Origin of the sequence: Croceicoccus gelatinilyticus (assembly GCF_018398395.1) — a bacterium.
Lineage (GTDB): Bacteria > Pseudomonadota > Alphaproteobacteria > Sphingomonadales > Sphingomonadaceae > Croceicoccus > Croceicoccus gelatinilyticus.
On sequence record NZ_JAHCBF010000003.1, the window covers coordinates 1 to 57,157 of the forward strand.

The window sequence follows — 57,157 nt, forward strand, 5'->3', positions numbered from 1 at the left end:
ACCAACGCCTCGGGCTATTACGAGTTCGATGACCTCACGCCCGGCGACTACAAGGTCATGGAAGTCCTGCCCGACGGGTCGTACAACCTGACCGACGTCACCGTCGATCTCGACGGCAACGTCTCTGGCTTCGATGAAACCGTGAACTTCGTGAACACGAAGTACGGCAAGATCTCGGGCTACAAGTATCACGACGACGACGGCGATGAGACGACCACCGACGACCAGACCGGTTGGGAGGGGGTGACGATCGATTTGCTGGATGATGGCGGCAACGTGATTGCTACGACGTTGACCAATGCGAACGGATACTACGAGTTCAAGGACCTTGTGCCCGGCGACTATTCGGTCCGCGAGGTTCTGCCTGACGGTTCGTACAACCTGACCGACATCACCGTCGATCTGAACGGCAACGTCTCCGGCTTCGATGTCACGGCCGATTTCGCCAACACGCTATATGGCATGATCTCGGGCACCAAATACGAGGACAGCGACGGTGACATCAACACCACCGGCGACCGCGTGGTCTGGTCCGGAGTGACGATCACGCTGCTCGATGCCGACATGAACGAAGTCGCCAGCACCGACACCAATGCCAGCGGCTACTACGAGTTCAAGGATCTCGAACTCGGCACCTACTACGTAAAGGAAACCCAGCCCGACGGCTCTTCGGCCATTTCCGAAATCCAGGTGGAGGTGACGGGAGCGACCAGCGGCTTCAGCGAAACCGCAGACTTCGTCAATTTCCGCGACATGTCGATTTCCGGCTACAAGTGGGCCGATACCGACAGCAGCGAAACCTGGAGCGAAGGTGAAGGCACGCTCGACGGGTGGACGATCTACCTCGACAACGACTTCGATCCGACCAACGGCTATATCGAGGCCGTGGTCACCGGTGCTGGCGAGTGGGAGGACGGTTACTACGAGTTCACCGGCATCAATACCGATGACCCGCTGGTGGCCGCCGCGATCGACGGTACGGGCATGCTCTATGTCTACGAAGCGGTCGAGCCCGGCTTTACCCAGACCTACGGCGACTTCAGCTTCCTGATCAGCAGCGGCCTTTCGATCGACGGCGATCTGGGCGTGACCGAGCAGGGCAACTTCGGCAACTGGATGATGGAAGGTGCGGTTCGCACCCCCGGATTCTGGCAGTCGACGCTGGGCCAGTCGCTCTACAACGGGATCGAAGGTGACGAAGGCGATGCCAACGGGGACGGTATTCCCGATGGCGACAAGGACTTCGATGCCGAAGGGTGGAGCGAGGTCGACCTGTTGTCGCTGTTCGGTGTCGATACCGATGGCCAGCCAGGCAATGACGAGTTCGCGATCTGGGACGTCAATGGCAACGGCGTCGAGGACGCCGGCGACATCTTCCTGACGCCAGAGGAACTGCTCAACTGGGTCGATGGCGGCGAAAAGGGTGGTGGCCGCGACTATGTCACCATTCTCGAACGCGACCTTGGTGCGGCCTTCCTGAATACGATCAACAATGCCGCGATCAACGGCAGCAGTGACCCCGAGGTCGATCCGGCCATCGCCGATTACTACGCCGACGCCGTTGCCTTCATCCTCGACTGGGATGCCAACTTCGACGGCGTGTCGAGTGGCAGCAAGAAGGCACAGGCTTCCGACTGGAAGGACTACGGCTCTGAAGCGCACGGCGTGCTGGGTGCCTACAACGAAGGCGGCGAAGGCATGGTCGAGGGCACGATGATGCAGGTGGCGATGGACGGTGACGATTATTCGTCGCTGCTGGTCCAGAACTATCTCGCAGTCGAAGGCCAGATGGTCGCATGATCGGGTCCAAGTATCTGGAAGTAAAGGATGTGGCCTTTACCGGCCACTGACTGGATTGGGAAAGGCGTCCTTCTACGGGACGCCTTTCCTTTTTCAAGACTAACAATGGTTGTCATCTGGTAAACGGATGCATCGGGATTCTTGCGGACCGCCCATGGTTTGGGGCCAGTGAAATGGGGGCGGTCCGTTCGCGAGGAGGGGGATAAATTGGCATCTCTTACGCAGATCGAATTGCCGCGCGGGCGCATGGCCGAATGGCTGTCCAAACCGCTGCGCGCGAACCGCGGGATCTATACCAAGGTTGCGCTGGCCGCGGCCATGATCAACCTGTTCGCGCTGATCACCGCGCTGTTTACGATGACGGTCTATGACCGGGTCGTGCCGAACAACGCGATGGATTCGCTGATCGGCCTGTCGATCGGGCTGGTCATCATCCTGCTGTTCGATTTCGTGCTGAAAATCCTGCGCGCCTATTTCGTCGACGTGGCAGGCGCGCGGGTGGACCGCGACATCGGCAAGGCCATCTTCGACCGTATCCTGCAAATGCGTATGGACATCGGAAAACGATCGACCGGCGGGCTTTCGGGCCTTGTCCGAGAGATCGACACGCTGCGCGATTTCTTTGCCAGCGCCACGATCACCGCGCTCGTCGACCTGCCCTTCATCATCATCACGTTGACCGTGATCGCCCTGATCGGCGGATGGCTGGTGCTGGTGCCGCTTGCGATGATCCCGATCGTGGTGATTGCCGCCCTCGCCACCCAGCCGCTGATGCGCCGCCTTTCGGCCGAAACATTGAGCGGCCAGCTCGGCAAGCAGTCGGTGCTGGTAGAGACGATCGGCAATATAGAAACCGTGAAGTCCGCCAATGCCGGCCCCATCCTCAGCCGCCGTTGGGATACCGCCGTGACAGACCATGCCGGTGCCTCGCTGCGCCAGCGGCTCGTATCGACGATCCCGATCAACATCGCGGGCACTGCGCAGACCACGGCCTATACCGGCGTCGTCATTTTCGGCGTCTTTGCCATCGCCAACCAGTCACTGACGATGGGCGGGCTGATCGCCTGTTCGATCCTGGCGGGCCGCGTCGTCGCGCCGCTGGGCACGATCGCCCACCTGCTGACCCGCGCCAACGCGGCGCGAACGGCCTATACCCAGATCAACAAGTTGATGGAAAATCCGGTCGAAGGGCCGGAAGGCAGCGCCGGGCTCGCCCTGTCGAAGATGGAAGGTTCGATCGAGTTCAGGAACGTCGACTTCCGCTATCCCGGCGCCGCCGAATTTGCGCTGAAGGATGTCAGCTTCAAGATCCGTCCGGGCGAAAAAGTCGGCCTCGTCGGCCAGATCGGGTCGGGCAAGTCGACGATCGCGCGCCTGATCATCGGGCTATACTGGCCGACCAGCGGGCTGATCCTCGTCGACGGGATCGACATCCGCCAGCTCTCGCCCGCCGCGCTGCGCCCCAAGGTCGGCGCGCTGTTCCAGGACAATGCCCTGCTGACGGGTACGATACGCGACAACATCCTGCTCTGCCGCGACGAGATCGACGACAGCGAGATGATCCGCGCCTCGCAAATCAGCCTTGCCCACGAATTCGTCGCCCGTATGCCGCAGGGGTATGACCTAGAACTGGCAGACCGCGGCGAAGGGCTTTCGGGCGGACAGAAACAGTCGATCGCCTTGGCCCGCGCGCTTGTCGGCGAACCTCCGATCATCATCCTCGACGAACCGACTTCGGCCGTCGACGTGGAGACCGAGCGCCGGCTGATGGCCAACCTCGAGGCCGAGTTCAAGGATCGCACGCTCATCCTCATCACGCATCGCCCGTCGCTGCTGCGGCTGGTGGACCGGATCGTGATGCTGTCCAGCGGGAAAGTCGTCGCCGACGGATCGCCCAAGGAGGTGAGCGCACGCATTTCGAAGCTGAGGACCGTGCAGGGGGCGAAGAAAGATGAACGCGCTGCTTGATAGCCTGAAGGGTGGCGAGGCCACCGTCGAGACCCAGGAATACACGGCCCGCAAATCGGCCAACATCGTGCTGTGGATCATCCTTGGTTTCGTGGCCATTTTCTTCCTCTGGGCTTCGCTGACCCAGATAGACCGGACGGTCCGCGGCGAGGGGCGCGTCGTGCCCAGCTCGAAGCTGCAGGTCGTCTCGAACCTCGAAGGCGGCATTGTCGAAGAGATTCTCGTCAAGGCCGGGCAACAGGTGCAGCAAGGGGACGTGCTCGTCCGCCTGTCGCCCACCCTGACGGGTGCCGCCTTCGGGAGTTCCACGGCAGAAGTGCAGGCGCTGGAGGCGAAGATCGCGCGCCTCAATGCCGAAGTGCGCGGGACCACGCCCGACTATGGCGCCGCCCCCGAAGGGCAGGTCGCGATCGAAAGTTCGCTGCACAATGCCCGCATGGCCGAACTGAACGGATCGATGGCCGCCGCCGCCGCCCGCGTCCGGCAGGCGGAACGCCACGTGATCGAATCCCGCTCCCTGCTGGAAGCAAAGCGATCGAACCTGACGACCGCGCAGCAGGAACTGGAAATGCTGCGCCCGCTGGTGCCGACCAAGGTCATCTCACAGGTCGAATTCATCAAGGCGGAGAACGCAGCGCTGGTCGCGCAAAAGGAGGTCGATTCCGCCGAGGCCGCCCTCGCCCGCGCGCAGGCCAGCGTGGCCGAGGCCAGCGCCCAGTCCGCACAATCGCGCAGCGACTGGCTGACCCGTTCGGGTAGCGAACTGTCGCAGGCACAGGCGGAACTGTCGGCCAAGCGGCTGCAATTGCCCGCCCTGTCCGACCGCATGGACCGCACCGTGATCCGCGCGCCGATGACCGGCCTCGTCAACCGCGTGCTCGTCACCACGGTCGGGGGAAGCGTCAATGCAGGGATGCCGATCGCCGAGATCGTGCCGTCGGACGACGCGCTTTATGTCGAGGCGAAAGTCCGCCCCTCCGACATCGCCAACATCCGCCTTGGGCAGGAAGCGAAGCTGGAGATTACCGCCTACAACCGCGCGGTCTTCGGCACGCTGGAAGGAACGGTCACCTCGATCTCGCCCGACGCGGTGGAGGATGAGAACCTGCGTGAGAATTTCTACCTCGTCGAAGTGCAGACCACCGACACCCTGCGCGACAAGAACGGTGAGCCTCTCCCCATCGGGCCGGGCATGGTCGCCAACGTGAACCTTCTGGGCGAGAAGCGTTCGATCCTGTCGTACATCTTCACGCCGATCACGCGGCTCAGCCAGACCGCGTTCCGCGACTGATCCCCTGCGTCAGAGCAGGCCGTAGCGGTATCCGCGCGATACCGCCTCGGCCAGCGTGGCGGCCTTCAGCTTGCGGCGCAGGTTGGCAAGGTGGGCATCGACCGTGGGGACGGAAACATCGAGCTTCCACGCGATCTGCTGACGCTGCGCCCCGTCGGCCAGTGCGCCCAGCACGTCAAGTTCGCGGGCCGACAGGTCGTATTCGAACCCGTCGATCACCGCCTCGACCTGCGGCCTGATCCTGTCGAGCAGGGCAAAGGCGGCAATGCGCAGTTCGGGCAAGCGCGCCCGCGCCTGATCGCCGCTGCCGTTGGTGCCGCCAAAGGCAAAGCCGAAACAGCGCCTGGTATCCGACCGGTTCCCCGGCACCAGCCCCACCATCGCGACCCCGTCGTGCATGCCATATCGCGCGCATTCCAGCGTGACGCGGGCCGATTCCTCGCGAAAGGCACGGACCTTGTCCAAGTGAGGCACGCCGAAGTCGAAAACCGACAGCGGCTTGTCCGCCGACAGCCCTGCGGACTGCGCGATGATGTAATCGTCGTCCGCCATTTCGGCGGTAAATTCGTCAAGGAAAGCACCGGGCAGCAGTGAGCCGCTGAACTGGTTCAATTCGTAGCCGTCGCCCGAAATCTCGAACCCGCCGAAATTGCAATGTTCGATCCCGCAGGCGTGCAGGTACTTGTAGAACAGGGCGATCGGTTCGCGATCGCCATCGCGTGCTGCCCCGCGTGTCGGGGGCAGCGCGAACAGCGCATCAAGAAAATCTGACAGTTGTGGCGACATCCCCGGCCCGGATCGGCGACGCATCGAAAGAATGCGCCGCGCTCTCTTCAAGAAGCCGCACAGTCAGTCAAGGTCTGCCCAAGACGGCGAAGCGGGTTTTTCGCACACAAGAATGAAAGACCAGGGCAGGTCGGACTTTCCGCGTCGTTCACAGGCGGCATCGATGCTGCAAGCGGCGACCCGGACAATAGTCACCGCACGCGCGCGCGCCCGTTCGACACCGAATATCTCGCGAAGACCCCCGCAATCCCCCAATCGCGGGCCGCTGGCAGCGACACCCTGGCCGGGCGCGTAAGTCGCATCGGGGGTGGCAGCGCCACAACCTATAAGAAGTTGTATTATCGCCGCCTTCCCCTCACGGGTTGCAAGTCGCGTCGCGATCTGGGATCGGCCCTTGCGACATGGAACAGTTGCAGCAGAATTTCGCCGAACAACTGCCCTGGGTGCAGTCGCTCATCGGGCTTGTCCTCCTCGCGTTGGCGGCGCTGGCCGTGAACTTCGTGCTGAAGAAGGTCATCCTGCGCGCCGCCGCGCCGTTCCTCGACACGCGTAGCCTTACGGCCGACAAGGCCGCGGCCCGGCTGGCCAACGTCATACCGCTGCTGATCGTGTCGAAGGGCATCATGCTGGTGCCGAACCTTCCCGAAGGGGTGAGGGTCGTCGTCCAGAACCTGGCCGAGGCGGGCATCGTCCTGTCGATCGCCTTCGCCATCAGCGGCGCGCTCAATTACGTGAACGAGCTTTACGCCCGCCGGCCCGAGGCGAAGTCGCGCCCGATCAAGGGCTATGTGCAGGTCGTGAAGATCGTCCTGTTCGCAGGCGCCGCCATCCTCGCCATCGCAGTCCTGATGGAGGAATCCCCGCTCCTGCTGCTCTCGGGCCTCGGCGCGATGGCGGCAGTGCTGATGCTGGTGTTCAAGGACACGATCCTCTCGCTCGTCGCCTCGGTCCAGCTGACCAGCAACGACATGCTGCGCGTCGGCGACTGGATCGAGATGCCGCAACTGAACGCCGACGGCGACGTGATCGACATCGCCCTGCACACGGTGAAAGTGCAGAACTGGGACAAGACGATTACCACGATCCCGACCCATCGGCTGATCTCGGAAAGCTATCGCAACTGGCGCGGCATGAAGGATGCCGGCGGCAGGCGCATCAAGCGTTCGATGTTCCTTGATCAGAACGCCGTCCGCTTCCTGTCGGACGACGAACTGGCCACCGTCCGCCGTTTCCGCCTGCTGGACGATTACCTCGCCCGCAAGGACGAGGAACTGCGCGACTGGAACGCGAGCACGCTGGGCGAGAACTGCGACCGTGTGAACGCGCGGCGCATCACCAACATTGGCACCTTCCGCGCCTATGTGATCGCCTATATCAAGGCGCACCCGCACATCCGCGACGACATGACGATGCTGGTCCGCCAGCTACCCCCTTCGCCGCAGGGGCTGCCGCTGGAAATCTACTGCTTCACCTCGACCACGGTGTGGAACGATTACGAGGCGATCCAGTCGGACATCTTCGATCACCTTCTGGCGATCCTTCCCGAATTCGGGCTGCGCATCTACCAGGAGCCTTCAGGTCTCGATTTCCAAGGGATGCTGCGCGCATCAGCTTGAATTCTCGGGGTTGCACCCTGCGTCCCAGCGCATAGATAGGTTTCATCAGAAACCAACAGGTGCTTTCCCCCACATGCCCAAAGGCTTGTCCGCGCCCCTTCGCGCTTCCCTTTCCGCCTGCCTCGCCGCAATGATCGCAAGCGCCCCCGCCGGGGCCGAGGAGATGCCCTTGACCCAACCTCCATCATCCCAGTCGCTGCCCGAAGATCCGTACATCTGGCTTGAGGACACGTACTCGCAGCGCGCGCTCGATTGGGTGGAGGCGGAGAACGCCGCCAGCGCCGCGCGGCTCGAAGCCGAACCGACCTATCAGGCCGCCTATGACGAGGCCTTCGCCATCGTCTCGTCCGAAGACCGGATCGCCACCCCGGGCTTTCGTCACGGCATGATCTACAATTTTTGGAAGGACGGCGACCACCTGCGCGGGATCTGGCGGCGCACGACGCTCGCGTCCTACCGCAGCGATGCGCCGGAATGGGAGACGGTGCTCGACATCGACGCGCTGGGCAAAGAAGAGGGGCGTTCATGGGTCTACAAGGGCGTCACCTGCCTGCGGCCAGAGGATACCCGCTGCCTGCTACGCCTGTCCGACGGCGGCGAGGATGCGGTCGAGATTCGCGAGTTCGACCTTAGGACGAAGAGCTTCGTCGAAAGCGGCTTCTTCCTCCCCAAGGGCAAGTCAGACGCGGTCTGGCTCGATGAGGATACGCTACTCGTCTCCACCGACTTCGCGGGCGACGGGGCCGATCTGACCAGTTCGGGCTATCCCAACGTGGTCAAGCGTCTGAAGCGCGGGCAGCCCCTGTCCGACGCTGTCGAGCTTTTCCGCGGGGAACGGGAGGACGTCTCTTCTTCTGCCGCGGTGCTGCGCGACAACAACGGGAATGTCCTGCCGCTCATCGTGCGCGCGCCCGATTTCTGGAACCGCAGGTTCCACCTGCTCGACGGTGACGACGTCACCCCCATCGCGCTGCCGTCGCAGAGCAGCACGGTTGCCATGATCGATAGCCGTGTCGTGGTCCATCTGTCGCAGGACTGGAGCGTTGGCGGAAAGACTTTCGAGCAGGGCAGCATCGTGTCGATCACGCTGGACGACTTGCGCGCCGATCCGGCGAACCTGTCGCCTCGGCTCGTATGGGCCCCGGGGCCGAGCGAGGCGTTCGAGAGCGTGACGAACACGGCGAACCGTCTCGTCCTTTCGATCCTCGATAACGTGAGCGGGCGCATCCTCACTTTCACGCCGCTGGCCGACGGCGGGTGGGAGCAATCCTCGCTCGACCTGCCGGGCAACCTGTCGATCCACCTCGTGTCCAGCGACGAGGACAGCGACCTCCTGTTCCTCAATGCAAAAGGCTTCACCACGCCTGACACCCTCACCCTCGTCGATGCGGCGAGCGGGGAGACCGAAGTCGTAAAGTCGCTACCCGCCAAGTTCGATGCCAGCGATCTGGTCGTCGAACAGAAGTGGGCGACCTCGACCGACGGGACGAAGATCCCCTACTTCCTCGTCCACAAGAAGGACGTGAAGATGGACGGCACGACGCCGACGCTGCTCTACGGTTATGGCGGATTTCAGGTCTCCATGACCCCAGGATACAGCGCCATCATCGGCAAGCTGTGGCTGGAAAAGGGCGGCGCCTATGCCCTTTCCAATATCCGCGGCGGCGGCGAATTCGGCCCCGCGTGGCACAAGGCCGGGCTCGAGACGAAGCGTCAGATCATCTATGACGATTTCGCCGCCATCGCCGAAGACCTGATCGACAGCGGCCTGACCAGCCGCGACCACCTTGGCATGATGGGCGGCTCGAACGGCGGCCTTCTCACCGGCGTCGAGATGACCCAGCGCCCCGACTTGTGGAACGCAGCCGTCATCCAGGTTCCGCTGCTCGACATGATCGGCATCAGCCGCATCGGCGCGGGCGCATCCTGGCAGGGCGAATACGGCAACGTGAACACCGATCCCGAGGCCTTGGCCTTCTGGCTCGAACGCTCGCCCTATCACGCGCTGAAGGCCGGCACGGACTATCCGGTGCCCTTCATCTATTCCTCGACCAAGGACGACCGCACCGGCTCTGCCCATGCGCGCAAGTTCGCGGCGCGGATGAAGGAACTGGGCCTTCCCTACGAATACTTCGAACAGACCGAAGGCGGCCATGCCGCAGGCGCCGACCCGAAGCAGGAAGCGCGGTCCTGGGCGCTGACCTACACCTACCTCACCCGCCAGTTGATGGGGGAGTAAACGGCCTTCACGCGGGCGCAACCTTCGGGCACTAATCGTGAAGAACCCGAAGGTTGCACCAGCGAGGAGAGCGTAAAATGGCAAGTCCGTGGGGTAATGCCGACACCGGCATGATCGTCACCACCACCCCCACCGTGCAGGGGCGCGAGATCGCCGCCTATCACGGCATCGTCACCGGCGAAGTGATCGTGGGCGCAAACCTGTTCCGCGACCTCTTCGCCTCGATCACCGACCTTGTCGGCGGCCGATCGGGCAAATACGAGGAAGTCCTCGCCCGCGCCCGCCGCGAAGCCATCGCCGAAATGAAGGAAGAGGCGATGAAACTGGGCGGCAACGCCGTCGTCGGCGTCGACCTCGACTACGAAGTGCTGGGCCAGAACGGCTCGATGCTGATGGTCAGCTGCTCAGGCACGTCGGTGACGCTGGGCTGATCGAGAGGCTCTGAAGAAGCGAAAAGCCGCGTTCGCCCAAGGGCGTTCGCGGCTTTTTGGTGCTGTCCTTTAGAGAAAGGATGGTGCCAGAAGAGGACTCGAACCGCTCTCAGAATGTCGCAAAACTGCGAGAATCTTGACCTTGGTTACTTAGGTGAGGCCCCCATCGGTGCCCCCAGAATGTATTTTTACCAGAGGATTTGGGTCCTCTCCTCGAAAAAACTCAATGATTTCAATGCTTGTTCATTACAGCATCTTGACCGCAAAAACCAGCCATTTTGCCCCAAGCAGGTGACTAAATTCAGGTGCTATCGCCGCGCCGTCTCCCACTCCTTCCAGTAGGGCATTAGCTCATCAGGCAGGCTTTTCACAAACTCGTGGCCCAATGAATAATGAGGCATCGCCTCGGAAACCGCGTCAAGCAGCGCCGCTCCCTGCACCGTGTCCTTGCGCCGCTTAAGCGGGTTCCGCTTTGCCTGTGCGCCCAACCATAGTTTGTGGAGCGCGAACCAGCGGGGGTCAGGTGCGACGATGCGCGCCGGGCTGCCATCACGGCATGGGACGACCTGGTCTACCCGCCGACCGGGCAAAAGCCATTCTTGTTCGGGTAGCGGAACGGGTCGTGGCCGATCCTTTCCGGCGAGCGTTTCGACACGCGATGGTGCGACCAGCAATTCGACTTCATAGGCCTTCGCATTACGCGCCTGAAATTCCCGTTCGGTATTGATCGTGAACGTCGGATCAACCGCTTTGAGCATGTCCCAAAGCTGCGTTCCGTCTTCCGGCTCTTCCGCCGCCCAGGCAAGATCGAAGTCTTCGGTTTCATCGGGCACATCGCGGAAGGTGCCTGCCGCTTCGATAGCATAGGCTGCCATTGCGTTGGTTCCGACAACAAGCAGGTGGCTACCTAGAAGCGATCGCCTGTCTGCCTCCCGGAGTATGGGTCCGGCGTCAGCTGATAACATCGGCAAGCGCAGCGCACGGGCAATCCGGCTGCTTTCGTTTAGGGCGTCCCGTGAGCCATCGCGGCGCTCCTTCAGCGTATTCTTTGCCGCCTTATATTCCTCGAATTGGGCTTCCTTTTCCTCGTCCCACGCGCCCAGACTTTTGCCGTTTCCGATGCGATCAAATATCTCGTAGAGGTACTCGTATTCTCCGATCTTCTTGCGCTTCAGATCGTACGGCATCGCGAAGAGTTCGCGCTCGGCTTCGATCCACACATCGTAGCGCTGGCGCATGTTGATGAGCGCTCGTTCCTGCTCGGCAGAGAAGGGTTGGATGATGGCCATTTGCGAGTTTTATCCCGCAAATCTCCAATTTTCAATAAGCGCGGGATAAATGCCCTTTGGCACCATACTTCATCGACCATCCTTGCCTTGACGGTTCAACCGGATGCATCTTCCTTTATGGGATTCATTGGGTGAGAGTTGCGATGAGCAAAGTGACAGCACAGGTGCTGGCAACAGTGAACGGTCCCTATCGGACCAGGCAATCCGCTCAGCAGCTCGCAGCGCTTATCGCAGACCCTTCAAGCGCGCTGACACACAATGCCGCTGCTTTCGCTTTCTTCTCGGAGATCGCAACAGACGCTCAACTGGCCTTCATCGCAGAAATGAATGTCGATGTGGCCAAGGTGAAGGCAGTCGCCCGTCAATTTGCGGATATGGCAGGGTACCCGCTGCCTCTTGCGCCTTGAAGGACAGGGTTGCCGAACTAGGGATTCACTGAGCCCCGATATCAGCCCATTCAAGAACCAGCTTGTCACCCTTCACACGGGGCAGGGCCTTGCGTGGAATGAGCTTCCCGCGCACCTCGAAGTCGGACGTGATCTTGACCAGAAACACCATGCTGAAGTTCCGTTTGAGGTTCAGCGTGACCTGGTCATTGCTCTTGAATGGCGTGATTGTCTTGACCTCGACCAGGTCATTGCCGAGCCGTCCATCCGATCCTTAAGCGTAGTTGCGGTGCAGCTTGATGCCGTGCGTAATCGCCCCGTAGAGTTCTCCGATATCGCCATAGACCTGAAGGTGCTTCCCCGTGTGCATGTAATACTGCTCTGCGGTGCAGATCAGATCCTCGAATATCGAGACCAGCGACAGATCGGCATTGGGATATTTTGCGCGCCATTCCTTGTACTGGATCTGCTCGTTGATCTCGTCCCAGCTGATCCATTCGCCATCATCCCAGATAGCATTGTCCGGCCCAAGTTGCTGCATCCGCTAATCCGATAACGTGTAAAGATTTTCGAGTTTTCTTTGCATGTCCGCATCAACGTGCAAAGCGAAAGCGCGTTTGCTGGTCATATCGGCTCAAGCTGCGATTCGCGCGAAAACCGGTCTTCCGATGTACAAGAACCGTAGATTTGGAGCTTCATTGCCCTGGCGCGCGCACTGGCGGGAAAGATTCTTTTCGTCCCAGAGCGTCCATTACGATCCGCTAGCGTCCGCTGCTCGGCATGCTACGGTGTTTGATCTCTTTTTGTTCTTTCCTACACCCTTGCGATTCGCATAGCCATGCTCGCGTCACCTAAGCCAAGGGTGACGCTGAGTTGAACATCTGATCGCACGGTCCGCAACGGCAATTTGAGAACCAACCCAACGTCGCGAGGGGACAAGCGGCAACGGTGACAGAACCTTGAAGCAAAGGAATCTGTCATGTCGAATATCGAACTACTCACTTGCCATGAGGTCATGCGCCTCACCGGCATTCGCAGCCGGACCACAATCTGGCGACGCATCCGCCGGGGTGCCTTTCCTCATCCCATAGATATTGGCGGCGGACGTATCCGCTGGCGCTCCACTGACATCGAGGAGTGGATCGAGGCCCTTCCCCTGCGCAGCTATTGACCCCGCCAACGCGGGCGCCGGCCCGCAGAAAGATATTCCAATGTCCATTTGTTCATGGATCAAAACGGCCTTGCTGAAGCAGGGCTGGATCATCGCCCGCGTTCCACTTGATCACAAAAATCGTACATCCGAACTCGTCGAACTGCTTGTAGAAGACAACGCCGACGGGCGCGCCCGTCGGCTCACCTTGCACCCCTGGCTCTGGTACGAACGCCCGGTCCGCGAGCGGTTTGAGGGCCACGATTGCGGCCTCACCGTCGAAGGTCCGGTCTACCTGAGCAAAGATGGAACCGGCTATCCGCTTGGTAGCCAGCTGCGCACCGAATTCGGGTGGCTGGACCTCACGCCAACGGAGACCAACCAGATCGCAGTTGAGGTTCGGTCTGCGATCGATCTGGTCCTTTACCGCTGGTTTACACGCCCGGATATGGCGGATCGCCAATTGCCCTGCCGCCCGTCGCGCGACCGCTACTATGACGATCATGTCGCCCGTAATCTAATCCTGTCTGCGACGCCTCCAACGGCAAGCATGGAGCAAGACGCCCATGCCGATTGACCGGAGAAAGACTGGAGAAAGAAGGGGCCACGATACTGCGTATCGGACCCGCAATTTTCATACACACCCCACGCACGGGTGCATTGAGGATTTCTGCGGGTTTGAAGGGATGCGGATAGCATCTCGTTCAAGTCAGTTGCCCAGAACCCCGGCAATTCCGCCATTCTTCGCGATGTCGGATAGCATCGCAACCGGAGCGGGGCGATGAGCGCGCGGGCGCAGACGGTGCGCCTCAGCCCGTCGCAATACCGGGTGCTGGCTGACTTCGCCAAACGTCGAGGTCTTTCCGACTACGCCATGCTGGCGCGGGTCGTGGAAGCAGGCCTTCTCTCCCTGCTCCACGGCACCGACAAGGAAACCGATGTTGCCGAACTGGCGCGCGAGATCGGATCGATTTCGGAGCGCCTCGCCGAGGTCGAAAGGGTGCTCGACCGGACCCTGTTCACGGCCTGTGCGGCCTACGCTTACGCGCGCCATGCGGCGCTGGGAACGAAGAAATCCGACGAGACAATCGCAGCAGAAGCGCGCGCCGCGTTCGAGCGCCAGCGTTCACTTGCACTGGAGATCGAGCCATGAGCACGGGAGTAGATTTTGTCACCCGCGCACACGCCCTTTGGCGCGTGCGCATGGCGCAATGGCAGCAGCGCTTCGGCTTCTTTTCGAAGCTGATCCTGGCCTCGACCGGGGCAGGGGCGATCATCGCACCGCAGTTCATGATGCTCCCCGCAGAGCTCAGGGTCGCGAGCCAGTGCTTTGGCGCGAAACTGCTCACCCTGCTTGGTGAAATGGCGGGCAAGGACATGATGATGAACGTGTCGATGGAGGGCAAGCACTGGACCGTGTCCGCGTCCGGCTTCGCCAGCGATCCATTTATTGAAGGTACGCTTTGGAAAGCCGTGAAGGTATCGAGCGGAGGCGCGTTCCTCGGACTTGTCATTGGCTTTCTGGCCGTCTGGCTGATCCAGCGCACCATGTCCGAACAGGGCAAGGATACGCTGGCCGATCGAGTTCTTGGCGGGACCCGCCTCGCGAGCGAAGACGATGTCGCTTCACAGACCGCGCGGTATTGTGGCACGAATGCCTTGCGCATCGGCCCGGTGCCGATCCCGCGCCGGATCGAGACCCGCCATTTCGCCTTTCTCGGTACCACCGGCAGCGGCAAGACCACTGCCCTTCGCCAGATGCTCGATGGCATCGAGCGGCGCGGCGAAGCGGCGCTGGTCTATGACACATCGGGCGAGTTCATCGCCCACTATTACAACCCCGCGCGCGGCGACATCATCCTCAATCCATTCGATGCACGCTGCGCATTCTGGACGCCCTTCGACGAGATATCGCACCCCGCCGATGCCGACCGGATAGCGCGCCAGCTAGTCTCGGAAACGAGTAGTCAGGACGACGATGTCTGGCTCGAAACGAGCCGCATTCTCGTCGCCAACATGATCCGCTCGCTCTGGGCGGAAAAGAACTGCAGCCTCGAAGCCCTGCTCGAAGCATTGCAGGTCAAGGACAAGGAGCAGTTGAAGGAGTGGCTGGGGCATACTTCGTCGGCTCGCACCTTTGCCAATGACGCCGACCGCGCCACCGGTAGCGTCCTCTTCATGCTCGCCAAGGCGGCGAACCTGATCCAGTTCCTCAAGGTCGAAGATGAGGGAGAGGAGCGCTTCGCCTTCCGCGACTTCATCGCCAAGCTGGACAAGTGCGAGGGTGCAAAGCCCTGGATCTTTGTCCCTCGCAAGGAAGACTATTTCGAAGCGTCCAAGCCGCTCATGGCGTGCTGGCTCGAATGCGCGGCGAGTGCAGTGCTTGGTCTGACGCCATCGCCAGACCGCCGCATCTGGTTCGTGCTTGACGAGCTGGCCGACCTGCCGCGTGTCGAGAACCTGGCTCGCCTTCTTCCGGAGGGTCGCAAGTTCGGCGCAGCGATCGTGCTCACTTTTCAGGCACTCGGCCAGATGCGCAATCGCTACGGGGCGAACATCGCAGAGGCCATGCTGGCCTGCTGCAACACCAAGCTGTTCCTGCAAACGGTCGATCAGGAAACCCGCAAATGGGCGAGCGAGACCATCGGCCAGTGCGAGGTGGAATTGCGCGTTGCCACCGACACACTGTCGATTGGCAACGAAGTGCCGCGCACGACCATCGCTACCCAGCGACAATTCCGGCCTGCCGTCCTGGAAAGCGAACTTAGGCTGAGTCCGCATCAGGGCTATCTGCTACTTCCCGATGGCCTGCCAGTCGCGCGTATCGGTCTTACCGCAGATCACATCACCCGGCGCGGCGAGCCTCGTCAGCCCGGTTACGTGCCGGGCGATCCGGCAGGGACGCTATGGAGACGGGTAAGCGAGATCGCGAAAGGTGCCGAGCCCGACGCGAAGCCGGGACCAGTATAAATGGTCGCCTCAGTCTCGGCCCTGACGAGTGCCGGGCAGGCCGCGAGCTATTACGAAGCCGACGATTACTATGCCGAAGGCGGCATGGCTCCGTCCGAATGGTTTGGTGAGGCAGCAGAGAAGCTCGGGCTTTCAGGCGAGGTCGATCGCGAGAAGTTTGCCGAACTGCTCGAAGGTCGCCTTGCCGGGCAGCAGCTTGGCACCACACGCGATGGCAAAGTCGAGCACCGGCCAGGCTGGGACATCACCCTGTCCGCGCCCAAGTCGGTGTCGATAATGGCTGAGGTTGCCGGAGACAGGCGGCTGATCAAAGCGCATGGCGCGGCGGTGAAAGTGGCGCTCGCCCATGTCGAGAAGCACATGGCGGCAACCCGGATCAGACAAGGCGGCGAGGTCCGGCGCGAAGCGACCGGCAATCTCGCCATCGCCACATTCCGCCATGCCACGAGCCGGGCGCAGGACCCGCAGCTGCATACCCATGCCGTTGTGATCAATGCCACGCAGGACAAGGATGGCAACTGGCGCAGCCTGGAGCCGCGCGCCTTCTACCAGCTGCAAAAGGAAATAGGTGCGATCTACCGGCAGGAGCTGGCGCACGGCGTTGCCGCGCTGGGTTACCGGATCGAGACGGGCAAGGACTCGCTCTTCGAAATCGCAGGCGTTCCTGAGAAGGCCATCGATGCGCTGAGCCAGCGCACCGCAGCAATCGATGCCCGGCTTGCCGAGCGCGGCACGAGCCGCGCGGAGGCAAGCGCCGCCGAAAAGCAGATCGCCGCGCTCGATACCCGTGAAGCCAAGACCAGTGCGGATCATCGCAGTTTGCGGGCCGACTGGCGGGCAACCGCCGATGCCAATGGGTTCGACAAGGCAGTGCGAGACAGGCTGATCGGTCAAGCGAGAGAGCGGACCAGGAGCAGCGATGCTACTGCCAGCCCCGATCTGCTGGCACGGCAGGCAGTGGCTTGGGCCGCTGCAAAGCTGTCCGAGCGAGAGGCTGTGTTCTCGGCCAGCACGCTAGCGCGCGAGGCCGGAGACTTTGCCTTTGGCAAGGCCGGGCACAGCACAATCAGCGCAGCGATTGCCGAGGCCGGAGAACGCGGCGAGCTTGTCCCGCGCGCTTTCCTGGACCGGCGCGGCGCGGAGTTTGCCGGGTTTACTACCTCGCAGGCTATCGAAGCCGAGCGAACCATGCTGCGACTGGAGGAAGCCGGGCGCCGCATGGCGCAATCGCTCGCCAGTCCGGTGGCAGCAGCACGGACCATCGAGCGCGCTGCACGGCAGTCGGCACGATCCGGTCATGCCTGGACCGAAGACCAGAAGCGGGCGACCGCAGACCTGCTCACATCGCGGGACCGGATCACCGCAGTTCAGGGCTATGCCGGGACGGCCAAGACGACCACCGTTCTTGCCACCTATGCCCGTGAGGCCAGGCGGCATGGATTGGCCGTGACTGCGCTCGCGCCGACCGCATCGGCAGCAACCGTTCTCGGCGAAGCGCTCGGTTTGCGAAGCGATACGGTAGCGCGGCACTTGTTGGCACCCGAGGCGGAGACAGAGGGCAAGGAGGCCGTCTGGATCGTCGATGAGGCCTCGATGCTTTCGGCACACGACATGGCAAAAATCATGACCCGTGCTGACAAGGCCGGAGCCAGGCTTGTTCTTGTCGGCGACGTCAAGCAGCTGGGATCGGTCGGCGCTGGCGCTGCCTTTGCCCAGTTGCAGCAGGCAGGCATGACGACCGCGAAGCTTGCCGAAGTCGTCCGGCAGACCAACGCCGAAACCCGCGAAGCCGTGATGGCCTCAATCGAAGGCCATGCAGGCAAGGCCCTTGCAGCTTTGGAACGCGGCGGCGGCAAGGTGATCGAAGGCGCAACACCGGATGAGCGCCTTGGAGCGATGGCCCGGCACTATCTGGCCATGTCGCCCTCAGAGCGCACGCGAACGCTGGTGATCGAACCATCGCGCGAAGGTCGCGACAGGCTCACCGGTATGATCCGCGCAAAGCAGACCGAGCGCGGCGAGCTGTCGGCGGAGGCCGTGCGGTTCGACGCGCTTGAAGCGAAGGGTCTCACCCGTGCCGAGGCGCGCGAGGCTGCAAGCTATGCCATTGGCGATGTCGTCCGATTCAGTCGCGACTATACGGCCAAGGGCGTGCGCCGCAGCGAGAGCTTTGCAATTGCCGCTGTCGATCCCGAGCGCGGGCGCGTCGTTCTGGAAGGCCGCGATGGACGGTCGCTGGACTGGCATCCCCGGCAATGGGGCGCGGGCAAGGCCGAGGTGTTCGAGCCGAAACCGATGGAACTCCGCACCGGCGACCGCGTGCAGTTCACCCGCAACGACCGCGAGGCCGGGCGAGTCAATGGCTTGGGCGGGGCCGTTACCCATATCGATTCCGACCGTGGCCGGGCGACAGTAGAGCTCGCCAATGGGCGCGAGCAGAAGCTCGATCTGTCCGATCCTCGCGACGCCCATTTGCGTCACGCCTATGTCCAGACCGCATACGCCGCGCAAGGCCAGACTGCCGAACGCGTCCTGATCCATGCCGACAGCCGCTCCACCAATCTGGTCGATCAGAAGATGCTGTATGTTTCGCTGTCACGCGCCAGAGCCGGGGCGGTGGTTGTCACCGACGATAAGGACCGGCTCGTCCGCGCGATCTACGAACGCGCAGGCGAAAAGCAGACCGCCATGACCGCGAGCGCTCCCGAGGCCGTCAAGTCAAAGGTGATGGATGCTGGATTGGGGTGAGGTCGCGACCCCCATCGCGCCACCTTTTGGGACCCCACAAGACCACCACACATGTCGAAATTATGTCTGGCATAACTTCCCCATAATTCCTCGTTTCTCACTACATTTAGAAAATGTATTGCGTATCAAGAATTCATTGTGCATATATCTCCCGCGAATCGAGATTGTCAGGGGACTATGGGTGAGCAGGAAACGCGAAAAGTTCGTCGAGCTGGCGGAAAAGAGAGTGAACAACGCGATCAAGCAAATCCAGCTGATCGGAAATCTGTCGAACACCGGTAACTACGAGTTCAATGAGTCGGACTATCAGAAGATATTCCGTGCAATTGATTCGGAAGTGCGTGAAATGAAACGCAAGTTTACTGAGGCTGGCACTGGCTCGAAGGGCAAGTTTTCTCTGGGGGGAAGCAACTGATGTGGCATTTTCGAGAAGCCGCCTACGAGGACACCATTGCGGAATCCAAGCTCAACGAGTTTTTCTCAGGCGAGCCCAGCGAAGCGATTGTCCGGGAATCTTTTCAGAACTCTCTGGATGCAATCGACAATCACTCTGCTCCGGTTCGGATTGTTCTGACACTGGGCAGCGCTGCGGCTGCCGGTTTCCCGGAGGCATACGAGACTCTCGGCGAGCACTGGCAAGCGGCGAGGCACGAATCAGGCGCCCCAACTTCTACCCGCTATCTCCTGATCGAGGACTTCAACACCAAGGGCCTCCTTGGCCCGATCGACAAGGAGGAGAAGCCTCACGACAGCCTATACAGTTTCTGGTGGGAAGAAGGCCGGTCCAAAAAGCGTACGGGCAGCGGGGGAAGCCATGGCGTCGGGAAGAGCACGCTCTCCGGCGCGTCCAATTCCAACGCTTTTCTTGCGCTGACACGGCGGTCTGACGGTGACGAGCTACTTATCGGCTATTCCATCCTCCCTCCGCATGAACTCGGTCCAAAGGAGTACCTGGGCTACGCAAGATTCGGCAAGCGCGTTGACCGGCCAAGCGACGGAGCGAAGGTGATCTATCCCTACACCCGTGCAGAAGACGGTGAGGTCATTGGACGCTTTCGCAAGCATGCGGCTCCGAAAAGAACCGATGAGAACGGCCTGTCGGTCTTCATTCCCGATGTACGCGATGAGATCAATGAAGATTCATTGCTCCAGGCGGTGGTCGAGAACTTCTTTTTCCCGATCATCAAGCAGAGCCTCGTTGTCGAAATTTGCAATGCGGCAACGGGTCAGTCAGTCGTCATCGAGAAGTCGAATATCCTGTCGCTTGTCGAAGGTGGTGAATACTCCGAGGAGTTTCGCTCTACGATCGAAGTCTCGCTCGAAGCCACCAGGCTCGCGAGCAAGAACGAGTTCTTTTTCCTGCGCAGCGACTTTGGCCTCAGCAGCGAAAACACGCTTTCGGCCGAGGCGTTCAGCGACGCGAATGTGAAGAAGATGCAGGAAGCCTTCGAGAACGGCGACGTCGTATCAGCGCGTATCGAGATTCCGCTGACTCTCTCGGATGGCAAGACAGTAAGCGGCTATGCCGACCTTTTTGCGAGGGGCGGGGAAAAGGGAGGCTCCAAGACCTACAAGGCCTTCCGGGGCAACATCCTTATCGAGAAAGAGAAGTGCCGTGCAGCGCAGCCATTTTCGGTTCTGATCCTCGATATCTTCAATGATGACGAGGGCAACGAACTTTCGGAATACATGAAGTATGCCGAGGACCCGGGACATACCGAATGGAAGAACTCGGCGCAGCGCCGTAGTCAAGGGCGCTACCCGGGTTCGGAAACCTGGCAACGCCACCTCGTCCAGAAACTCGGAAGTGCTTTCATTGCCATCCTGACGGGAACAGACGATCAGGAACAGATCGACGGCTTCGCCGACGATATCTTCTTTGTCGAGAAGGAAGTTGGACCCGATGAACCCGGGGTGCCCGGCGGCAACCACGGCCAGAGACCCGGCACGACCGCTCCTGTTCCTCCTGACATTCCAGCACCGTCCCCACAGCTGTTCCGCATCCAGAGGCTGGCAAACGGTCGCGCCGCCATTGCAGGCACCGAACACCTCAAGGAAGCGATCGAGAAATCCGGGCCGGTTCGCGGGAGGGTCTGGGCCGCAAATATCATCTTCGGAAAGAGCAAGTCCAACTGGCGCAAGCACCATCACGCGTCGGATTTCGATTTTGCCGAGGATGGCGTCGTCGAAAGCAAGGGCGCAAGCATCACTGTCAGGTCACCCAACAGCCTCGATTTCATCGCCGAGAGCGAAGAGTTCGAAATCGGGTTCAATGGATTTGACCCCAACCGCGACGTTCACATCGACGTCCGCAAGGTCGCGGAGGCTACGCAATGACCGCTGCCAGTCTGAACTTCACGAAACGCCGCAAGATTAAGTCGGCCTTTGTCGATATTCGCGTCATCGAGCGTTCGGAAGCCTATATCCGCGTGCGAGTCAGCGTGGATGCCAAGGTCCTGAAGACCGACGCAGACTATCGTCTGGTCCTCGATGGCTTTGATCGTGGTCGCCACCAGAGGAACACGATCACGAACCCCGCTGGAGACGATCTCGACTTCACCGGTTTTCCTGTCGATGCCTCACTCAGGTTCAAGGTCCGGCAGGTCGCTATTGGCTCTGACGAAGGTCGCGTGCTCGCCGCGACCGCCGACATTCGCCCCGTGGAGATTGAGGGCAAGGTTCAACGGGAACCTTTTATCATCCCTGAACCAGATGATCTCGGCTCGCTTCCCTGGTGCATCCAGTGGGAGGGCGACGTCGCCGATCCCCGTCTCGTTATCAACCGGAAGCTGGATGATATTTTCGGTTCATGGCAAGATCCTGTTCTTCAGGCACTCTATCTCCCTGCGATGCTGCGCGAGCTCCTGACCGGACTCATTTGCCGCGTCGAAAGCGAAGATGAACTGGACGAGGGGACAATTGGGGGACGGATCATCGCGTTCTGCAAGGAGCGTTTCGATGCCGAACTTCCATCCGGCACGTTCAGCGGCCCGGACGGCAACCGGGACGAATGGCTCAAATGGGCCGAGGAATGCGTTGTCGAGTTTGCTGAAACCAAATGGCGCAAGGACAAGACCCTGTTCGATCTGATGCTGGAGGAAGGGAAATGAGCGAGTTCGCTTGCACGCAGGTGATGCGTTTCACGGAGCAGGGGCTCGCTACGGTTCGTCTCGCAATCGAAGGCCTCCGCGATCAGGGCTCCACCAAGAAGGGCAGCCAAGGGACACCGATCTCTTCCGAGGAACTGGATACGCTTTCCCAGCTGGCGCTCAGGCAGGACCTTGTCGAACCTTACGACGAAAAGGCCGAAATCGACACGAGCAAGCAGTTCGAAAGCCGCTATGACATGGGCCGCTATCTTGCTGGCCTAATTACCCATTCTCAGGCCGAGCGTGATGCCGGGCTTTGGACCTGGATCAGTATGGTCTATCTCAGCCAACTACTTGCGAGGCGAAAGGACGGAATGTCCCTTCTCGGTAGTGAATACCGTTATATCCCCGACGACAACCGGTTGAGGTATTATCGCCATCTGGCAAAGATGGCGTGGTCTATTTTCAGACAGTACGGCGAAAAATCGAAGCTGTTTTTGTCAGTGTCATGCAGCACCCATTCGGATTTTGTCGAGCAATCGCAAAAGGATGAAGTTCGCTCAAATCCTCACCTTATCGAGCTATGTCTCGACCTGTTTTACGATGAGAAAGCGGCAAAATTAAAGAAGGGAGTGGCCAGCTCTGTGGCCACGCCGGGAAGCTTCCGGCGTCTTGTTTCAGTTATTTCGCCGCAGCTATACATGAACTTCGACCTCTACGAGATGCCCTCTCAAAGAATTCAGGATATTCTGCCGCGAGAATTCGAGAAGTGGTTCGAAAAGGCGGCGTGAGCAGATATTGGCAAGCTACCCTGCCGGGCAACCTGCTCTATCCGCTAGCGCGGACCAGGCCTGTAGTCCCGTCCCATTCGGGTGACGATCAGGAGCAGTTTGAAGCGGAGCGGGAATTCCTGGTGGACGCGCTCTGTCCCGCGCATTCTGCGCTCCTGAGGGCGCGGCATTCCTGAGCTAACCCGCAGGCACTCTTGCCTCTCTCATTGCCGGAGGCCCGCTGGCGCACTGATCGCGCGCGCAGGACCTCCGTCGGCTTCGCGCCGTTGCAAGGGTGCCGATGTTTGTTGGATCGTAGGGCGATCCCTGGCGGGAACACCAAGGGCTTTGCCCTCTCGTTCCCGAAACCGGAAATAGACGCCCCCGTGTGGCAGGCTGTGCCCGCTGGCCCGCGCCAGGGCATCGATTCCGGTTTTCCCTCCCCCTCCCATCCTCGCCGGAAGGCAGGCCGCATGCCGCGTGTCGGATGCGGCTTTCAGCCGAAGGAGGGCAGAAGATGGGTGACCTGATCTTGAACTATCGCGCTTGCGGAGCCGAGTGCCGCGAGGACTGGTTGCGGATGCTGGCCAATGAGAACGGCTTGCCGTTCGGGACGGTGCAGCGTCTGGCCGAGAAACTGGGCGAGCGGGAGGATTTCGGCGAGCTGGTTAACATTTGCGAATGCGGCGGGAGGGTTCAATGAGTGCTGGCACTCTTTCCCGCAGCGAGCGGCTTGCCCGGCTCAATGATAGGGCACGGCAGGCGATGGGCCTTGCCTGCGTTGCCGTGGCGACCGAGGGATTCCGGGCCTTGCCCGAGCAAGATCAGTCGCGGGTGCGCGAACTGGTCGAGACCTTCGACGCCTTCACGCCGGACAATGATCCTTATGGCGAGCGCGATTTCGGGGCGATCTATAAGGATGGCGATGGTCGCTGGACGACCACGCGGCCAGCGCGGCCTGCCGAAACCGTGTTCTGGAAGATCGATGCCTACGACCGCGATTTGCAGTTCGGCAGCGAAGACCCCGCCAACCCTGCCGTTACCCGACGGGTGCTAACTATCATGCTGGCCAGCGAGTACTGACCGGAAGTGTCCTGTGGAAATTTGTTCCACGGGACTCTTGCAGATGTTCTGCAAATGTTTCATCACTGGGTCTGAATTGGACATCTTGTCCTTTCCAGACCCAGTGGAGATGCCCGTGCTTGATCGCCGCACCGAGTTTACCAGACTAAGGGAATGCGCCGGATTGTCGATCGAGGAGGCAGCACAGCTGCTCCACGTGACCGAACGAACGATCAGACGCTACGAGACTCCTGGATCACGCGGAACAGATCCATCGCCGCTGGCGATGGATTTCGTTCGCCGTATGGCACAGGCCGCTGCGCGTGCGAACTTTGTGGAACGCGAAAAGCCAGCTTTCCGTTTCATTGACCTCTTTGCAGGGATCGGAGGTTTGCGGAAGCCGTTCGAGGAGATTGGCGGAAAATGCGTGTTCACCGCCGAGTGGGACCGCTGGTCACGCAAGACCTATGCCGCCAACTATCCTGACAACCCCTTCGATCACGAGTTCGCTGGCGACATCCGGCCCTATGCCGACGAGCCCTGGAAGGTTCCCGAGCATGACGTCTTGCTTGCCGGTTTCCCTTGCCAGCCATTCTCGATTGCGGGGGTGTCGAAGAAGAACGCGCTTGGTCGACCTCACGGTTTCTTGTGCGATACGCAGGGGACGCTTTTCTACGACCTCGCCAAGATCATCGCCCATCATCAGCCCAAAGCATTCCTGCTTGAGAACGTGAAGAATCTCGAGCGGCATGATCGGGGCCGGACTTTCGCCACCATCATGCATGTGCTCACACAGGAGCTCGGCTACAAGGTCCAGTACCGGGTAATCAGTTCCGCGCCCTGGGTTCCCCAGAAGCGCGAGCGCGTGTTCATTGTCGGTTTCCGGGAAGAGACTGATTTCAGCTTCGATGACCTGGCATTGCCCGAGAGCCGGGAGCCCGTGCTGGGCGACATTCTGGAAGAAGATGTAGACGCTAAGTATACGCTGAGCGCGCATCTATGGGGCTACTTGCAGGGGTACAAGGAGAAGCACGCGAAGAAGGGCAATGGCTTCGGCTATTCCGTCTTCGGTCCCGGCGATGTTTCGCGTACGCTCTCGGCGCGCTATCACAAGGACGGGTCCGAATGCCTGGTTCTGCAACCTGGCAACCGGCCCCGCAGGCTGACCCCGCGCGAGTGCGCGCGCCTCATGGGTTTCGATGAACCGCAAGGCAGCGACTTCATTATCCCCGTTTCTGACACGCAAGCCTATCGCCAGTTCGGCAATGCCGTGGTGGTGCCCGTAGTCCGCGCTGTAGCCAGGATCATGGCCCCCCATATTGTGGGCGAGCCCGCTGCGAAGGACGTTGTCAGCGAACAGGTTCGCGAACCGGCCTACGCCCATGGCTGACGTGGTCTCACCGGCTGTCCGCAGCCGGATGATGGCCGGAATCAGGGGCAAGAATACAAAGCCGGAGATTATCGTCCGGCGCGGATTGCATGCACTCGGCTTTCGCTATCGCCTTCACGACCGCAAGCTGCCTGGAAAGCCGGACCTTGTGTTTCCGGCGCGACAGGCAGTGATCTTCGTACACGGCTGTTTCTGGCATGGGCACGACTGCCATCTTTTCAAATGGCCTTCGACACGCGAGGATTTCTGGCGGGCCAAAATCACCCGAAACCGCGCGAATGATCGCAAGCATTCTGCGGCACTGAACAAGGCTGGCTGGCGTCAGGCGACTGTTTGGGAATGCAGCCTCAAGGGCAAGACGCGTTTAGCCGATGGGCAACCCGTGAGACTGCTCGCGGACTGGCTTCGATCGGACCAGGCGTCTATCGAGATCCAAGGACAGAACACGTCCGGACGGAGCGCAGATGCCTGAACAGTTTGACCTTTTCGCGGAAGATGGCAGCAGCCTTCTTGCAGAGCTGCTGCGCACGTCGCGCGAACTCTTCGTCAAGAAGCTGTCCAACAACGACCGCGACTGGGCGCGACTGACCAACAAGCACCAGGGCGGTGTCTACGTCCCGCCAACTCAGCGCGACAGCGGCTTCTTCCCGCCTCTTGTCGCCAAGGAACGGGACGACCCGGAAGCCGATGAAATAAGGGAAGCGTGGTTCCGGACCGATTGGCCACAGTACGGAATCGAAAGGAAGACCCGTCTGGTGCATTACACCAGCAAGGGTCCTGAGACCCACATGACGCGGGTACCCAAGGAGGCATTCGCTGAATTGTCCCCCGCTTCCTGGCTTGTGATGTCCAGGGCAGACGAGCGCGGAGAGCAGCGCTACATTTGCCTGACGGTCGATTCCGCCTCTGACGACGCGACCGTCCTTCTCGACACACTGGGTATCGATGCCGCTTTCACGGTAGGGATCCTCGATCCGGCAGCTGTGGTCGCGCGCGAACGTGACGAGATACTGGACTTCGCAGAAGAAGTGGCGCTGGCATGGCTCGCAGGCGAGATCGCCGGTTTTGCGGACAATAGGGCCACAATGCCTGCGACCGCCGAACTCGCCCTCTTGGCGCGGGCGAACTTTCTTGATCGCTACAAACTACCTTCGCTCAATCCTTTCGAGCTGGAGTTTCCTGGCGACGCGGTCCGGGAGATCAGCCGCAAGATCGAGTGGGACCTCTTCCGAGAATTCCAGCGCCGGGAGCGCGGAGTTGAGCTGGTTCGTATTGTGCTCGGTGATGAGCCGATCAAGCCCGACATGAAAGGCGTCGTGCGGCGTCTGGTCGACGCCACAGGCGCGGTCGACCGCTTGATGCTGTCGGCCAGCCAGCAACGCAAGTCACGCGCCGGATACTCGTTCGAGCACCACATCGAGGCCATGCTTGAAGCGGGCAACATTCCTTTCGCCAAGCAGGTCGTTATGGACGCGAAAAAGCGACCTGATTTTGTGCTTCCATCGCTTGCCCATCTCAAGAAGCCGTACGAAGGTGCGCAGCGCGGGCTTATTCTAAGTGCGAAGACCACCCTTCGCGAGCGCTGGAAACAGGTCCAGCGTGAAATGGGCGGCAGCGATCTCTTTCTCGCCACGGTCGATGAATCGATCGCAGCCAATGCGATCGAGGATATGGCATCGATGGGCATCAACCTTGTCGTGCCGGAAACCCTCAAGAAGTCGAGGGACACCGAATATGTTCGCCATGACAACGTGCTCGACTTCGCCACGTTTTTCCGTGGGGAACTGCAGGTGAATCGTTTGCCTGCCTGGGCCTGATAACTCTTCGTTGCCTTGGCCTCGTATTGAGCACCCTCACTGCCCGCACGCGGCCAGCCTTCAATGCCCGGCCCGCGCCGGTTCGCTCCGCTCACCCGTGTTGGACATGAATCCTGCCCTTGGCCGTACGTCCTTCCTGTTTGGTGCAACGAGCCACCAGACACGAAAGGAAATTATCATGGCACGCAGCAATACCGCACCCGCTCAGGAGACCAATCCGCCGGACTTCCTCGCCTGGCATGTAGCCAACAAGGGCGACAAAGGGTTCTGGACCCGCATCGGAGCCGCATGGTTCCACCGCGACCGCAAAGGGCTTTCGCTTCAATTAGAAGTGGTGCCGATCAATGGCCGGATCGTCCTGCGCACGCCGCTGGACGACGAGAAGAAGGAACCGGGCGCCTAGCGCCCGGCCTTCGGTCAAACGGACAGAATTGGATCACCCCAGACTGTTCGGTTTTGGCAGTCTGAACATGAAATCAAACAACCCATAGTTTGACGTTCCGCGACGAATGGGAAAAAGTTATGCCAATATCCAACTGAACGCCTTCATCGCAACAATTGGGAATTAGGCACGAACGTGAGCGTCGCTGACGACATCAAGAAGAACTCTTCCGAGACCTTCGGGACGAAATGGACCGTGCGCGATGGCCAGGTGGTGCCAAGCGCCAACGATTTAAAGTTGAAGAACGACGCTGTCCGTTTCGAAACCGCCACCGTGCTTTACGCTGACCTCGACCAGTCTACCGATCTGGTTGAGACGAAAAAGTGGGAATTTGCAGGTGAGGTATACAAGACGTTCCTTTACGCTGCCTCGCGTCTGATCCGCCATCACGGCGGGACGATCGTGTCCTACGATGGTGATAGGGTCATGGGGGTGTTCATAGGAGATAGACAGCGAAACGAGGCGGTCTCCTGTGCCCTGAAGATCAACTACGCGGTAAAAAACTACGTCCAAGCAGAGAAAGAAAAGCGTTGGACTGGTGACTTCAAGATCCGCCATGTGATCGGCATCGACACATCGGAGATACGCGCCGCACGCACAGGTGTTCGTGGCGACAACGACCTGGTGTGGATAGGCACCGCTGCAAATCTCGCTGCCAAGCTTACATCGCTTAGCGCAGATCAGCCGACCTGGATCACAAAACGGGTTTACGACTACCTCGATGGTTCGCAGAAGCTTGGGTCCAAAGGCGAGAATATCTGGAAGAGCTGGAAATGGAACCAGCACAACGACGAGGAGATCTATTCCTCGACCTATTGGAGGCAGTTCAGTTGAGCGGAATAATCGATCGTTTTCAGGGCGACGCAGGACGCGGCAATCTCATTGACGCAATGCTGCAGCAACAGATCGTGAGCGGTAATCGCGAACTTGCCGAGGAACTCGCCGATAGAGCCGAGATCATCGAGGTCCCCGAGGGCGAAGCGATCATCTCGCAAGGCGGCAACGACAACGATCTCTTCCTGATTGTAGCTGGCAGCTTTAGGATCGTCGTGAATGGTCGTGATGTGGCTTCACGAGGGCGAGGTGACCATGTCGGTGAGATGGTAGTCGTCGAGCCATCTCAGCGTCGGTCAGCAGACGTCGTAGCCACTGAGACTGGGCTGGTCGCCAAGATCACGCACGCCGACGTCACTGATGTCGCCTCACGCTATCCTGACATCTATCGAGTCATCGCCAGGACACTGGCGCGCCGCCTGCTCGAACGCAACAAGCTGGTTGGACAGCACCGCGAAAAAATCCGGGTCTTCATTATTTGCTCGGTAGAAGCGCTGGCTGTCGGGCGCATCATCGAGAACGCGTTCGAGCATGACGATTTCGTGGTGCGGCTATGGACGAACGATGTTTTCAAGGTCGCCAGCTACGCTTTAGAATCACTGGAGACCGAAGTCGACGATTCCGATTTCGCCATAGCGATCGCGCATAGTGACGACGTCACTCTGTTCCGGGATCAGGAATGGCCTGCGCCTCGGGACAATGTGATCTTCGAGCTCGGGCTTTTCATGGGCCGCCTTGGCCGCAAACGAGCAATTTTGATGGAACCGCGCGAGGAAAAGGTAAAGTTGCCCAGTGATCTTACTGGCGTAACAACTATCCCTTACTCCTTCGAGGCCGGCAAGGATGCCGCGGCACTTATGGCGCCAGCATGCAACACCCTTCGCGACCACATTAAGGAATGGGGGCCGTTCAACGGCTGAGACTTGGTCTGCCTGTTGGTAACCCCCAACATGTGCACTGAAGAGCTGGTTAGGCTGGATAAAATTTAGATGTTCCGCTAACGTTCCAGCCGTCAACAGGTCGCAGCCATTCGGTGATTCGCGATAATCTGGGAGGCTGCATACAATGGCGTGGAATGAGGATCGTGCCCGGAAAAGGATCCGGGATTTCATGGACAGCGTGCCGGAAGGCGACATCAAGGTCGAAGATTTTCGCACCTTCCTCACCGAGGCTCGGGTGCAGAAGGGGATGGCCGCCGACGCCTCCATCCGTGCGGCCCTGGTCGATATCCCACGCAATAGGGCAATCACCACGGACGCCGTTCACGTCTACGCTAATCTCATCGACTTCAACGGTGTATTGACAGAGGCGGGACGCGAAACCGAAGCAAGCCATAAGCGGGCGCTGGAATTTCTCCATGCGCATTACCAAGGCTGTGACGAACTCATCGACGAATTCGAGATGCAGCGCGTGGATTTCCACGGCTCGAGGCTGCACGCCGTGGTTCTTTCCCCCGAAGGCGCAGAGAACGAGGGCGAACGTGTTCGCGTCGCCGTCGCCTTTTCCGCTGCGTTTAGGGAAATGGTTGAGAGGCTCGGCGACAAGCATCCGAACTTCAAGACCGGTGTCTGCATCGGCATCGACAGCGGTCCTGCTGTCGCCATTGATTCGGGTCGGCGTGGCGAGCGTGAGCCGCTCTTTATAGGAAGCCCTGCCAATCACGCTGCCAAACTCGCTGATGGGACTGAAGAAGGCCTGAACCTCAGCCCGAAGGCGGCCTCGGCTATTGGGCAAGCGGCCGAACCGCTCGCCAAGAGCGTTTTCCTCAACGAAGAGATCGAGCGTCGCTATCTTGGCGATGAAATAACGACAGCAGGCGTTCGGCAGAGTGCAAACGACAGGCTCGAAAAAGCATATGCTGCGGTCCTCGAAAGCCTCGACGCGCGCAGCAAGTCAGACAATGGCGAGGCGGTATTCCGATTCCATCACAAGGAACCGCCGCTCAAGGACCTGGTCTACGCGGACCATCCGCCGAGCAACTCAATCCGGATGGAACTGGCATCGATCTTCGCGGACGTGGACAACTTCACGGCTTATATCGACAATGCCATCGCGACGGGCGGGATCGCCGAGGCTGTGGCCAATCTACATGTGATCCGCGCCGAGATGGGCGCGGTCTTGCGCGACGACTTCGCCGGACGAAAGGTGCGCTATATCGGGGACTGCGTCCATGGTCTGCTTGCGGAAGGAAGCAAGACCGAAACCCACGCAATGGATACAATGAAGAAGTCGGTGGACGCTGCAGCAGGGCTTCGCTCCTCCTTCGAACTGTGTCGCGAAATGCTGCCTGGAATTGAAGATCTGGGCCTTGCCATCGGTATCGATTACGGCACAACGCCGATCTGTCGGCTCGGTCTGCGCGGCGATGCTAGTGTTCGCGCAGCCGCCAGCCGGGCGACCTGCGTTTCCGAAGCGGAACAGCGGCGTTGCAACGGGATGGAGACAGCGCTCGGCGAGAATGCATATCGTAATTCGCCCGCAAGCGTTCGCGAAGCCTTCGGCGACGAGCGGATCTTCCAGAATCTAAATGCAGACACTGCTGAGGTAATTCTGGGGACCATGTCTTCGCCCTACATCAACACAGGAGCGGACGCCGAGCCAATGCGCGCGCATGAGCCTGAGGCATCCCCGCCGATGCGGGCTCATGATCGCAGGTGAAATCAGCCATCTTCTACCTGGCTGAAACAGCGCCAGCCTGGTTTTCAGTAGAAAAGTCGAATAGAGAGAACCTCGTTGGTCACGCGCGACTGCCCAAGACGCCGTGGGCAGTCGATGGTCTGCACCTGCATATATTCGGGAGGGAGGTTCCACGGGTGCGGGAGGAAGTGCCCGGCACTGACCTGCCATGCCGATGCCCCGAGCGACACATTCAAGGCGACCAAACGTTCTGCTTGGGTCTGCGCTATCTCAAAGTGCAGACGGCGGAGAAGGCTCGACAGTGGTGGGTGCAGCTCAACCAATTTCTTAGATGCCAAGGGGTCGCTGAACTCACGCGAGTTTGGCCCATAAACCAGGCCCTAGATCATGGAGACGCGGGCGAACATCATGAGCGTGCCATCTCGCTTGCTGCCGAAGCAGGTCTGGAGGAAGAGTATGCTTCGGCGCGCCTCGGTGAGCCGAGTTGGCTGACCGATCCCAAGCTGCACCTTTTCGACAAGAAGGGCCGCCCCATAAACGGTCGTGCGCTGTGTCCCCTAGGCTGCAAAAGACGTGCTAGGGGGCGCCAAGTCACGACTCTCCGAACCGACTGCGATAGATGGCAGTTACTCGTCGCTCTCGCCTACGCTGAGCACCAACGTCGTAAAGCTCTCGACAAGTATTGGAAGGCCGTTTTCGCCAGCGGCGAGAAATGCTGCCGAACGATGCGCCGGTGCCCGCTTGCTGCGTACGAAGACAGGCCTGAAGGCAAAAGAGAGGAGAACTAATGAAGGACCTCGATATCATTCAGCGTCAGCTAGATCGAGTTCTTGGATTCTTTCCGCGTGTGGAAGCGAGGATCAACGCCCTGTTCGGCGTGAACACGCTCATCCTCATAATCGCGGCATTGAACGTTTCTGCTGGCGACCTGCAACTCTGGTATGTCACGATTCCTGGGTCGCTTCTTCTCGTCGGCTTGCTCGTGTCCTACTATCACCTGTTCCGCGCCAATTTTCCCGACGACAATGGAGGGGAAAAGAGCCTTATCTTTTTCAAGGAAATACAAAAACGAACGGAAGCGAACTATATCGCGGAATTCCACGAGTGCAGCGAGGCTACGCTGCGGAACGACCTCCTAGGTCAGATCTGGCGTAACTCCTGCATCGTTTGCGAAAAGTACCGGCGCGTGAAACTGGCAATTATCGCCTGTGCTATGAGCGTTGCCCCCTTTGTCGTATTCTTGGTCATCACAGGTGCGATCCACTCCCGGATTCCAATGTTGGGCGGATGATTGAGGAGCCTTGCTTGATCCTCAGGGATGCCAAGCCGATTTTCTATCTTGGTCGGGGCCATAGAAACCTTTTGCTCAGCATCGGTCGAGCGCGGTGTCGGGCATCACAGCGCAGCGAATTGTCTTGGGGAGCGGTCGCTTTTAGGTGCTCTAGCGGATTACTCGGACAACAAAGTAAGGGCTCAAAGCTCCCCATATCACTTTACGTACAGCGGCTCGCTTCACGTTGTCGAAGCTCATCAAGATAGTCGCTCCACCACTGAGCCATCTTCACCCGCTCATCCCAGTAGTTGCCGCGATTGTAGACGCCCCGAATGGCGTTGCTGTCTCCATGTGCGAGCGCGCGCTCGATTGCATCGGGGTGCCAGAGCCCGCTCTCGTTGAGCAAGGTCGAGGCAGTTGAGCGCAGCCCATGGGCGGTCACTTCGTCCTTGGTGAAGCCCATACGCCGGAATGCCGCGTTGATAGTATTCTCGCTCATGGGACGTTGACGCGTATGGAACGCCGGGAAGATGTAGCCCTTGCTGCCAGTAATCGATTTTAGCTCTCGAAACAGCTCCAACACCTGGCATGATAGCGGCACCACATGGGCCCGCCGCGCCTTCATCTTGCCTTCCGGTATTGTCCAGGTGGCCTTGTCCCAATCGATCTCGTGCCACTCGCCATGGCGAAGCTCACCTGGCCGCACAAAGACATGTGGTGCAATCTTGAGGGCGAATTTGGTCGCGGGATAGCATTCGAAATCATCGATAGCACGGAGCAGCCCGCCCAACTTCTCTGGTTCGAGGATCGCCGCGTAGTGCCGTGCTTTGGGCGTAACCAGTGCGCCTTGGAGGATCGATGTTGGATCGGTTTGGCACTGCCCAAGCGCAGCCCCATATCGAAACACTCGGCTTGCGAAGGATCGGCATTTCTTCGCGGTTTCGAGATTGCCTTTGGCTTCGAGCTTCTTGAGCGCAGCAAGCATCAACTGCGGATCGACGTCGTTGATTGGCATATTGCCGATTGCTGGCTTGAGCAGGTCGAGGAACCAGCGCGCCTTGCGCAGCGTGGCTTCCGCCCTGCCTTCGGGCACCATCTTCTCGTCGATATACTTGTTGGCGATGACCTCGAAGGTGTTCTCAGCGCCGAGCCTGATCCTGGCCTTCTTGCGCTTCCGCTCCAGCATCGGATCAATGCCATCCGAAACCTTGAGCCGCGCCCGGTCGCGAAGCTGGCGCGCTTGCGACAAGCTGACTTCTGGGAACGCGCCGATTGGCAGCTTCTTTTCCTTCCCGCCAAAGCGGTACTTGAAATACCAGAGCTTGGAGCCATTCGGCTTCACCAGAAGCAGCAACCCCCGCGAGTCGTATTTCTTGTAAGACTTGTCGGCAGCCCGGAAGCCTTTGATTTCCTGCACATTGAGGCTCATTTGGGGGCCTCACTTTTGTGCAAGTTGGGGCTTTTTGAGCTGGAGCCCCCAGCCGAGGCCCCCACAGACGTTGGAACAAAGCGGAACAAAACAAGACCTCGCTTTCTGCGCTAGAGGTCAAGAATGGCAGAATTCCGCCATTTCTGCAATGTTTTGGAACGTTCTGATGAGAACAAATGGTGCCCAGAAGAGGACTCGAACCTCCACGCCGTTGCCAGCGCCGCCACCTGAAGACGGTGCGTCTACCAATTCCGCCATCTGGGCACACATGCGCGATGCCATGTTGCATCGTGCGGGTAGGGCAGCGCCGATAGCGAGCGTTGCCTTGTCTTGTCAATAACCGGAAATCGGACAAACGAAAAATCGCCTGTTCGGCCCGGTGTAACCCTTTCACGATCACCACATCAGGCCATCCGCGCGGCGGATGATCACGATGCCCGGCGATGCATGAATCGGGCTACTTCTGGTGCGGTCGAGAAGACTCGAACTTCCACGGACTTTCGTCCACAACGACCTCAACGTTGCGCGTCTACCAATTCCGCCACGACCGCACCTGTAGCAAGCGGCGGACCGATCGGAATCGGATACCGCCGCCGGGTAGGCGCGTGCCATTAGCAACGGTTGAGACCCCGTGCAACAGGCTATGAAAGGAAATTTCGCGAACCTGTAAAAAGGTTCGGATCAGCCGGCCTTCCAGCCGATCTCGACCACGCGGGCAGAGGCGGGAACGTCGGTCACGGCTTCGTTGATCGTCAGCGTTTCGCCGGGCGCAAGCTTACGCTTGGGCGGTTCAAGCTCCCACGAATAGACGACGCGTTCCTGCGCGTCGCGCAACACGACCTGGACGTCGGGCACGTACTGCGTCTGGCGGCCCGTGTTCGTTACCGTGCCGCTGGCGGCAAAGTACTGAAGGCCGTTGTCGAGCTTGCGGCGATCCTGTTCCTCGACCGGGAATTCGAGCTGCAGGTCTTCCGATGCCGGCGCGAATGCAACTTGCCCCACCGGCAGCCACGCTGGCGCGCCGTAGTGCCGGACGGCGAAGAAGGCGGCAGCGGCGACAGCAGCCAGCACCAGCAGGATTACGATGATGAGCCGCAGCTTCGACTTGCGCGGAGCAGGCTCTTCGTACTCGTCCCACTCACCCTCTTCATAGGCCGCGGCGGGCATTTCGGGTGCGGGCGGCGATGGCACATGCTCTACCGCAGCGGGTGTCGGCGTGTCGGCCGGGCCATCGAATTCGGGAACCTCGGGCCAGGCCTCTGCATCGCCAGCGCCTTCGGCATAAGGCTCGGGCGTGCCCGGCATCGGCTGCGGCGGCATATCGGGCTGCTCGAACGTCGGCTCTGGCGCAGGTCCGTGGCTGGCTCCGCCGCCATAATTCGTCCCGCCATCGAAGCTGGGCGCTGGCGGCACGGGCGGCGCGGGAGGCGCATCGTATCCGGGCGACGCTGGCGGCGAAGCGGGCTGTTCGGGCGCATCGTCCCAGCCGCCGGTCGTAGGCGCGGGCGGTACGGGCGGCGTTTCGGGTTGCGCAGGCTCGGGAGCGGCAGGCGCTTCCTCTCCGCCCGGCCCCGCTTCGAACCAGCTATGACGACACTTGGCACAGCGAACCGTGCGCCCCTCCGGTCCGATCGCTCCGTCCGGAAGAGAATAGCGCGTCTGGCAGGCAGGGCAGGCTATTTGCATGGGCAAGACTAAACAACGGCGGCGAATCGGGGGCAATAGGGTTGCGCCCCTGCACCTCGATCAAAGGCTGTTTATCCACATCAATAGGGCTGGAAATAACGCCTTGGCGGGCGCTAGAAGCGGTTCGGCCCCTATTCGCGCCGGTTTTCCCGGCAGGTGATGCGCTGGACTTGTGAGCCTCGACCCTTCTCCCCTTGACCTTGCCGCCCCCGGTTTCGGCAATCCGACCGGCCCGATCGTGCGGTTTGAGAACGTGGGCCTGCGTTATGGCGCGGGGCGCGAGGTGCTGTCCGACATCACGTTCAAGCTGCACCCGGGGCGCTTTTATTTCCTGACCGGCCCGTCGGGCGCGGGCAAGACGACGCTGCTGAAACTGCTTTACCTGGCGCAGAGCCCGTCGCGCGGGGCGATTTCGATGTTCGGCGACGATGCCAGCGTGCTGAGCCGCGAAAAGCGCACCGAACTGCGCCGCCGCATCGGGGTGGTGTTCCAGAATTTCCGGCTGGTCCCGCACCTGACCGTCTTCGACAACGTGGCGCTGCCCTTGCGGCTGGCGGGAACGGCGGAGGAAGAACTGGTCGGCCCCGTCACCGACATGATCGAATGGGTCGGGCTGAGCCGCGCGACGAACCAGCGCCCCTCAACGCTTTCGGGTGGTGAACAGCAGCGCGTAGCCATTGCCCGCGCGGTCATCACGCGGCCCGACCTTCTGGTCGCGGACGAACCGACCGGCAACGTCGATCCGCAGATGGCGCTGCGCCTGCTTCACTTGTTCAAGGCGATGAACAAGATGGGCACCACCGTCGTCCTGGCCACGCACGATACTACCTTGATGCACCGGCAGGGCGATGCGGCAGTTATGCGGCTGGAAAAGGGCCGCCTCGACGATCCGACCGGCGTGCTGCGCAATCCGCCCGACGGAAAGGGTCTGCGATGATCCTGACCCGGCGCGAAAGGGCTTGGATCGCGGTCAAGCGCGGGGCGAGTGCGCTGCGTTCCCGCTGGTTCCCCGAACCGGCCAGCGCCCCGCTGCTGAGCCAGAAGGCGGTCGCTGGCCCCGTGCCTTGGGTGATCGCGATCATGACCGCGCTGACCGTCGTTGCGGCGGCGGGCGGGCTGGCGCTGGGCTCCATCGCGCGCACGGCAGAGGCCGATCTTGCCGGCGGCGTTACCGTGCAGATTGCCGGCCCCGCGCAGGCAGAAGCGCGCAAGCAGGCGAGCGCGGCGATCGATGCCCTGCGCAAAATGCCGGGCGTTACCGATGTGCGCCGTTTGCCTGATGCAGAACGCGAGGCGCTGCTGCGCCCGTGGCTGGGCGATGCGGCGATGGAGGATGGCGAGCCGGGAGAGGACAGCCTTCTGGTCCTGCCCGAACTGATCGAACTGCGCCTTGCCGCCGATGCGCAAGATTCGGGGATCGAGAGCATTCGCGAGGCGCTGGCCGAAACCGCGCCCGATGCGACGGTCAGCGCGGACATGGACTGGCTCGCCCCGTTGGAAGACGCGATCTCAGCGCTGCAGTGGCTGGCGGTTGCACTGGTCGGCCTGCTGGTGACGGCAACGGCGGCCTCGGTCCTGTTGGCCAGCCGCAGCGCATTGGCCGCCAATCACGACACGATCGAGATCATGCACCTGCTGGGCGCGCATGACCGGCAAGTGGCGCAGATGTTCCAGAAGGCGGCGGGATTGAGCGCGGCGGCAGGCGGCGCGGCGGGGTTTGCCGTGGCACAGGCGACGATCATCGCGCTGGGCCGCCGGTTCGCCGATCTTGGTCCGGGCAACACGGCGGCGGGGCTGCACTGGTACGACTGGATCGCGCTTGTCCTCATCCCCGTGGCGGGCGTGGCGCTGGCGGCGTTCACCGCGCGCGTCACCGTGCTCGCAACATTGCGCAGAATGCCGTGAGGGTCGTTGCGGCGCGCGATTGCTGCGCCTAACAAGACGCTACAGATGTTCCGACGGATATTCGCCTTTCTCCTGCTGGCCTGGCTGCTTGGTTTCGCATGGTTCGCCGTGCTGCTGCCGCAGCCTGCCGACGACACGAAGACCGACGGGGTCGTCGTGCTGACCGGCGCGGGTGGCCGGATCGAGCGGGGGATTGAGGCGGTTGGCGAAGGCTGGTCGCGCAAGATGCTGGTATCGGGCGTCGACCGCGAGGTGAAGCCTGAAGAACTGGCGGCCGAATACGACATTCCCGCCGCTCTCATGGAATGCTGCATCACGCTGGGCTACGACGCGGTCGACACGCGCACCAATGCTGCGGAAACGGCGCAGTGGGCGATCGACAACAAGATGAAGACCATCCGCCTCGTCACCAGCGACTGGCACATGCGCCGCGCCGCGTTCGAGCTGGAAACCTCGATCGACCCCGATATCGAAATCCTGCGCGACGCGGTGACGAGCGAGCCTTCCTTCGCGATGCTATTCCTTGAATATCACAAGTTCCTGCTGGGCCACGTCGCCCGCTGGCTGAACCTGTAAGGGCGCGACGATGGCCTGGCTGCGCACGCTCCTTTTCAATGTCTTCTTTTACGTCGGCTCGCTCTTCCTCGTGCTGCTGTGTTTTCCGGCGCTGATCTTTCCGGGCGGGGTCAAGTATCCGCCGCAGTGGTGGTCGACGTGGCACCGCTGGTGCGTCACCGGCATCCTTGGCATCAAGGTCGTGGTCGAAGGCGAGATACCTGCTGGCCAGAAGCTCTATGCCGTGAAGCACGAGAGCTTTTTCGAGGCCATCGACAGCCCGCACCTGTCGGGCGGTGCAATCGTGCCGTTCGGCAAGATCCAGCTTCTTTCGATCCCGCTATGGGGTCAGGCCGCGCGGCATTACGGCGTCATCGGGGTTGACCGCGAAGCCGGGGCCAAGGCGCTGCGTTCGATGGGCAAGCAGGCGGCGGGACTGAAGAAGGAAGGCCGCGACTTCCTGCTCTTCCCCGAAGGCACGCGCGTTGCGCACGGCGAACGCGGCAAGATCCAGAGCGGGCTTTACGGCATCTACAAGCTGCTGGGCCTGCCCATCGTGCCGGTCGCGGTGAACAGCGGACGTCTCTACCAGTGCAGCCCCAAGCGGCGCGGCACGATCACTTACCGGATCGGCGAAACGATCCCGCCGGGCCTTTCGCGCAAAGAGGTCGAGACGCGCGTGTTCGAGGCGATCAACGCGCTCAACCCGCCGGAATAATCAGTCCGAGCCGTCCTCGGGCGTTTCCGCGCCCGGGGCATCGCCATGATCATGACGGCCGAAGTCGGGACGGGCGTCGTCCTGCCCTTCCTCGATGATCGAGCGGCGCACTTCGCGGGTCTTGCTGAAATGATCGAACAGCGCATCCCCGTCGCCCCAGCGGATCGCGCGCTGCAGCGCGGTCAGGTCCTCTGAAAACCGCTGCAGGATTTCGAGCACTGCGTCCTTGTTCGACAGGAACACGTCGCGCCACATCGTCGGATCGGACGCGGCAATGCGGGTGAAGTCGCGGAAACCGCCGGCCGAATACTTGATGACTTCGCTGCGGGTCACTTCCTCGAGGTCGGAGGCGGTGCCGACGATGGTATAGGCGATAAGGTGCGGCACGTGGCTGGTCACCGCGAGCACCAGATCATGGTGATCGGGCGCCATCGTTTCCACCGTCGCACCCATTGCGCGCCAGAAGGCGATCACGTTCTCGACATCAGCGGGGTCGACGCCCTCGCCCGGCGTGACGATGCACCAGCGGTTGTGGAACAGCGAGGCAAAGCCTGCCTCCGGCCCCGAATGCTCGGTCCCTGCCACGGGGTGCGCGGGCACGATGGGCTGGCCGGGAAGCTGGCGCGCGATGGCGTCGGCGACCGACTTCTTGCACGACCCGACGTCGCTGATGACGCAGGTCGGCTTTATCTTGCCCTTCAGCTGCGCGGCGACGCTTTCCATCGCGCGGACAGGGACGCACAGGACGACGAGGTCGGCATCGGCCACCGCATCGTCGATATTGGCGGGGATCGCGTGGGCGAGGTTCCGCTCCGCCGCAACTTCGCGGACGTGTGCGTCGGCGTCCCAGCCGTAAGTGCGCACGTCCGGCATCGCTTCATGCACCGCAAGGCCGACCGAACCGCCGATCAGGCCAAGGCCGATGATCGCGACGTTTGCGAACGGGGCTTCGTTCTCGCTCAAGATGCAGCCTCCGCCTCGCGCGCGATGACGGTGACGATGTCGTCCATCTGCGATGCCGTGCCGATGGTGATGCGCAGCGCATCGGGCAGCCCCTGCCCCGGCAGATGCCGCACGGCATAGCCCGCCTCGCCAATGGCGTTCAATGCGCGCTCTGCCGAAAGCGGGCCTTCGAACAGGACGAGCACGAAGTTTGCCTTGCTGGGCACCGCACGAATGCCCTGATTGCCGAGCAGACGGATCGCGTTTTCGAAACGGGTGCGTTCGGCAAGGTTGTGTTCGCGGCTGGCGCGCACGAAATCCTGATCGCGCACGGCGGCAACTGCGGCAGCCTGTCCCGTCAGCCCGACGTTGAAGGGGCCGCGGATGCGGTTCATGACGTCGATGATCGCGGGCGAACCCGTGCCCCAGCCAATCCGGTCACCGGCAAGGCCGTAAATCTTGGAAAAGGTACGCGTGACAAAGACATTGTCGTGCGCGGCGGCCAAGGCCATGCCGCCATCGTCTTCGTCCGCGCCCAGATATTCGCCATAGGCCTGATCGACGACCAGAAGGACGCCATCGGGCAGCCCCGCATGCAGGCGCGCCAGTTCGGACGCCGGGATGTAGCTGCCGGTCGGGTTGTTGGGGTTGGCGACGAAGACGACGCGCGTCTTGTCGGTCACGCAGCCCAACAGCGCATCGACGTCGGTGCCGTAATCCTTGTCGGGCGCGACCACCGGCATGGCCCCGCAGCGGCGCGCGGCGATGTCATAGACCGCAAAGCCGTAACGGACGTAGATCACTTCATCGCCCGGCCCGGCGTAGCCTTGGGCGGCAAGGTTCAGCAGTTCGTCGCTTCCCGTACCGCAGACGATGCGCGCCGGATCGATGCCGTGCAGTTCGCCCAGCGCCTCGCGCAGTTCGCGGCTGTCGGGATCGGGATAGACCGACGGGCGGCTCGCCTCGCGCCGCGCGGCGATGGCCAGCGTGCTGGAACCCAGCGGATTCTCGTTCGCCGACAGCTTCACCAGCGGGCGGCCATCGGCGCCCGCGGACTTGCCGGGAACATAGGCGTGAATACCCTCGATCCAGGGCTTCGGGCTCGGGGCAGTGCGGCGACCTGTCATGCAACGGCGCTCTAACCCCAGAGCGGCCAATATCAAATGTAACTTTTGCAACCATCCCGATGATCTTCACAGCGCTTACAATCGTTGACTCCGATGCCGCTTGGTCCCAATCCCGGCGCCCCATGGCACCGACGCCCGAAAATACCCCTGCCGGCCCCGTTCTGAAGCTGGCCCAGCCGCTCCCTCTGGATAGCGGGCGCAGCCTGGCGGGCGTCGAAATCGCCTATGAAACATACGGCACCCTGAACGCCGACAAGTCGAATGCGATCATGATCTGCCATGCGCTGACAGGCGATCAGCACGTCGCCTCCCCGCACCCGATCACGGGCAAGCCGGGCTGGTGGATTCGCATGGTCGGCCCCGGCAAGCCGATCGACACCGATCGATTCTTCGTCATCTGCTCGAACGTGATCGGATCGTGCATGGGCTCGTCCGGCCCTGCCAGCATGGCCGAAAGCGGCGCGCCTTATGGCATGAGCTTCCCCGTCATCACGATCCGCGACATGGTCCGCGCGCAAGTCGCGCTGGTCGATGCGCTGGGCATTGGAAGGCTCCACGCCGTTGTCGGCGGCTCGATGGGCGGGATGCAGGCGCTAAGCTGGGCGGCGAATTTCGGTGACCGGATCGATGCCGCGCTGATCATTGCCAGCACCTCTCGCCACTCGGCCCAGAACATCGCGTTTCACGAAGTCGGGCGTCAGGCGATCATGGCCGATCCCAAGTGGAATGGCGGCGATTATTACGGCGAAGGCGGCGAAGACCCGCGCAAGGGAGGCCCCGAATCCGGGCTCGCCGTGGCACGCATGGCTGCGCATATCACCTACCTGTCGGAACAGGGCCTGACCGAAAAGTTCGGGCGGCGTTTGCAGGACCGTGATGCCAAGACTTTCGGCTTCGACGCCGATTTCCAGGTCGAATCGTACCTGCGCTATCAGGGCCTGTCGTTCACCGACCGGTTCGACGCGAACTCGTACCTCTACATCACTCGCGCCATGGACTATTTCGACTTGGCCGAGGAACACGGCGGGAAGCTGGCCGATGCCTTCCGCGGCACGAAGGCGCGCTTCTGCCTCGTCAGCTTCGATACCGACTGGCTCTACCCCACCAGCGAATCGCGCACGATCGCGCACGCGCTGAACGCGGCGGGTCATCCGGTCAGCTTCATGGAACTGTCGGCCCCGTTCGGGCACGATTCCTTCCTGCTCGACAACGACGATCTCGACCGCGTGGTGAAAGGCTTCATCCGATGAGCCCCGTTACGCCCGGCCAGCTACGCCCCGACCTTGCCGTCATCGCGGAACACGTCGAACCCGGCGCACGCGTGCTCGACATCGGGTGCGGCGATGGCGAGCTGATGGCCGCGCTGACCGCCAAGGGATGCGACGCGCGCGGGCTGGAGATCGATCCCACCAACGTCGCCGCCTGCGTCGGGCGTGGGCTTTCGGTGATGCAGGGCGATGCCGATACCGACCTTGCATTCTATCCCGACAGGTCGGTCGACTATGCGGTCCTGTCGCAGACGTTGCAGACGACGCGGCGGCCCGACCTGATCCTTGAAAACCTGCTGCGCATCGCGCCGCGCGGGTTCGTGTCGTTTCCCAACTTCGCCCACTGGCGCGTGCGTGCTTCGCTGATGTTCGGCGGGCAGATGCCGGTGACGAAGCTGATCCCGGTGGCGTGGTACGAAACGCCCAATATCCACCACCTGACGATCGCCGATTTCCGCGCATTGCTGGCCGAACGCGGCATCCGCGCCGAACGCTCGTGGTACTTCACCGGCGGCCAGCCCTCGCGCCAGCGGTTTGCGAATCTCACTGCCGAACACGCGGTCTTCCTCGTCACGCGGGACTGATACCCGCTACCCACAGGGTGTGGAAAAATTCGGCGCTTGATAGGCGGCAAGCGTGGGAGCATTACGCTGCCCCATGGCACTCAACGATCCGATTCCGCTTCACCCTTCGAACGACGACGAAGGTCAGAAACTGCCCGCCAACGTAGAGGCGGAGGCAGCGTTTCTCGGCGCGATCCTGATCGACAACCGGGTGATCGAGGAGCTCAATACGCACCTCTCGCCCGATCACTTCTTCGAGCCGCTGCACAAGCGGATCTACGAGAAGATCCTGACTCTGATCGACCGCAAGGCCGTGGTCACGCCCGTCACGCTGAAGCCGTATTTCGAAACGGACGAGGCGATGAAGGAACTGGGCGGGATCAACTACCTCGCCCGCCTGACCGCCGATTCACAGGGCCTCATCGCCCCGCGCGAACTGGCCGAACAGATCTACGACCTTGCCCTGCTGCGTCAGCTTGTCTCGGTCGGTCGCCAGCTCGTCACCGACGCGATGGATACGTCCGAAGCGGTCGACCCGATGCAGCAGATCGAGCATGCGGAATCCGCGCTCTACAAGGTCGCCGAAGGCACCACGACCGGCACCGAGACGCAAAGCTTTGCGCAGGCCACGCGCACCTCGATCAAGCTGATCGAACAGGCGCTGAATTCGGGCGGCCACGTTGCGGGCGTCACGACCGGCCTGTCTTCGGTCAACCAGAAGCTGGGCGGCCTGAAGAATTCGGACCTTCTGATCCTTGCCGGCCGTCCGGGCATGGGCAAGACCTCGCTTGCCACCAACTTTGCGTTCAACGCGGCCAACCGCCTGCGCCGCGACCTGGCTGACGGCATCAGCGAAGAGGAATCGGTGGGCGCGGCAACGGCGTTCTTCTCCCTCGAAATGAGCGCCGACCAGCTGGCCACGCGTATCCTTGCCGAACAGTCGGGCATTTCTTCGGGCGACTTGCGCACCGGCAAGATCAGCCGCGAGGATTTCCAGGCCCTGTCGCGCGCAAGCCAGGAACTGGCCGAACTGCCGCTCTACATCGACGATACGCCCGCGCTCACCATCGCGGCGCTGCGTGCGCGTGCCCGCCGGTTGAAGCGCCGCCACAACATCGGCTTCATCGTGGTCGACTACCTGCAGCTGCTGCAGGGTTCGGGCCGCGCCACCGACAACCGCGTGAACGAAATCTCCGAGATTTCGCGAGGGCTCAAGACGCTGGCCAAGGAACTCGACCTGCCGGTGCTGGCCCTGTCACAGCTGTCGCGTGCCGTCGAACAGCGCGAAGACAAGAAGCCGATGCTGTCCGACCTTCGCGAATCCGGCTCGATCGAGCAGGACGCCGACATCGTGCTCTTCGTCTATCGCGAGGATTACTACGTGAAGGCGGTCGAACCGAAACTGCCGGACGAGAACGATCCCGCCGACGTCCACGAAAAGTGGGAAGCATGGCGCGCCAAGATGGAGCAGGTGACCGGCATCGCCGAACTGATCGTCGCGAAACAGCGCCACGGCTCCACCGGCCGCGTCCGCATGCGCTTTGAATCGCGCATCACCAAGTTCTCGGATCTCGTCGACGACGATTACGGGTACGATCCGGAATAAGGCATGAAGCCCGCTGTGCACGGCGGCGCTTGCTGACGTTGCCATCGGCGCGGCGCCTTGTATTTTTGCCTGATGCATCAATGGCATCTGGAAGAGCGCGTCGTCACTTCGGCAGGTGAAGTCGCAGCCGGCAGCGCGGGTGACGGCCCGCCACTCGTCCTGGCACATGGCTGGCCGTGGTCGTCGTTTTCGTGGCACCGCGTCATTCCCGCGCTGGCCGAACGGTTCCGCCTCTTCTGGTTCGACATGCCGGGCTATGGCCGTTCCAACAAGGAATTCGCCCGCAATTCGCTCGACGTGCAAGGCGCTGTCTTTGCCGAGATGCTGGATCACTGGGGCCTGTCGAAACCGGCCGTCCTGGCCCATGACTTCGGCGGCGCGACGACACTGCGCGCGCACCTGTTGCACGGCTGCGAATACGAGGTGCTGACCTTGATGAACGTGGTCGCGGTCAGCCCGTGGGGCTCGGACTTCTTCGACCACGTGGGCCGCCACGTCGCCGCGTTCGAAGGCTTGCCGCCCCACATCCACCGCGCCGTGGTCGAAGCCTATATCGCCGGCGCCTTCGCCAAACCGCTGCGCGACGACGATGCGACCGAGCTGGCGCAGCCGTGGCTATCGGAAGCGGGCAAGATCAGTTTCTATCGCCAGTTCGCGCAGGCCGACGAACGCTATACCGACGAGATCGAGGGGCAATACGGCACCATCCGCTGCCCGGTCCGCATCCTGTGGGGCGATGCCGATCCGTGGATACCGGTCGCCCGCGGTCGAAGCCTGCATGACCTGATACCCGGCTCAAGCTTTGACCTGCTATCGGGCGCAGGGCACATGCCGCAGCTGGAAGCGCCGGAACTCGTTCTCGAAAAGCTCGCCACGCTCGATCGCTGATTGTCGGGCGGCGTGGCCCCGCTTACTCGGTCTCTGCCGGGTTCTGCATCGGCGCGCAGACCTGTGCCAGCATCGCGCGATGGTCCGAGCTGTTGTTCGGCAAGACTTCGAACGACTGCAGTTCAATGCCGCCCTTCACCATCAAATGGTCCAGCGGCCAGCCGACCAGCGTCATCTCGGCCGGAAACGTCGGATAAGTGCCGCGCCCCACGCGCGGATCACGCCAGTCGCCGGTTTCGCGGAACTTGCTGGTCGTGCGGGACCACGGGACGTCGTTGAAATCCCCCATCACGACCGCATCGGGCAACCTGTCGGGCGTCTGGAAGCCCGCATTGACGATATTCTCGTCGCGAAGCTCGGTATTCCAGCCCGGCAGCGGCGGCTTGGGATGCAGGCCGATGAATTCGACCGGCACCGTGCCTTCGGGCTGAAGCGTTGCGTAAAGCGTCGGAGTATCGCGGTGCGTGTTCTCGACGATATTGGCCTTGGCCACCGGCAGCCGCGTGGCGAACACCAGTCCGAACGCCTCTGACTGGGGGTGGCGGTCGACATGATCGTAACCGGCCAGCACAGGCTCAAGGTTGTCGATCCATGCCTGGTCCGTTTCCATCAGGAAGAGGACATCGGGATTATAGCGCGCGATCTGGTCGGCAACCTCGCCGTATTTCTGGTTCTTGACCTTCACGTTCACGGCCATCGCGGAAAAGCACTGCCCGCTTGTCGCCGCCGCGCCATCTTCGGCAAGGGCAAGCTGCGTGTCGGCAAGGAACGAATAGGGCCAGATGCGCCACACGTTGATCACGATCACCGCAGCGAACATGCCAACCGTAAGCCATCGTCTTGCCCCGCCGATGAAGAGCGCGGCGAGGAGAAGGATGGCGGCGGCATAGGACATCGGTTCGCGCACCAGATCTATGGTACGAATGAACCACATGTCGCTGGGTATGAGCGATACCAGCACCGCGATCAGCATGAGCGATGCGACTAACAGAAACGCGATTGCGAGTTTTTTCATCTTGGCCCCTTTTACAAAGGTAACCAGCCTTCGCCCGGAAGAGTTCCGTAGAAGGAATCGCGATGATTGGCGGTTCTACCGCCGAAGCGCCCTACTGCTCTGCGCTGCGCCCTGCAGAAGCGGTCCGCTTGCGCGACAGTTCGCGGGCATAGGCCTGCATGTCGGCGACCTTGTCGAATTCGTCGACGATTTCGAACCCGAAGATCGTCTCCAGCACGTCCTCCAGCGTGACGAGGCCGAGGAACGTGCCATATTCGTCGACGACCGCCATGATGTGATGGCGTTCGGCGATCAGGCGGTGGAACAGGCGGTCAACGGAAAATTCGTCGAGCACGCTGGGTAGCGGCCGCACGAGGCTTTCCAGCGATTTATCCGCCGCATCGTCCAGGGTCATCATCGCCAGCACTTCGCTTTTCAGGACGAAACCGGTGATCTGGTCGACATGGTCGCGATAGACCGGAATGCGCGTGTGCGAGCTTTCGCGAACCGCGCGGGCGAACTCCTGAAACGAAGTGTCCAGCGACAGGCAGAAGGCAACCGTGCGCGGCGTCATCACGTCGGCGGTCTTGATCGCGTTCAGCTGAAGCATGTTCTTGACGAAGCGGACTTCGCTGCTGTCCAGCTGGCCCGATGCCTGGCCGAGACTGGCGACCGCCAGCAGTTCCTCGCGGTGCTGCGGCACGTGCGATGTCTTGCCGAAGGTGATCAGCTTCGTGACTTGCCGCGAGGCCCAGACCAGCGGGGCGAGCCCCGTGATCAGCAAGGGCAGCAGCCGCGCGCTGAACGGCGAGAGCGCCAGCGCATAGCGCGCGCCCAGAGTCTTGGGGATGATCTCCGTCACCACGAGGATCGCCAGCGTCAGCACCGCGGCAAAGACCGCCTCGCCGCCGTCGCCGTAAAGCGCGGCATATTGCGCGCCTGCGCCTGCGGCCCCCATCGTATGGGCAATCGTGTTGAGCGTGAGGATCGCGGCCAAGGGCCGTTCGATGTCGTCCTTCAACCGCTTCATCGACTTGGCCCAGCCCGCGCCCTGTTCCTGCGCGGTGCGGACCTGCGACGGCGTGATCGTCAACAAGGAGGATTCAAGCAGCGAGCACAGGAACGAGACACACAGTGCAAGCGCGACGTAAAAGACCAGCAAGGCCATGGGTATGCAATCATCCGAATAATTCGAACATCACGCTCTAGCGAGGAATGAAGCGCAGGCATAGGTGGCGTGTGGATGGGGCCGTGGCGGCGCGGTTATTGCGCTCGTTACATTGCCATGGGTAGGCGCTAATCTCGCCAGATGATGCCAAGAGCGGAGAACATTGCGTTGCACTATGTCGTCGGGGGCCTCCTCCATGTGTTCGGATTGCAACTGTGATTGACGGCGCACCACTGGTGATCCTGCCCGGCCTGATGTGCGACAGTCGCATGTTCAGTTCGATGATGAACCTTTTGCCCGGGGCAAACGCGCTCGACGGTTACTACGGCGGGCATGATCGCCTGGATGCCATGGCGGCATGGGCCCTCGACAGGTTGCCGGCAAAGGCGGTCCTTTTCGGCCATTCGATGGGCGGGCGCATTGCGCTGGAGATCGTGCGGCAGGCTCCGGATCGAGTGGCAGGGCTTGTGCTCGCCGATACCGGGATTCACCCAAGGGGCGAGGGTGAGCAGGAAAATCGGTACAGGCTGCGCGATGTTGGCAGGGAACAGGGCTTCGAAGCTCTTGTCGATCTCTGGCTGCCGCCGATGGTGGCCCCGGCCAATCGCACGCCGGATATTATGGATCCGCTGCGCAGCATGGTGCTCGACGCCGGTCAGGCCGTTTTCGAGGCACAGACCGAGGCCCTGCTTCATCGCTGCCCCGTGGACGAATTACTGGCAAGGATCGACTGCCCTGCCCTGGTGATGACCGGCGAGCATGACGCATGGTCCCCGCCCGACCAGCATGCCGAAATTGCCGCCGCGATTGCGGGGGCAAGACTGCGCATCATCGAAGGCGCGGGGCACATGGCACCGGCCGAAGCACCGCAGGCCGTGGCCGATGCTATTCTCCGGACCTGAGAAGACCAAATTCAGGGCGACAGGATAGCGGGGCGCTCCCGCGCCCATACCCTTCGCGCAAGCCACAAAGCATTTTCCTACACCCGCTGGCCCCGTCATGATGCGCGCGGTTCTTTGGCATCGTCGGATCGGTTCGGACAGGCAATGTGTCACCCTGCGCGCAGCCGCGTCGGGCGGCAGGTTTCCTTGGGTTTTCGGATAGGAGCAGGGGGTGACAGGGTGTCACCTTTGTCACCCGCGGCAATTGCCCTAGAGGCCGAGGTTCAGCTTGCGGCTTACCGTGTAATCCAGCACCGCGACAAGGAACCACGACGTCCGCCAGCGGATGCGGTTCCATGTCGTGGCGCGGGCGCGGTGCACTTCGGGCGTGACCTCAAGCGAGGCGGCCAGGTGCTGCGACACGAAATCGCGCATCTTTTCGGCCAGCCCCGCATCGTCGATCACCAGCATGAGCTCGAGATTGAGATAGAGGCTGCGCATGTCAAAATTCGCGCTGCCGACATAAGTGCGATCGTCCAGCACGATCAGCTTCGTGTGCAGCTTGCAGGGCACAAATTCCCAGATCTGCGTCCCGCGCTTCAGCAAGTAGCGATAGAGCGCGCGGGTCGCCCCGATGGTCGCGCCATTGTCGGACTTGCCCGCCATCAGCAGGCGCGCGCTGCCCTTCTGCGCGATGCGGGCGATGCGCCGCACCAGCCGTTTGGGCGGCGAGAAATAGGCCATCATCATGTCGAGGCGGGTGCCGTGGATCAGGTCCTCCGACACACAACGCGACCATGACGACAGGCCCCGCGTCGGCCCACCGACCAGCAGGCGCACCGGCCCCTTGCCCGGATCCCATTCGCGCAAGATCCGCCGGATCGCGCGCCAGTTGGCCTTGGGATCGGACACCCAGCCTTCCATCTTCTCGAACCAGCGCACCAGATCGGAAACGACGGAGCCGGTGACGATCAGGCCAAGATCGTTCCACCCGTTCTTCTGCGGCGGGTCGAAATAGCTGTCTTCGACATTGAAGCCGCCAATCATCGCGCGTTCTTGATCGACGATGACCATCTTCTGGTGGTTGCGGATAAGGTATCGCTGCGACCAGCGCGCGGAAAAGCGCCAGTACTGCCCGCCCGCTGCTGCCAGAGGTTCGAAAAAGGCGTCGGTCGCCGCCGCGCCAAAGCCGTCGATGACGAGCTTTACCTTTACGCCCCGGCGCGCGGCATTGGCCATCGCGTCGCGGACACGGTGGGCGGCTGTATCCTCGGCAAAGATGTAGAAGCAGACCGAAAGGCTGGTCTTTGCCGAATCGATCAAATCGATCAGCGCCTCCAGCCTGTCGTTGCCGGCGGGATAGAACGTCAGGGTCTGGCCCTGCGCTTCAACCGTGAACGGGGGCGGATCGCGGTAGTCCGGCTCATCCATCTTTGCAGGTTCAAGGGTTGCCGGCTTGTCCATCCGGTATCATTTGGGGGCAAGCGGGGCGCGCCGCAATCCTTGACTCTCGGGCAGTCACGCCCTAATTGCGGCGCTTTCCCGTCAACTTAGTTTCTTGTGGGAGTGCCCCATGGCGCGCGTTACCGTCGAAGATTGCGTCGACAAGATCCCGAACCGCTTCGATCTCGTCCTGCTGGCTGCCCAGCGTGCGCGCGAGATTTCCGCCGGATCGGAACTGACCGTCGACCGCGACCGTGACAAGAACCCGGTCGTCGCCCTGCGCGAGATCGCGGAAGAAAATGTAAAGCCCAAGGACCTGAAGGAAACCCTTATCCAGGGTCTTCAGAAGGTTGCCGTCGACGATGACGATGAAGTCGATGAAATCGGCTCGCTGTCGCGTTCGGCAGAGGCACTGCGCCTCACTGCCGCTGCGCCGACGCGCAACACCTCGATCGGCAGCGATTACGACGCCGGTTGATCGCCTTCGGGCCTGATACGGCCCACGGCTTGTGAAAAAGGGGCTGCCTCCACGCGGGGCGGCCCTTTTTCATTGCGCGATTGCAGCATAGGATACCCCCGGGACGAACATGGGGGTTATGGGCATGAGCGACCTTGAAGGTCTGGGCACGGCGGTTACCGGCACGGCGCTGGGCCGCGTGGTGGAACCGGAAACCGGCGCGGTCAGCCGCGGCGGCAAGGGCCATTTCCACGAAACCGCCTGCCTCAACTGCGATACGCCGCTGACGGGCAATTACTGCGCCCACTGCGGCCAGCCCGCCCACCTGCACCGCACGCTGGGCGCTTTCCTGCACGACCTGCTGCACGGCGTTCTGCACTTCGAGGGCAAGACCTGGCGCACGCTGCCGATGCTGGCCTTCCGCCCGGGCCGCCTCACCCGCGACTACATCGATGGCAAGCGGGCGCGGTTCGTGTCGCCGATGGGGCTGTTCCTGTTTTCGGTCTTCATCATGTTCGCCCTCGTCCAGATCGCGGGCAAGTCGGGCGTGGAAGACCCGGCCGAACCGGGCCGCATCGATGTCGTATCCTCTGTCGCCAAACTGCAGGAGCAGACCGAGGAGACGCGTGACGAGGCCTTGGCAGAGCTTGAGGCAATGGCACCCGATGCCCCGGGCCGCGCCGCGGTCGAGGCCGCGCTGGCCAAGGCCGAAGAGGATCTGGACACCCTGCAAAGCGCGAAGAAGATCACGACCGTCGCCGGCGCGGATGTCGCGGTCTACGAATCGGGCAATTCATGGCTCGACGATCACATCATCAGGAAGTGGCAGCAGAACCCGAAACTGATGATCTACAAAATGCAGTCCAACGGGTACAAATTTTCGTGGCTGCTGATCCCGCTTTCGCTACCGTTCGTGTGGCTGCTGTTTTTCTGGAAGCGCGGGATCGGATTGTACGATCACACGGTCTTCGTCACCTACTCGATCGCCTTCATGTCGCTGTGGTTCATTCTCGTCAGCGTGATCGCGCTGCTGGGCGGGGCGGAGTGGCTTATCGTGCTGCTGGCGGTGACGGTCCCGGTGCTACATCTCTACCGCCATGTGAAGGGTGCCTACGAGCTGCGGCGCTTCTCGGCCTTGTGGCGTACGGCTGCGCTGCTGTTCTTCATCAACATCACGACCCTGCTCTTCATGGGTGCGATCGTTCTGCTAGGGTCGATGTGATAAACATCTGATATTGCGTGGATCGCGCCTTGCGATAGGCTCTTCCGAAAGATCGAGAGGAGTGCGGCGTGAGGTTGAAGGCTTTGATGGCGCTTGCGCCGCTTTTGCTCGCAGGATGCATCACGCTTCCGCACGAACCGACGCCTGGGTGGCAGTGCCAGTCCACGTCGCCCGACGGTCGCTTCGACGCCCATGCCAACGTTGCTGCCGACGGGACCCTGCTCGAGACCTACTGGTTCTGGGCATGGCGGGATGACAGCGCGCAATGGGCGATCCGCGCCTATGCGGGCGACGGCACATACCGGGCGAGAGAGCCTGTACCGTTCGACGGCATGACCACCGGGGAAATCCAGATTTTCGGCGCGCAGGGAACCGGACAGGTCGTCCTGTCGCGTGACGATGGCGAGGCGGCCTTTGCCGACCCGGTCGTCACGGGCAAGGCGGGCGAGACCGTCGTCCGGTTCGATTGGGACAAGCTGGTCGAACTGGCGCGCGGGGATGCCCCACTATACGCCGTACGGCGCGACGAGAACGGCGCGATCTTCAGCCGCGCCGTGCCGAAGCAGAAAATCCTGCTCGGCGCCGACATCATGGACGAGGCGAAAGCCGACCTGCGCGAGAAAGTCGCCGATCCGGCGAACCGGTGCATCCCGGTCGACGACCTTTACCCGGAGATAATCCTGACCTGATGCCTCAGTCGGTTCCGTCGAGTGCCCCGTCACCCTGATCAGGGTCGGTCTGCTCGTCCTGCTTGAGCTCGGCGCTGATCTTGTCGGCGGCCTCGATGGTCTTTTCGCGCACCGCGTTCTCGACCACTTCGGCATTGTCGACCGTGTCCGCCGCCGCCTTGTCGAGCGTTTCGGACGCGTTCTGGCCGGTCTCTTCCGAGCAGGCACCAAGGCCCAGCAGGGCCACGGCAGAAAGGGCAATCAGGGTCGTGCGCATCATCGTCACCTCGTGGTTGTTCCTATGGCAACCACCAGCGATGCGAACCGGTTCCGAAACGGGGCCCTGGAAGCCCGAAGGTTCAGGCACCTTGCGGCGCCGTACCTCCACCGAAACGACGTCCCGCCTTGGGCACGCCGATGCTGCCCGAACTGAGCGGACGGGTCGGCCCCTTCGGCTCGTCAGGACGGTCGATCTCGCCGTTCTTGAGCAGCTGATCGATTTCGTCACCAGTCAGCGTCTCGTACTCAAGCATGGCCTGCGCCAGCAGGTGAAGCTTGTCTTCCTGCGTCTTCAGGATGTCCGTCGCACGGGCGTGGGCATCGTCGACCAGCTTGCGGATTTCGGCATCGATGATCTTGTTGGTCTCATCGCTCGCCATCGTGCGGCTGGTCTGGCCCATGCCGAGATAGCCTTCCTGGCTCGCCTCGTACTGGAGCGGGCCGAGCTTGTCGGACATGCCCCACTTGGTGACCATGTTGCGGGCAAGGTCGGTCGCGTACTGGATATCGCTCGACGCGCCGGACGAGACCTTGTCGTAGCCGAAGATGATTTCCTCGGCGACACGGCCGCCCATCGCGACCGAGAGGTTCGCGTGCATCTTGTCGCGGTGGTACGAATAGTTGTCGCGTTCCGGCAGGCGCATGACCATGCCCAGCGCGCGGCCGCGCGGGATGATAGTCGCCTTGTGGATCGGGTCCGACGCATCCTCGTTCAGCGAGACGAGCGCGTGCCCGGCCTCGTGATAGGCGGTCATCTTCTTCTCATCGTCGGTCATGACCATGGAGCGGCGTTCCGCGCCCATCATGACCTTGTCCTTCGCATCCTCGAACTCCTGCATGGCGACAAGGCGCTTGTTACGGCGCGCAGCCAGAAGCGCCGCCTCGTTCACGAGGTTGGCAAGGTCCGCACCCGAGAAGCCGGGCGTACCGCGCGCGATCGTACGGGAATTGACGTCGGGCGCCAGCGGCACCTTCTTCATGTGGACCGAGAGGATCTTCTCGCGCCCGTCGATGTCGGGCACGGGCACGACGACCTGGCGGTCGAAGCGGCCCGGACGCAGCAGCGCGGGGTCAAGCACGTCGGGGCGGTTCGTCGCCGCGATGATGATGATACCCTCGTTAGCCTCGAAGCCGTCCATCTCGACCAGAAGCTGGTTCAGCGTCTGCTCACGCTCGTCATTCGAATTGCCGAGGCCGTGGCCACGATGGCGGCCGACCGCGTCGATTTCGTCGATGAAGACGATGCACGGCGCGTTCTTCTTCGCCTGTTCGAACATGTCGCGCACGCGGCTTGCGCCCACGCCGACGAACATCTCGACGAAGTCGGAGCCGGAGATCGTGAAGAACGGCACGCCCGCTTCACCCGCGATGGCGCGGGCGAGCAACGTCTTGCCGGTGCCGGGCGAACCGACCAGCAGCGCGCCCTTCGGGATCTGGCCGCCAAGCTTGGAAAAGCGCGAAGGGTCCTTCAGGAACTCGACGATTTCTTCCAGTTCCTCGCGCGCCTCGTCGATGCCGGCGACGTCGTCGAACGTTACACGGCCCTGCTTTTCGGTCAGCATCTTCGCCTTGGACTTGCCAAAGCCCATCGCACCGCCTGCACCGCCGCCCTTCTGGACCTGGCGCAGGGCAAAGAACGCAATGCCGAGGATGAGGAGGAAAGGCAGCGACTGGGCAAGGATGTAGAGCAGCAGGTTCGGCTCTTCCGCGGCGACGCCTTCGTACTGGACGTCGTTTTCGGCGAGCAGCGTCGTCAGCTGCGGGTCGGAGCCGACAGGAATCGTACTGAACGTCTGGTCGTTCTTCAGCTTGCCGGTAATCCGGTCAGGCGCGATCTGCACTTCGGAGACGGAGCCTTCGGCCACCTTGTCGCGGAAATCGCTGTAGGCGATCTGCGTTCCGGACGGTTGCGAGCGGTCTCCGATCATGGAAACCACGAGAAGCAGACCGAGGAAAATACCGCCCCAGATCATGAGGCTCTTCAGCCAAGGATTGCCGTTAGGCTGCTGGTCGTTGTCGTTCATGTGCGCAGATTCGTCCTTTCACCCAATAATGTAGGTTACGCCGGGTGAATGGCAAGCAAACGAAAGTCGGCTTTTCCTGCTATTTTCAGCCTTCGCTGCGCGGCGGGGCGGCGGTGAAATGCCATGAACCGGCGCGCGGCGTGCACATGACGCCCGAAAGCGTCGCCTTCTGCCCCGTCTCCAGCGCCTCCATCAGGCGTGCAAGCTGCTCGCCGCGCGGAGTGCCCTCGGTGGCAAGGCGGGCGACAAGTTCCTCCAGCACGCGGAAGCGAACGGCGCGCGGTCCGGCGGGATTGTAGGCGAACTGGCTGCCGTCCTCGCTCATCGTGACTTGCGCGGCAAATTCATGTCTTGCCGCGAATTCGAGGATATCGGCGGCATCGCGCAAATGCAGCGCACTGGTGGCAAGGCGCATCGGGTCCAGCCAGTTGGCGCCTGCCATCCCCATGCGGATACGCGCGCGGTCGTAGGCAGGGTCCGAGTTCGAGGGATCGTCCACCGCGGTCAGCCCTGCGCGCTCCACCACTTCGGCCAGTTCGGCGCGGGGCAGCGTCAGGAGCGGGCGGATGAGAACGATGTCACTGCGCCCCGGCATCGGCGAACGGTCACGCATCGCGCCAAGGCCCCGCAGGCCCGACCCACGGTTGAGCCGCATGAGCAGGGTTTCAGCGATGTCATCGGCGTGATGCGCGGTCGCGACCGTGCGGATCTCGCGCCGCTGTGCCCAATTGCCCAGCGCCTTGTACCGCGCGGCGCGGGCGCGGGCCTGAATGTTGCCGCCCTCTTCCAGTTCGACAGGCAGAATATCGTGAGGCACGCCAAGATCGTTGCAGACCTCGGCCACCATGGCCGCTTCCTGCGCGGCCTCAGGCCTCAACCCGTGGTCGACAGTTGCGACATGGATCGAGGCGGGCATGAGCTGCTGCGCGAGGACCAGCAGCGCGAGGCTGTCCGGTCCTCCCGACACGGCGAGGCCGAGCGTTTCGCCCTCACCCAGTCCTAACCGCGCGCATTCCTGCGCAAAGTGGACCGCAAGATTCATGCCCCCTCCAGTGTCGTTAGCTGCAGCCGGCCTTCGTCGCGGTTTCCGACGAAAGTGACGAAAGGCGACCCGAAGCTTCCTGCGGATAGACGAGGCGGAACTCTTCTAGCGCCTCGCAGGCCTTGGCCTTGTTGCCAAGCTGCAGCGTGGCAATCGCGAGGTACACGAGGCTGTCGGGCGCACGCGCGCCGCCGCGGTTGTCGAGATAGTTCTTGAGGAACGCCTCTGCCGCCGGACGCGCCTGACCATCGTCGAGATAGGCACGGCCCAGAAGGTTACGCGCATATGACGCGCGGCTGTGCGTGGGATAATCGTTCAGCATCTGCTGAAGCGCAGTGCGCGCAGGGGCGTAATACCCCTCGTTCCAGAGGCGATAGCCATAGACATAGGCGTCGTCGCCCGCATCGCCGGTATTGGGACGTTCAACCGTTGAGGCACCCGACGGCGCAGGGGCCGGCGTGGGCGTGGGTGTCACGGTCGCCGGACGCGGCGCGGGCGTTGCCGGAAGCGGGCCTGCGCCATCGCCGATACCGCCATTGGGTTCGACCGGCATCGGCATCGAAGTGGCGGTCTTGCGCTCGATCTCGTCCAGGCGTGAATTCATCAGCCGCATCGCGTTCGACTGCACCTCGACCTGGGCGGTCAGGCTGGCGAGTGCGGATTCGACCGCATCCATACGGGCCAGAAGGTCGGTGACCGGGCCGCTGGCAGGGCCGGTCGTCATCGCGGGCTGCGACGGTTGAGCGGCAGTGATCTCAGGCTCGAAATACTTGCCGTCACCGCCGGGGAAGACCTTGCGCTGAAGGGCGCGGACTTCGGATTCCAGCTTGCGGATGCGCGTGGATTCGTCCTGCGCCGAAGCGGGCATCGGCGACAGCAATGCAGCGGACAGGACCGTGCCCATCAGGAGGCCAGTAAAGCGACCGGTGCGGCGGCGAATGGATGTCATGATCTTGAAGACCTTTTCGTATTTCGTGTTCGTCGCAGGCCTAGGTGACAAGGTCATGCCAAACAGGCGCTTAACGACGTTGGTGAATCGCCTGAAAAAACCGTTAGCCCCCGCGCGTCGGCAGGCCGGGACCGGCAGGGCGCGAGGTTAGGGACTCCGCATCGACGGGAACGTCACGGATCGTGCGCTCCTCGGTAGAGAGCGGCGCGACCTGCTGCCCGCCCACGGTGATGGTGAAAGCATCGGGACGGCCGGTCCAGATCTGCGGACCATCGGCATCTGCGGGAATGGTGAAAGTCTCGCCCTCTTCCATCTGCTTCTGGAAAAGCTGGCGGCCGGTGCGGTTGTAGAACTTCACCCAGACGCCTTCAACCGTTGCGGTAAAGGCGACTTCGCCCGTCGGCACGGCAGTTTCCGTCGGCGTCGGCGCGGCAGTGGGCGCAGTCGCGACAGCCTCGGTTTCATCCTGAAGCGTCGGCAGATCGGCGGCGGGGACGAAGAAGCCCTTCCAGGTGAAGGCCCCGACCACGACCAGCACGATCAGCAGCGCCGCGACGCCCCATGCCAGCTTCGAAGAAGGGACACGCGCCGGATCGCCCGGTTCCATGTAGTCGAGTTTGCGTTCGGGCACTTGCGGCGCGGCCACGCCCATTTCGTCGCGTACGCCTTCGACAATTTCCGTCTCATTGAGACCGAGCGCGCGGGCGTAGCTGCGTGCAAAGCCAACCGCGTAAGTCCGGCCCGGAAGGTCGGCAAAGCGGCCCTCTTCGATCGTGGTCAGGTGGCGTTCGGCAATCTTGGTCTTCTCGCCGATTTCCTCGCGAGAGAGACCTTGCTTCTCACGCTCCGCCTTAAGGCGGGCGCCGACGCTGATCGGGGCGGCCGATGCGGTCTCGGTCGTCTGGATTTCAGGCTCCGGTCCGTCTTCGATCTCGTCCACTCGATTAGTCGCCTCTTGCTTGTGTCGCCTTGATCGCGAGGCAAGCGCGCCAAGGGGCGCAAGTCAAGCAACCCCCGAGGATTTCCCCTCTTTACTCACCTCAATGACCTAACCGGATGCGCGCCGGACCGTTCCCGCACCAGGAAAGGGATTATTCCCACTCGATCCCGCGTTCCTCGGCCCACGAAATCAGCGAACCGCGAAGATCGGGCACCGGGTCGGCCAGCCAGCGTTCCATCGCGGCGGTAATTTCGCGCGTGTCGATCTTGCAGACCATTTCCTTGAGCGGCCCGACCGAGGCCGGAGTGATCGACAGCCGCCTGAGGCCAAGCCCGATCAAGGCCAGCGCCTCCAGCCTGCGCCCGCCCATTTCGCCGCAGACCGTGACGTCGATATTGTGCCCGTCGATGCTGCG

General features: G+C 61.8%; 56 protein-coding genes and 2 tRNA genes (1 of these 58 cut by a window edge). 39 read left to right on the forward strand and 19 right to left on the reverse strand.

The genetic code is table 11. The features are described 5' to 3' along the window. The 3 genes from KIH45_RS07420 to KIH45_RS07430 all read left to right on the forward strand — a co-directional run. A partial coding sequence (locus KIH45_RS07420; protein WP_213175395.1) for an MSCRAMM family protein occupies positions 1–1,800 on the forward strand: 1,800 nt, incomplete at its 5' end. Between the two features lie 207 nt (positions 1,801–2,007). Then, positions 2,008–3,768, forward strand: coding sequence for a type I secretion system permease/ATPase (locus KIH45_RS07425; RefSeq protein WP_225899755.1), 1,761 nt, complete (start codon positions 2,008–2,010; stop codon positions 3,766–3,768). Continuing rightward, positions 3,752–5,059 (forward strand): HlyD family type I secretion periplasmic adaptor subunit, encoded by a 1,308-nt coding sequence (locus KIH45_RS07430; RefSeq protein WP_213175396.1) that lies wholly within the window; start codon positions 3,752–3,754, stop codon positions 5,057–5,059. Before KIH45_RS07425 ends, KIH45_RS07430 begins: the two co-directional genes overlap by 17 nt. 9 nt (positions 5,060–5,068) lie before the next feature. Here the strand turns inward: KIH45_RS07430 and KIH45_RS07435 are convergent, their stop codons facing one another. Then, positions 5,069–5,869 carry a response regulator transcription factor gene (locus tag KIH45_RS07435; protein ID WP_213175397.1) on the reverse strand — a complete coding sequence of 267 codons (801 nt, stop codon included), beginning with the start codon at positions 5,867–5,869 and terminating at the stop codon, positions 5,069–5,071. A 377-nt stretch (positions 5,870–6,246) separates the two neighbouring features. Between KIH45_RS07435 and KIH45_RS07440 the strand changes: the two genes are divergently transcribed. The 3 genes from KIH45_RS07440 (at position 6,247) to KIH45_RS07450 (ending at position 10,131) form a co-directional block, all read left to right on the forward strand. Then, the gene (locus KIH45_RS07440; RefSeq protein ID WP_213175398.1) at positions 6,247–7,461 is read left to right on the forward strand and encodes a mechanosensitive ion channel family protein; all 1,215 of its coding nucleotides are present in this window, start codon (positions 6,247–6,249) and stop codon (positions 7,459–7,461) included. Between the two features lie 163 nt (positions 7,462–7,624). Next, positions 7,625–9,700: a prolyl oligopeptidase family serine peptidase gene (locus KIH45_RS07445; RefSeq protein ID WP_213175399.1), complete on the forward strand. Its 2,076-nt coding sequence runs from the start codon at positions 7,625–7,627 to the stop codon at positions 9,698–9,700. Between the two features lie 110 nt (positions 9,701–9,810). Further along, positions 9,811–10,131, forward strand: coding sequence for a heavy metal-binding domain-containing protein (locus KIH45_RS07450; RefSeq protein WP_066767032.1), 321 nt, complete (start codon positions 9,811–9,813; stop codon positions 10,129–10,131). A 308-nt stretch (positions 10,132–10,439) separates the two neighbouring features. Here KIH45_RS07450 and KIH45_RS07455 read toward each other — a convergent pair whose 3' ends face one another. After that, positions 10,440–11,369 carry a GSU2403 family nucleotidyltransferase fold protein gene (locus KIH45_RS07455; protein WP_213175400.1) on the reverse strand — a complete coding sequence of 310 codons (930 nt, stop codon included), beginning with the start codon at positions 11,367–11,369 and terminating at the stop codon, positions 10,440–10,442. Between the two features lie 194 nt (positions 11,370–11,563). Between KIH45_RS07455 and KIH45_RS07460 the strand changes: the two genes are divergently transcribed. Continuing rightward, positions 11,564–11,827 carry a hypothetical protein gene (locus tag KIH45_RS07460; RefSeq protein WP_213175401.1) on the forward strand — a complete coding sequence of 88 codons (264 nt, stop codon included), beginning with the start codon at positions 11,564–11,566 and terminating at the stop codon, positions 11,825–11,827. Positions 11,828–11,852: 25 nt separating this feature from the next. Here KIH45_RS07460 and KIH45_RS19340 read toward each other — a convergent pair whose 3' ends face one another. After that, on the reverse strand, positions 11,853–11,978 hold the full coding sequence (locus tag KIH45_RS19340) for a hypothetical protein (protein WP_273544116.1): 126 nt from the start codon (positions 11,976–11,978) through the stop codon (positions 11,853–11,855). 102 nt (positions 11,979–12,080) lie between these two features. Continuing rightward, on the reverse strand, positions 12,081–12,347 hold the full coding sequence (locus KIH45_RS19100) for a hypothetical protein (protein WP_225899757.1): 267 nt from the start codon (positions 12,345–12,347) through the stop codon (positions 12,081–12,083). A gap of 438 nt (positions 12,348–12,785) precedes the next feature. Between KIH45_RS19100 and KIH45_RS07470 the strand changes: the two genes are divergently transcribed. From KIH45_RS07470 to KIH45_RS07560, 20 genes are all read left to right on the forward strand, one after another. Beyond that, positions 12,786–12,977: a helix-turn-helix transcriptional regulator gene (locus KIH45_RS07470; RefSeq protein WP_079640299.1), complete on the forward strand. Its 192-nt coding sequence runs from the start codon at positions 12,786–12,788 to the stop codon at positions 12,975–12,977. 70 nt (positions 12,978–13,047) lie between these two features. Next, positions 13,048–13,533 carry a hypothetical protein gene (locus tag KIH45_RS07475; RefSeq protein ID WP_213175402.1) on the forward strand — a complete coding sequence of 162 codons (486 nt, stop codon included), beginning with the start codon at positions 13,048–13,050 and terminating at the stop codon, positions 13,531–13,533. A gap of 204 nt (positions 13,534–13,737) precedes the next feature. Further along, the gene (locus KIH45_RS07480; RefSeq protein WP_213175403.1) at positions 13,738–14,109 is read left to right on the forward strand and encodes a hypothetical protein; all 372 of its coding nucleotides are present in this window, start codon (positions 13,738–13,740) and stop codon (positions 14,107–14,109) included. After that, positions 14,106–15,926 (forward strand): type IV secretion system DNA-binding domain-containing protein, encoded by a 1,821-nt coding sequence (locus KIH45_RS07485; RefSeq protein WP_213175404.1) that lies wholly within the window; start codon positions 14,106–14,108, stop codon positions 15,924–15,926. Before KIH45_RS07480 ends, KIH45_RS07485 begins: the two co-directional genes overlap by 4 nt. Next, positions 15,927–18,674 (forward strand): MobF family relaxase, encoded by a 2,748-nt coding sequence (gene mobF, locus KIH45_RS07490; protein ID WP_213175405.1) that lies wholly within the window; start codon positions 15,927–15,929, stop codon positions 18,672–18,674. 181 nt (positions 18,675–18,855) lie between these two features. Continuing rightward, the gene (locus tag KIH45_RS07495) at positions 18,856–19,089 is read left to right on the forward strand and encodes a hypothetical protein (protein ID WP_213175406.1); all 234 of its coding nucleotides are present in this window, start codon (positions 18,856–18,858) and stop codon (positions 19,087–19,089) included. Continuing rightward, on the forward strand, positions 19,089–21,011 hold the full coding sequence (locus KIH45_RS07500; protein ID WP_213175407.1) for a hypothetical protein: 1,923 nt from the start codon (positions 19,089–19,091) through the stop codon (positions 21,009–21,011). The genes KIH45_RS07495 and KIH45_RS07500 overlap by 1 nt, the downstream gene beginning before the upstream one ends. Beyond that, positions 21,008–21,784 carry a hypothetical protein gene (locus KIH45_RS07505; RefSeq protein ID WP_213175408.1) on the forward strand — a complete coding sequence of 259 codons (777 nt, stop codon included), beginning with the start codon at positions 21,008–21,010 and terminating at the stop codon, positions 21,782–21,784. Before KIH45_RS07500 ends, KIH45_RS07505 begins: the two co-directional genes overlap by 4 nt. Then, complete coding sequence (locus tag KIH45_RS07510; RefSeq protein WP_213175409.1) at positions 21,781–22,554, forward strand: hypothetical protein; 774 nt, start codon at positions 21,781–21,783, stop codon at positions 22,552–22,554. Before KIH45_RS07505 ends, KIH45_RS07510 begins: the two co-directional genes overlap by 4 nt. 496 nt (positions 22,555–23,050) lie before the next feature. Beyond that, complete coding sequence (locus KIH45_RS07515) at positions 23,051–23,236, forward strand: hypothetical protein (protein ID WP_213175410.1); 186 nt, start codon at positions 23,051–23,053, stop codon at positions 23,234–23,236. Continuing rightward, the gene (locus tag KIH45_RS07520) at positions 23,233–23,616 is read left to right on the forward strand and encodes a DUF3768 domain-containing protein (protein WP_213175411.1); all 384 of its coding nucleotides are present in this window, start codon (positions 23,233–23,235) and stop codon (positions 23,614–23,616) included. Before KIH45_RS07515 ends, KIH45_RS07520 begins: the two co-directional genes overlap by 4 nt. A gap of 115 nt (positions 23,617–23,731) precedes the next feature. After that, positions 23,732–24,985, forward strand: coding sequence for a DNA (cytosine-5-)-methyltransferase (dcm, locus tag KIH45_RS07525; RefSeq protein WP_337925419.1), 1,254 nt, complete (start codon positions 23,732–23,734; stop codon positions 24,983–24,985). Next, the gene (locus KIH45_RS07530) at positions 24,978–25,457 is read left to right on the forward strand and encodes a very short patch repair endonuclease (protein WP_213175413.1); all 480 of its coding nucleotides are present in this window, start codon (positions 24,978–24,980) and stop codon (positions 25,455–25,457) included. Before dcm ends, KIH45_RS07530 begins: the two co-directional genes overlap by 8 nt. Next, positions 25,450–26,802, forward strand: a complete 1,353-nt coding sequence (locus tag KIH45_RS07535) for a type II restriction endonuclease (RefSeq protein ID WP_213175414.1) — start codon at positions 25,450–25,452, stop codon at positions 26,800–26,802. Before KIH45_RS07530 ends, KIH45_RS07535 begins: the two co-directional genes overlap by 8 nt. A gap of 178 nt (positions 26,803–26,980) precedes the next feature. Continuing rightward, positions 26,981–27,205: a hypothetical protein gene (locus KIH45_RS07540; RefSeq protein WP_173215381.1), complete on the forward strand. Its 225-nt coding sequence runs from the start codon at positions 26,981–26,983 to the stop codon at positions 27,203–27,205. A 174-nt stretch (positions 27,206–27,379) separates the two neighbouring features. Continuing rightward, positions 27,380–28,078, forward strand: a complete 699-nt coding sequence (locus KIH45_RS07545; RefSeq protein WP_213175415.1) for an adenylate/guanylate cyclase domain-containing protein — start codon at positions 27,380–27,382, stop codon at positions 28,076–28,078. After that, a complete protein-coding gene (locus KIH45_RS07550; RefSeq protein WP_213175416.1) occupies positions 28,075–28,998 on the forward strand; it encodes a TIR domain-containing protein in 924 nt (307 codons plus the stop codon). The genes KIH45_RS07545 and KIH45_RS07550 overlap by 4 nt, the downstream gene beginning before the upstream one ends. Before the next feature lie 190 nt (positions 28,999–29,188). Next, complete coding sequence (locus KIH45_RS07555) at positions 29,189–30,736, forward strand: nucleotidyl cyclase domain-containing protein (RefSeq protein WP_213175417.1); 1,548 nt, start codon at positions 29,189–29,191, stop codon at positions 30,734–30,736. After that, entirely contained in the window at positions 30,733–31,503 is a 771-nt protein-coding gene (locus tag KIH45_RS19510; protein WP_420481927.1) for an E2 domain-containing protein, read from the forward strand. The genes KIH45_RS07555 and KIH45_RS19510 overlap by 4 nt, the downstream gene beginning before the upstream one ends. Beyond that, positions 31,503–32,006: a Pycsar system effector family protein gene (locus KIH45_RS07560; protein ID WP_213175418.1), complete on the forward strand. Its 504-nt coding sequence runs from the start codon at positions 31,503–31,505 to the stop codon at positions 32,004–32,006. Before KIH45_RS19510 ends, KIH45_RS07560 begins: the two co-directional genes overlap by 1 nt. A 202-nt stretch (positions 32,007–32,208) precedes the next feature. Here KIH45_RS07560 and KIH45_RS07565 read toward each other — a convergent pair whose 3' ends face one another. The 4 genes from KIH45_RS07565 to KIH45_RS07580 form a co-directional block, all read right to left on the reverse strand. Beyond that, positions 32,209–33,417, reverse strand: a complete 1,209-nt coding sequence (locus tag KIH45_RS07565; protein WP_213175419.1) for a tyrosine-type recombinase/integrase — start codon at positions 33,415–33,417, stop codon at positions 32,209–32,211. Between the two features lie 177 nt (positions 33,418–33,594). Next, positions 33,595–33,681: transfer RNA gene (locus KIH45_RS07570), tRNA-Leu, on the reverse strand. 200 nt (positions 33,682–33,881) lie between these two features. Further along, positions 33,882–33,968: transfer RNA gene (locus KIH45_RS07575), tRNA-Leu, on the reverse strand. Between the two features lie 130 nt (positions 33,969–34,098). Continuing rightward, positions 34,099–35,103, reverse strand: a complete 1,005-nt coding sequence (locus tag KIH45_RS07580; protein WP_213175713.1) for a zinc-ribbon domain-containing protein — start codon at positions 35,101–35,103, stop codon at positions 34,099–34,101. A gap of 172 nt (positions 35,104–35,275) precedes the next feature. On the opposite strand from KIH45_RS07580, the gene ftsE reads away from it, so the two are divergent. The 4 genes from ftsE to KIH45_RS07600 are packed head-to-tail and all read left to right on the forward strand — an operon-like array spanning position 35,276 to position 38,281. Beyond that, a complete protein-coding gene (gene ftsE, locus KIH45_RS07585; protein ID WP_213175420.1) occupies positions 35,276–36,040 on the forward strand; it encodes a cell division ATP-binding protein FtsE in 765 nt (254 codons plus the stop codon). Beyond that, positions 36,037–37,008 (forward strand): cell division protein FtsX, encoded by a 972-nt coding sequence (locus KIH45_RS07590; protein WP_213175421.1) that lies wholly within the window; start codon positions 36,037–36,039, stop codon positions 37,006–37,008. Before ftsE ends, KIH45_RS07590 begins: the two co-directional genes overlap by 4 nt. A 45-nt stretch (positions 37,009–37,053) precedes the next feature. After that, positions 37,054–37,584: a YdcF family protein gene (locus KIH45_RS07595; RefSeq protein ID WP_213175422.1), complete on the forward strand. Its 531-nt coding sequence runs from the start codon at positions 37,054–37,056 to the stop codon at positions 37,582–37,584. Positions 37,585–37,594: 10 nt separating this feature from the next. Then, positions 37,595–38,281, forward strand: coding sequence for a lysophospholipid acyltransferase family protein (locus KIH45_RS07600; RefSeq protein ID WP_213175423.1), 687 nt, complete (start codon positions 37,595–37,597; stop codon positions 38,279–38,281). On the opposite strand, the gene KIH45_RS07605 is transcribed toward KIH45_RS07600, so the two are convergent. Then, positions 38,282–39,244, reverse strand: a complete 963-nt coding sequence (locus tag KIH45_RS07605) for a prephenate/arogenate dehydrogenase family protein (protein ID WP_213175424.1) — start codon at positions 39,242–39,244, stop codon at positions 38,282–38,284. Next, on the reverse strand, positions 39,241–40,350 hold the full coding sequence (hisC, locus tag KIH45_RS07610; protein ID WP_213175425.1) for a histidinol-phosphate transaminase: 1,110 nt from the start codon (positions 40,348–40,350) through the stop codon (positions 39,241–39,243). The genes KIH45_RS07605 and hisC overlap by 4 nt, the downstream gene beginning before the upstream one ends. 122 nt (positions 40,351–40,472) lie before the next feature. Between hisC and metX the strand changes: the two genes are divergently transcribed. From metX to KIH45_RS07630, 4 genes are all read left to right on the forward strand, one after another. Next, complete coding sequence (metX, locus tag KIH45_RS07615; protein ID WP_213175426.1) at positions 40,473–41,600, forward strand: homoserine O-acetyltransferase MetX; 1,128 nt, start codon at positions 40,473–40,475, stop codon at positions 41,598–41,600. Further along, positions 41,597–42,202, forward strand: coding sequence for a methionine biosynthesis protein MetW (gene metW / locus KIH45_RS07620; RefSeq protein ID WP_213175427.1), 606 nt, complete (start codon positions 41,597–41,599; stop codon positions 42,200–42,202). Before metX ends, metW begins: the two co-directional genes overlap by 4 nt. Positions 42,203–42,275: 73 nt before the next feature. Beyond that, positions 42,276–43,787: a replicative DNA helicase gene (locus KIH45_RS07625; protein WP_213175428.1), complete on the forward strand. Its 1,512-nt coding sequence runs from the start codon at positions 42,276–42,278 to the stop codon at positions 43,785–43,787. Positions 43,788–43,859: 72 nt separating this feature from the next. Next, positions 43,860–44,675, forward strand: coding sequence for an alpha/beta fold hydrolase (locus KIH45_RS07630; RefSeq protein ID WP_213175429.1), 816 nt, complete (start codon positions 43,860–43,862; stop codon positions 44,673–44,675). A gap of 22 nt (positions 44,676–44,697) precedes the next feature. Here the strand turns inward: KIH45_RS07630 and KIH45_RS07635 are convergent, their stop codons facing one another. Together KIH45_RS07635 and KIH45_RS07640 are read right to left on the reverse strand one after the other, a co-directional pair. Then, complete coding sequence (locus KIH45_RS07635; protein ID WP_213175430.1) at positions 44,698–45,690, reverse strand: endonuclease/exonuclease/phosphatase family protein; 993 nt, start codon at positions 45,688–45,690, stop codon at positions 44,698–44,700. A gap of 91 nt (positions 45,691–45,781) precedes the next feature. Continuing rightward, positions 45,782–46,837: a CNNM domain-containing protein gene (locus tag KIH45_RS07640; protein ID WP_213175431.1), complete on the reverse strand. Its 1,056-nt coding sequence runs from the start codon at positions 46,835–46,837 to the stop codon at positions 45,782–45,784. 215 nt (positions 46,838–47,052) lie between these two features. Between KIH45_RS07640 and KIH45_RS07645 the strand changes: the two genes are divergently transcribed. Beyond that, positions 47,053–47,739 (forward strand): alpha/beta fold hydrolase, encoded by a 687-nt coding sequence (locus tag KIH45_RS07645; RefSeq protein WP_337925420.1) that lies wholly within the window; start codon positions 47,053–47,055, stop codon positions 47,737–47,739. Positions 47,740–47,988: 249 nt separating this feature from the next. On the opposite strand, the gene KIH45_RS07650 is transcribed toward KIH45_RS07645, so the two are convergent. Next, a complete protein-coding gene (locus KIH45_RS07650; RefSeq protein WP_213175432.1) occupies positions 47,989–49,182 on the reverse strand; it encodes a phospholipase D-like domain-containing protein in 1,194 nt (397 codons plus the stop codon). A gap of 109 nt (positions 49,183–49,291) precedes the next feature. On the opposite strand from KIH45_RS07650, the gene rpoZ reads away from it, so the two are divergent. From rpoZ to KIH45_RS07665, 3 genes are all read left to right on the forward strand, one after another. Then, positions 49,292–49,639, forward strand: coding sequence for a DNA-directed RNA polymerase subunit omega (rpoZ, locus tag KIH45_RS07655; RefSeq protein WP_213175433.1), 348 nt, complete (start codon positions 49,292–49,294; stop codon positions 49,637–49,639). Between the two features lie 124 nt (positions 49,640–49,763). Further along, entirely contained in the window at positions 49,764–50,840 is a 1,077-nt protein-coding gene (locus KIH45_RS07660; RefSeq protein WP_213175434.1) for a DUF3667 domain-containing protein, read from the forward strand. Between the two features lie 68 nt (positions 50,841–50,908). Beyond that, entirely contained in the window at positions 50,909–51,529 is a 621-nt protein-coding gene (locus KIH45_RS07665) for a hypothetical protein (RefSeq protein ID WP_213175435.1), read from the forward strand. Between the two features lie 4 nt (positions 51,530–51,533). On the opposite strand, the gene KIH45_RS07670 is transcribed toward KIH45_RS07665, so the two are convergent. From KIH45_RS07670 to ptsP, 6 genes are all read right to left on the reverse strand, one after another. Continuing rightward, on the reverse strand, positions 51,534–51,788 hold the full coding sequence (locus KIH45_RS07670) for a hypothetical protein (RefSeq protein WP_213175436.1): 255 nt from the start codon (positions 51,786–51,788) through the stop codon (positions 51,534–51,536). A 79-nt stretch (positions 51,789–51,867) separates the two neighbouring features. After that, positions 51,868–53,811, reverse strand: a complete 1,944-nt coding sequence (gene ftsH / locus KIH45_RS07675) for an ATP-dependent zinc metalloprotease FtsH (RefSeq protein WP_213175437.1) — start codon at positions 53,809–53,811, stop codon at positions 51,868–51,870. Positions 53,812–53,896: 85 nt separating this feature from the next. Next, positions 53,897–54,853, reverse strand: coding sequence for a tRNA lysidine(34) synthetase TilS (gene tilS, locus KIH45_RS07680; protein ID WP_225899758.1), 957 nt, complete (start codon positions 54,851–54,853; stop codon positions 53,897–53,899). A gap of 16 nt (positions 54,854–54,869) precedes the next feature. After that, positions 54,870–55,859 (reverse strand): tetratricopeptide repeat protein, encoded by a 990-nt coding sequence (locus KIH45_RS07685; protein ID WP_225899759.1) that lies wholly within the window; start codon positions 55,857–55,859, stop codon positions 54,870–54,872. Between the two features lie 46 nt (positions 55,860–55,905). Beyond that, entirely contained in the window at positions 55,906–56,742 is an 837-nt protein-coding gene (locus KIH45_RS19440) for a helix-turn-helix domain-containing protein (RefSeq protein ID WP_213175438.1), read from the reverse strand. 151 nt (positions 56,743–56,893) lie between these two features. After that, on the reverse strand, positions 56,894–57,157 hold the 3' portion of the coding sequence (gene ptsP / locus KIH45_RS07695) for a phosphoenolpyruvate--protein phosphotransferase (protein ID WP_213175439.1). It continues 2,013 nt past the right edge of the window; only the last 264 of its 2,277 coding nucleotides appear in the window; the start codon falls outside the window, past its right edge; it ends in the stop codon at positions 56,894–56,896.

Coding starts and splice junctions, on each gene's coding strand:
- KIH45_RS07430 (WP_213175396.1), top strand. CDS start 3,752: ATGAACGCGCTGCTTGATAGCCTGAAGGGTGGCGAGGCCACCGTCGAG.
- KIH45_RS07435 (WP_213175397.1), bottom strand. CDS start 5,869: ATGCGTCGCCGATCCGGGCCGGGGATGTCGCCACAACTGTCAGATTTT.
- KIH45_RS07440 (WP_213175398.1), top strand. CDS start 6,247: ATGGAACAGTTGCAGCAGAATTTCGCCGAACAACTGCCCTGGGTGCAG.
- KIH45_RS07445 (WP_213175399.1), top strand. CDS start 7,625: ATGCCCTTGACCCAACCTCCATCATCCCAGTCGCTGCCCGAAGATCCG.
- KIH45_RS07450 (WP_066767032.1), top strand. CDS start 9,811: ATGATCGTCACCACCACCCCCACCGTGCAGGGGCGCGAGATCGCCGCC.
- KIH45_RS07455 (WP_213175400.1), bottom strand. CDS start 11,369: ATGCGCCAGCGCTACGATGTGTGGATCGAAGCCGAGCGCGAACTCTTC.
- KIH45_RS07460 (WP_213175401.1), top strand. CDS start 11,564: ATGAGCAAAGTGACAGCACAGGTGCTGGCAACAGTGAACGGTCCCTAT.
- KIH45_RS19340 (WP_273544116.1), bottom strand. CDS start 11,978: ATGGTGTTTCTGGTCAAGATCACGTCCGACTTCGAGGTGCGCGGGAAG.
- KIH45_RS19100 (WP_225899757.1), bottom strand. CDS start 12,347: ATGCAGCAACTTGGGCCGGACAATGCTATCTGGGATGATGGCGAATGG.
- KIH45_RS07470 (WP_079640299.1), top strand. CDS start 12,786: ATGTCGAATATCGAACTACTCACTTGCCATGAGGTCATGCGCCTCACC.
- KIH45_RS07480 (WP_213175403.1), top strand. CDS start 13,738: ATGAGCGCGCGGGCGCAGACGGTGCGCCTCAGCCCGTCGCAATACCGG.
- KIH45_RS07485 (WP_213175404.1), top strand. CDS start 14,106: ATGAGCACGGGAGTAGATTTTGTCACCCGCGCACACGCCCTTTGGCGC.
- mobF (WP_213175405.1), top strand. CDS start 15,927: ATGGTCGCCTCAGTCTCGGCCCTGACGAGTGCCGGGCAGGCCGCGAGC.
- KIH45_RS07500 (WP_213175407.1), top strand. CDS start 19,089: ATGTGGCATTTTCGAGAAGCCGCCTACGAGGACACCATTGCGGAATCC.
- KIH45_RS07505 (WP_213175408.1), top strand. CDS start 21,008: ATGACCGCTGCCAGTCTGAACTTCACGAAACGCCGCAAGATTAAGTCG.
- KIH45_RS07510 (WP_213175409.1), top strand. CDS start 21,781: ATGAGCGAGTTCGCTTGCACGCAGGTGATGCGTTTCACGGAGCAGGGG.
- KIH45_RS07515 (WP_213175410.1), top strand. CDS start 23,051: ATGGGTGACCTGATCTTGAACTATCGCGCTTGCGGAGCCGAGTGCCGC.
- KIH45_RS07520 (WP_213175411.1), top strand. CDS start 23,233: ATGAGTGCTGGCACTCTTTCCCGCAGCGAGCGGCTTGCCCGGCTCAAT.
- KIH45_RS07530 (WP_213175413.1), top strand. CDS start 24,978: ATGGCTGACGTGGTCTCACCGGCTGTCCGCAGCCGGATGATGGCCGGA.
- KIH45_RS07535 (WP_213175414.1), top strand. CDS start 25,450: ATGCCTGAACAGTTTGACCTTTTCGCGGAAGATGGCAGCAGCCTTCTT.
- KIH45_RS07540 (WP_173215381.1), top strand. CDS start 26,981: ATGGCACGCAGCAATACCGCACCCGCTCAGGAGACCAATCCGCCGGAC.
- KIH45_RS07555 (WP_213175417.1), top strand. CDS start 29,189: ATGGACAGCGTGCCGGAAGGCGACATCAAGGTCGAAGATTTTCGCACC.
- KIH45_RS07560 (WP_213175418.1), top strand. CDS start 31,503: ATGAAGGACCTCGATATCATTCAGCGTCAGCTAGATCGAGTTCTTGGA.
- KIH45_RS07565 (WP_213175419.1), bottom strand. CDS start 33,417: ATGAGCCTCAATGTGCAGGAAATCAAAGGCTTCCGGGCTGCCGACAAG.
- KIH45_RS07580 (WP_213175713.1), bottom strand. CDS start 35,103: ATGCAAATAGCCTGCCCTGCCTGCCAGACGCGCTATTCTCTTCCGGAC.
- KIH45_RS07590 (WP_213175421.1), top strand. CDS start 36,037: ATGATCCTGACCCGGCGCGAAAGGGCTTGGATCGCGGTCAAGCGCGGG.
- KIH45_RS07595 (WP_213175422.1), top strand. CDS start 37,054: ATGTTCCGACGGATATTCGCCTTTCTCCTGCTGGCCTGGCTGCTTGGT.
- KIH45_RS07600 (WP_213175423.1), top strand. CDS start 37,595: ATGGCCTGGCTGCGCACGCTCCTTTTCAATGTCTTCTTTTACGTCGGC.
- hisC (WP_213175425.1), bottom strand. CDS start 40,350: ATGACAGGTCGCCGCACTGCCCCGAGCCCGAAGCCCTGGATCGAGGGT.
- metX (WP_213175426.1), top strand. CDS start 40,473: ATGGCACCGACGCCCGAAAATACCCCTGCCGGCCCCGTTCTGAAGCTG.
- metW (WP_213175427.1), top strand. CDS start 41,597: ATGAGCCCCGTTACGCCCGGCCAGCTACGCCCCGACCTTGCCGTCATC.
- KIH45_RS07625 (WP_213175428.1), top strand. CDS start 42,276: ATGGCACTCAACGATCCGATTCCGCTTCACCCTTCGAACGACGACGAA.
- KIH45_RS07630 (WP_213175429.1), top strand. CDS start 43,860: ATGCATCAATGGCATCTGGAAGAGCGCGTCGTCACTTCGGCAGGTGAA.
- KIH45_RS07635 (WP_213175430.1), bottom strand. CDS start 45,690: ATGAAAAAACTCGCAATCGCGTTTCTGTTAGTCGCATCGCTCATGCTG.
- KIH45_RS07640 (WP_213175431.1), bottom strand. CDS start 46,837: ATGGCCTTGCTGGTCTTTTACGTCGCGCTTGCACTGTGTGTCTCGTTC.
- KIH45_RS07650 (WP_213175432.1), bottom strand. CDS start 49,182: ATGGACAAGCCGGCAACCCTTGAACCTGCAAAGATGGATGAGCCGGAC.
- rpoZ (WP_213175433.1), top strand. CDS start 49,292: ATGGCGCGCGTTACCGTCGAAGATTGCGTCGACAAGATCCCGAACCGC.
- KIH45_RS07660 (WP_213175434.1), top strand. CDS start 49,764: ATGAGCGACCTTGAAGGTCTGGGCACGGCGGTTACCGGCACGGCGCTG.
- KIH45_RS07670 (WP_213175436.1), bottom strand. CDS start 51,788: ATGATGCGCACGACCCTGATTGCCCTTTCTGCCGTGGCCCTGCTGGGC.
- ftsH (WP_213175437.1), bottom strand. CDS start 53,811: ATGAACGACAACGACCAGCAGCCTAACGGCAATCCTTGGCTGAAGAGC.
- tilS (WP_225899758.1), bottom strand. CDS start 54,853: ATGAATCTTGCGGTCCACTTTGCGCAGGAATGCGCGCGGTTAGGACTG.
- KIH45_RS07685 (WP_225899759.1), bottom strand. CDS start 55,859: ATGACCTTGTCACCTAGGCCTGCGACGAACACGAAATACGAAAAGGTC.